The sequence below is a fragment of the Paracoccus luteus genome (assembly GCF_004522155.1).
GTDB lineage: Bacteria > Pseudomonadota > Alphaproteobacteria > Rhodobacterales > Rhodobacteraceae > Paracoccus > Paracoccus luteus.
In genome coordinates this window covers 1-56,974 of sequence record NZ_SDEA01000002.1, presented here as the reverse complement: position 1 = coordinate 56,974, position 56,974 = coordinate 1, and the positions used below count along the sequence as shown (strand labels likewise).

50 protein-coding genes, 1 pseudogene and 2 riboswitches (1 of these 53 cut by a window edge) are annotated in these 56,974 nt (G+C 73.0%); of the genes and pseudogenes, 34 read left to right on the top strand and 17 right to left on the bottom strand.

Annotated features, from left to right (window positions below; all coding sequences use genetic code 11):
• Positions 1-779, top strand: the 3' portion of a protein-coding gene (locus EPA64_RS03140; RefSeq protein ID WP_220443699.1) for a PqiB family protein. 1,636 nt of this gene lie to the left of the window's left edge; the window shows 779 of its 2,415 coding nt (coding positions 1,637-2,415); its start codon lies beyond the left edge, outside the window; it ends in the stop codon at positions 777-779.
• A 2-nt stretch (positions 780-781) separates the two neighbouring features.
• A complete protein-coding gene (locus tag EPA64_RS03135) occupies positions 782-1,513 on the top strand; it encodes a PqiC family protein (RefSeq protein WP_134724805.1) in 732 nt (243 codons plus the stop codon).
• A gap of 4 nt (positions 1,514-1,517) precedes the next feature.
• Here EPA64_RS03135 and ferA read toward each other — a convergent pair whose 3' ends face one another.
• The 7 genes from ferA to EPA64_RS03100 all read right to left on the bottom strand — a co-directional run bounded on the left by ferA (position 1,518) and on the right by EPA64_RS03100 (position 8,531).
• Complete coding sequence (gene ferA, locus EPA64_RS03130; RefSeq protein ID WP_134724804.1) at positions 1,518-2,063, bottom strand: flavin reductase FerA; 546 nt, start codon at positions 2,061-2,063, stop codon at positions 1,518-1,520.
• Positions 2,060-2,986, bottom strand: a complete 927-nt coding sequence (locus EPA64_RS03125) for an inositol monophosphatase family protein (RefSeq protein WP_134724803.1) — start codon at positions 2,984-2,986, stop codon at positions 2,060-2,062. The genes ferA and EPA64_RS03125 overlap by 4 nt, the downstream gene beginning before the upstream one ends.
• Positions 2,973-4,331: a TldD/PmbA family protein gene (locus EPA64_RS03120; protein ID WP_134724802.1), complete on the bottom strand. Its 1,359-nt coding sequence runs from the start codon at positions 4,329-4,331 to the stop codon at positions 2,973-2,975. The genes EPA64_RS03125 and EPA64_RS03120 overlap by 14 nt, the downstream gene beginning before the upstream one ends.
• 89 nt (positions 4,332-4,420) lie before the next feature.
• Positions 4,421-6,061, bottom strand: coding sequence for a DUF2125 domain-containing protein (locus EPA64_RS03115; RefSeq protein WP_134724801.1), 1,641 nt, complete (start codon positions 6,059-6,061; stop codon positions 4,421-4,423).
• A gap of 187 nt (positions 6,062-6,248) precedes the next feature.
• Positions 6,249-6,608 carry a YbaN family protein gene (locus EPA64_RS03110; protein WP_134724800.1) on the bottom strand — a complete coding sequence of 120 codons (360 nt, stop codon included), beginning with the start codon at positions 6,606-6,608 and terminating at the stop codon, positions 6,249-6,251.
• Position 6,609: 1 nt separating this feature from the next.
• Positions 6,610-8,016: an adenosylhomocysteinase gene (gene ahcY, locus EPA64_RS03105; RefSeq protein WP_425467009.1), complete on the bottom strand. Its 1,407-nt coding sequence runs from the start codon at positions 8,014-8,016 to the stop codon at positions 6,610-6,612.
• A gap of 86 nt (positions 8,017-8,102) precedes the next feature.
• Positions 8,103-8,531, bottom strand: coding sequence for a hypothetical protein (locus tag EPA64_RS03100; RefSeq protein WP_134724799.1), 429 nt, complete (start codon positions 8,529-8,531; stop codon positions 8,103-8,105).
• A 427-nt stretch (positions 8,532-8,958) separates the two neighbouring features.
• Between EPA64_RS03100 and EPA64_RS03095 the strand changes: the two genes are divergently transcribed.
• From EPA64_RS03095 to opgC, 8 genes are all read left to right on the top strand, one after another.
• Positions 8,959-10,881 carry an autotransporter assembly complex protein TamA gene (locus tag EPA64_RS03095; protein ID WP_134724798.1) on the top strand — a complete coding sequence of 641 codons (1,923 nt, stop codon included), beginning with the start codon at positions 8,959-8,961 and terminating at the stop codon, positions 10,879-10,881.
• Positions 10,881-15,731, top strand: a complete 4,851-nt coding sequence (locus EPA64_RS03090) for a translocation/assembly module TamB domain-containing protein (protein ID WP_134724797.1) — start codon at positions 10,881-10,883, stop codon at positions 15,729-15,731. The genes EPA64_RS03095 and EPA64_RS03090 overlap by 1 nt, the downstream gene beginning before the upstream one ends.
• Positions 15,732-15,921: 190 nt before the next feature.
• Complete coding sequence (locus EPA64_RS03085; RefSeq protein ID WP_134724796.1) at positions 15,922-17,136, top strand: NAD-dependent epimerase/dehydratase family protein; 1,215 nt, start codon at positions 15,922-15,924, stop codon at positions 17,134-17,136.
• Positions 17,136-17,963 carry a glycosyltransferase gene (locus tag EPA64_RS03080; RefSeq protein WP_246026602.1) on the top strand — a complete coding sequence of 276 codons (828 nt, stop codon included), beginning with the start codon at positions 17,136-17,138 and terminating at the stop codon, positions 17,961-17,963. The genes EPA64_RS03085 and EPA64_RS03080 overlap by 1 nt, the downstream gene beginning before the upstream one ends.
• The gene (locus tag EPA64_RS03075; RefSeq protein WP_134724794.1) at positions 17,960-18,745 is read left to right on the top strand and encodes an NAD-dependent epimerase/dehydratase family protein; all 786 of its coding nucleotides are present in this window, start codon (positions 17,960-17,962) and stop codon (positions 18,743-18,745) included. The genes EPA64_RS03080 and EPA64_RS03075 overlap by 4 nt, the downstream gene beginning before the upstream one ends.
• Before the next feature lie 217 nt (positions 18,746-18,962).
• Entirely contained in the window at positions 18,963-20,495 is a 1,533-nt protein-coding gene (locus EPA64_RS03070; RefSeq protein ID WP_134724793.1) for an OpgD/OpgG family glucan biosynthesis protein, read from the top strand.
• Between the two features lie 4 nt (positions 20,496-20,499).
• Entirely contained in the window at positions 20,500-22,638 is a 2,139-nt protein-coding gene (gene mdoH, locus EPA64_RS03065) for a glucans biosynthesis glucosyltransferase MdoH (protein WP_134724792.1), read from the top strand.
• Positions 22,635-23,768, top strand: coding sequence for an OpgC domain-containing protein (gene opgC / locus EPA64_RS03060; protein ID WP_246026585.1), 1,134 nt, complete (start codon positions 22,635-22,637; stop codon positions 23,766-23,768). The genes mdoH and opgC overlap by 4 nt, the downstream gene beginning before the upstream one ends.
• Before the next feature lie 108 nt (positions 23,769-23,876).
• Here the strand turns inward: opgC and EPA64_RS03055 are convergent, their stop codons facing one another.
• The 3 genes from EPA64_RS03055 to cobU all read right to left on the bottom strand — a co-directional run bounded on the left by EPA64_RS03055 (position 23,877) and on the right by cobU (position 26,134).
• Positions 23,877-24,599 (bottom strand): adenosylcobinamide-GDP ribazoletransferase, encoded by a 723-nt coding sequence (locus EPA64_RS03055; protein WP_134724791.1) that lies wholly within the window; start codon positions 24,597-24,599, stop codon positions 23,877-23,879.
• A 23-nt stretch (positions 24,600-24,622) separates the two neighbouring features.
• The gene (gene cobT / locus EPA64_RS03050) at positions 24,623-25,522 is read right to left on the bottom strand and encodes a nicotinate-nucleotide--dimethylbenzimidazole phosphoribosyltransferase (RefSeq protein WP_134724790.1); all 900 of its coding nucleotides are present in this window, start codon (positions 25,520-25,522) and stop codon (positions 24,623-24,625) included.
• An 87-nt stretch (positions 25,523-25,609) separates the two neighbouring features.
• Positions 25,610-26,134: a bifunctional adenosylcobinamide kinase/adenosylcobinamide-phosphate guanylyltransferase gene (cobU, locus tag EPA64_RS03045; protein ID WP_134724789.1), complete on the bottom strand. Its 525-nt coding sequence runs from the start codon at positions 26,132-26,134 to the stop codon at positions 25,610-25,612.
• A 107-nt stretch (positions 26,135-26,241) separates the two neighbouring features.
• On the opposite strand from cobU, the gene EPA64_RS03040 reads away from it, so the two are divergent.
• From EPA64_RS03040 to cbiB, 3 genes are read left to right on the top strand one after another with little or no spacing between them, the layout of a single operon-like run.
• On the top strand, positions 26,242-26,844 hold the full coding sequence (locus EPA64_RS03040) for a histidine phosphatase family protein (RefSeq protein WP_246026584.1): 603 nt from the start codon (positions 26,242-26,244) through the stop codon (positions 26,842-26,844).
• On the top strand, positions 26,841-27,626 hold the full coding sequence (locus EPA64_RS03035) for a propanediol utilization protein (RefSeq protein WP_167626570.1): 786 nt from the start codon (positions 26,841-26,843) through the stop codon (positions 27,624-27,626). Before EPA64_RS03040 ends, EPA64_RS03035 begins: the two co-directional genes overlap by 4 nt.
• A complete protein-coding gene (gene cbiB, locus EPA64_RS03030) occupies positions 27,623-28,579 on the top strand; it encodes an adenosylcobinamide-phosphate synthase CbiB (protein ID WP_134724788.1) in 957 nt (318 codons plus the stop codon). Before EPA64_RS03035 ends, cbiB begins: the two co-directional genes overlap by 4 nt.
• Here cbiB and EPA64_RS03025 read toward each other — a convergent pair.
• Entirely contained in the window at positions 28,576-29,526 is a 951-nt protein-coding gene (locus tag EPA64_RS03025; protein WP_134724787.1) for a LysR substrate-binding domain-containing protein, read from the bottom strand. The genes cbiB and EPA64_RS03025 overlap by 4 nt on opposite strands.
• A gap of 87 nt (positions 29,527-29,613) precedes the next feature.
• On the opposite strand from EPA64_RS03025, the gene EPA64_RS03020 reads away from it, so the two are divergent.
• The 6 genes from EPA64_RS03020 (at position 29,614) to cobD (ending at position 35,583) form a co-directional block, all read left to right on the top strand.
• Positions 29,614-30,792, top strand: coding sequence for a CaiB/BaiF CoA transferase family protein (locus EPA64_RS03020; RefSeq protein WP_134724786.1), 1,179 nt, complete (start codon positions 29,614-29,616; stop codon positions 30,790-30,792).
• Entirely contained in the window at positions 30,789-31,733 is a 945-nt protein-coding gene (locus EPA64_RS03015) for a hydroxymethylglutaryl-CoA lyase (protein ID WP_134724785.1), read from the top strand. The genes EPA64_RS03020 and EPA64_RS03015 overlap by 4 nt, the downstream gene beginning before the upstream one ends.
• Positions 31,734-31,770: 37 nt before the next feature.
• On the top strand, positions 31,771-32,754 hold the full coding sequence (locus EPA64_RS03010) for a TRAP transporter substrate-binding protein (protein WP_134724784.1): 984 nt from the start codon (positions 31,771-31,773) through the stop codon (positions 32,752-32,754).
• Positions 32,755-32,758: 4 nt separating this feature from the next.
• Entirely contained in the window at positions 32,759-33,289 is a 531-nt protein-coding gene (locus tag EPA64_RS03005; RefSeq protein ID WP_167626569.1) for a TRAP transporter small permease, read from the top strand.
• Complete coding sequence (locus tag EPA64_RS03000; protein ID WP_134724782.1) at positions 33,286-34,572, top strand: TRAP transporter large permease; 1,287 nt, start codon at positions 33,286-33,288, stop codon at positions 34,570-34,572. The genes EPA64_RS03005 and EPA64_RS03000 overlap by 4 nt, the downstream gene beginning before the upstream one ends.
• A gap of 63 nt (positions 34,573-34,635) precedes the next feature.
• Complete coding sequence (cobD, locus tag EPA64_RS02995) at positions 34,636-35,583, top strand: threonine-phosphate decarboxylase CobD (RefSeq protein ID WP_134725113.1); 948 nt, start codon at positions 34,636-34,638, stop codon at positions 35,581-35,583.
• 38 nt (positions 35,584-35,621) lie between these two features.
• On the opposite strand, the gene EPA64_RS02990 is transcribed toward cobD, so the two are convergent.
• Positions 35,622-37,058, bottom strand: a complete 1,437-nt coding sequence (locus EPA64_RS02990; protein ID WP_134724781.1) for a cobyric acid synthase — start codon at positions 37,056-37,058, stop codon at positions 35,622-35,624.
• A gap of 328 nt (positions 37,059-37,386) precedes the next feature.
• Positions 37,387-38,028 (bottom strand): cob(I)yrinic acid a,c-diamide adenosyltransferase, encoded by a 642-nt coding sequence (cobO, locus tag EPA64_RS02985; RefSeq protein ID WP_134724780.1) that lies wholly within the window; start codon positions 38,026-38,028, stop codon positions 37,387-37,389.
• A 29-nt stretch (positions 38,029-38,057) separates the two neighbouring features.
• Positions 38,058-38,282, top strand: a riboswitch (cobalamin riboswitch).
• 86 nt (positions 38,283-38,368) lie between these two features.
• Here cobO and EPA64_RS02980 point away from each other — a divergent pair.
• The 8 genes from EPA64_RS02980 to cobJ all read left to right on the top strand — a co-directional run bounded on the left by EPA64_RS02980 (position 38,369) and on the right by cobJ (position 46,334).
• Positions 38,369-38,725: a DUF1636 family protein gene (locus EPA64_RS02980; RefSeq protein ID WP_134724779.1), complete on the top strand. Its 357-nt coding sequence runs from the start codon at positions 38,369-38,371 to the stop codon at positions 38,723-38,725.
• Positions 38,726-39,781 carry a cobalamin biosynthesis protein CobW gene (gene cobW / locus EPA64_RS02975; protein ID WP_134724778.1) on the top strand — a complete coding sequence of 352 codons (1,056 nt, stop codon included), beginning with the start codon at positions 38,726-38,728 and terminating at the stop codon, positions 39,779-39,781.
• A complete protein-coding gene (gene cobN / locus EPA64_RS02970; protein WP_134724777.1) occupies positions 39,781-42,990 on the top strand; it encodes a cobaltochelatase subunit CobN in 3,210 nt (1,069 codons plus the stop codon). The genes cobW and cobN overlap by 1 nt, the downstream gene beginning before the upstream one ends.
• A gap of 77 nt (positions 42,991-43,067) precedes the next feature.
• Positions 43,068-43,820, top strand: coding sequence for a hypothetical protein (locus tag EPA64_RS16985; RefSeq protein WP_342773341.1), 753 nt, complete (start codon positions 43,068-43,070; stop codon positions 43,818-43,820).
• A complete protein-coding gene (locus tag EPA64_RS16980; RefSeq protein ID WP_342773340.1) occupies positions 43,748-44,197 on the top strand; it encodes a hypothetical protein in 450 nt (149 codons plus the stop codon). The genes EPA64_RS16985 and EPA64_RS16980 overlap by 73 nt, the downstream gene beginning before the upstream one ends.
• The gene (locus EPA64_RS02960; RefSeq protein WP_134724776.1) at positions 44,181-44,810 is read left to right on the top strand and encodes a precorrin-8X methylmutase; all 630 of its coding nucleotides are present in this window, start codon (positions 44,181-44,183) and stop codon (positions 44,808-44,810) included. The genes EPA64_RS16980 and EPA64_RS02960 overlap by 17 nt, the downstream gene beginning before the upstream one ends.
• A 13-nt stretch (positions 44,811-44,823) precedes the next feature.
• Complete coding sequence (locus EPA64_RS02955; protein WP_134724775.1) at positions 44,824-45,573, top strand: precorrin-2 C(20)-methyltransferase; 750 nt, start codon at positions 44,824-44,826, stop codon at positions 45,571-45,573.
• Positions 45,570-46,334, top strand: coding sequence for a precorrin-3B C(17)-methyltransferase (cobJ, locus tag EPA64_RS02950; RefSeq protein WP_134724774.1), 765 nt, complete (start codon positions 45,570-45,572; stop codon positions 46,332-46,334). The genes EPA64_RS02955 and cobJ overlap by 4 nt, the downstream gene beginning before the upstream one ends.
• On the opposite strand, the pseudogene EPA64_RS02945 reads toward cobJ, so the two are convergent.
• A pseudogene (locus tag EPA64_RS02945) lies at positions 46,298-47,036 on the bottom strand (cobalt-precorrin-6A reductase). The gene cobJ and the pseudogene EPA64_RS02945 sit on opposite strands and share 37 nt — an antisense overlap.
• A gap of 158 nt (positions 47,037-47,194) precedes the next feature.
• On the opposite strand from EPA64_RS02945, the gene cbiE reads away from it, so the two are divergent.
• From cbiE to cobF, 6 genes are all read left to right on the top strand, one after another.
• Positions 47,195-48,370 carry a precorrin-6y C5,15-methyltransferase (decarboxylating) subunit CbiE gene (gene cbiE / locus EPA64_RS02940; RefSeq protein WP_134724773.1) on the top strand — a complete coding sequence of 392 codons (1,176 nt, stop codon included), beginning with the start codon at positions 47,195-47,197 and terminating at the stop codon, positions 48,368-48,370.
• Positions 48,352-48,744 carry a cobalamin biosynthesis protein gene (locus tag EPA64_RS02935; RefSeq protein ID WP_246026583.1) on the top strand — a complete coding sequence of 131 codons (393 nt, stop codon included), beginning with the start codon at positions 48,352-48,354 and terminating at the stop codon, positions 48,742-48,744. The genes cbiE and EPA64_RS02935 overlap by 19 nt, the downstream gene beginning before the upstream one ends.
• Positions 48,741-49,514, top strand: a complete 774-nt coding sequence (gene cobM, locus EPA64_RS02930) for a precorrin-4 C(11)-methyltransferase (protein ID WP_134724772.1) — start codon at positions 48,741-48,743, stop codon at positions 49,512-49,514. Before EPA64_RS02935 ends, cobM begins: the two co-directional genes overlap by 4 nt.
• Positions 49,511-50,812 carry a cobyrinic acid a,c-diamide synthase CobB gene (locus tag EPA64_RS02925; RefSeq protein WP_134724771.1) on the top strand — a complete coding sequence of 434 codons (1,302 nt, stop codon included), beginning with the start codon at positions 49,511-49,513 and terminating at the stop codon, positions 50,810-50,812. The genes cobM and EPA64_RS02925 overlap by 4 nt, the downstream gene beginning before the upstream one ends.
• Positions 50,813-50,940: 128 nt before the next feature.
• Positions 50,941-51,133, top strand: a riboswitch (cobalamin riboswitch).
• A gap of 63 nt (positions 51,134-51,196) precedes the next feature.
• Positions 51,197-51,874: an energy-coupling factor ABC transporter permease gene (locus tag EPA64_RS02920; protein ID WP_134724770.1), complete on the top strand. Its 678-nt coding sequence runs from the start codon at positions 51,197-51,199 to the stop codon at positions 51,872-51,874.
• Positions 51,875-51,916: 42 nt separating this feature from the next.
• On the top strand, positions 51,917-52,663 hold the full coding sequence (gene cobF, locus EPA64_RS02915) for a precorrin-6A synthase (deacetylating) (protein ID WP_246026582.1): 747 nt from the start codon (positions 51,917-51,919) through the stop codon (positions 52,661-52,663).
• A gap of 382 nt (positions 52,664-53,045) precedes the next feature.
• On the opposite strand, the gene EPA64_RS02910 is transcribed toward cobF, so the two are convergent.
• From EPA64_RS02910 to EPA64_RS02900, 3 genes are all read right to left on the bottom strand, one after another.
• Positions 53,046-54,131 carry a TRAP transporter substrate-binding protein gene (locus EPA64_RS02910; RefSeq protein WP_134724769.1) on the bottom strand — a complete coding sequence of 362 codons (1,086 nt, stop codon included), beginning with the start codon at positions 54,129-54,131 and terminating at the stop codon, positions 53,046-53,048.
• A gap of 105 nt (positions 54,132-54,236) precedes the next feature.
• Entirely contained in the window at positions 54,237-55,175 is a 939-nt protein-coding gene (locus tag EPA64_RS02905; RefSeq protein WP_134724768.1) for a DUF533 domain-containing protein, read from the bottom strand.
• A gap of 113 nt (positions 55,176-55,288) precedes the next feature.
• Positions 55,289-56,554: a glycerate kinase type-2 family protein gene (locus tag EPA64_RS02900; RefSeq protein WP_134724767.1), complete on the bottom strand. Its 1,266-nt coding sequence runs from the start codon at positions 56,552-56,554 to the stop codon at positions 55,289-55,291.
• Positions 56,555-56,672: 118 nt separating this feature from the next.
• Here EPA64_RS02900 and EPA64_RS02895 point away from each other — a divergent pair.
• Positions 56,673-56,974: GTP-binding protein (locus EPA64_RS02895; RefSeq protein WP_181953492.1), on the top strand; the 302-nt coding region annotated here is incomplete at its 3' end.

Genomic DNA, 56,974 nt, shown 5'->3' with positions numbered 1-56,974 from the left:
ACAAGCTGCCGGGCATCATCGACAATCTGGATGCCGCCGCCGCATCCGTCGGCGGGGTCGATTTCGCCGCCATCGGCACGCAGGCGCAGCAGGCGCTGGCGGACGTGCGCGCCGTGATCGGCACGCAGGCGGCGCAGGCGCTGCCCGGCAAGCTGGCCGCCGCCGTGGACAGCGTGGGCACCGCCGCGACCGACATCGGCGCCATCGCCGCCGACCTGAACGGCAACCAGCTGGGCGCACGCATCGGCCAGTTCGTCGATGACGCGGGCGCGGCGGCGACCTCGATCCGCGAGGCGGCGGTGGACGTGCCGGCGATGGTCGAGAAGATCGACGCCGCCGCCGCCTCGGTGGACGAGTTCGACTGGGACGGCATCAGCGCCTCGGCCAAGGGCGTGGTGGACGACCTGCGCGCCATGCTGGGGTCCGAGGATGCCGCGCAGTTGCCGCGCAACCTGTCGGACACGCTGCAGGCGGCGTCGGGCCTGCTGAACGACCTGCGTCAGGGGGGCGCGGCCGGCAACCTGAACGCCGCGCTGGCGTCCGCGCGCCGGGCGATGGACGAGGTGGCGCAGGCCGCCCGCACCCTGCCGCAGCTGTCGCTGCGGTTCCAGCAGCTGGCCGCCCGGGCCGAGGTGGTGATCGCGTCCTATGGCGAACGCGGCGCCTTCAACACCGAGGCGGTCGCCACCATGCGCAGCCTGCGCCGCGCCGCCGAAAGATTTGGCAGCCTTGCCGCCACCATCGAGCGCAATCCGCGCGCCTTCCTGCTGGGACGATAGACATGCGCCATGCCCTGCCCCTGATGATGGCCGCCGCCCTGCTGGCCGGTTGTTCCAACCCCGAAAAGACCGGGCGTTACCTGATCGACCCGCCCGCGTCGGGTCCGCAGGTCGCCAATGCCCTTGGCACGGCCGAGCTGAAGGACGTCTCGCTGCCCGAATACGCCGCGGCGGGCGAGGTGTCGTGGCAGACCGCCGATGGCGCGGTGCGGTCGAACCCGCGCAACCTGTGGGCGGACACCCCGGAACGGGCCTTTACCCTGACGCTGGCGCGGGCGATTTCCGACCTGTCGGGCGCGACCGTCATCGCCGAACCCTGGCCGCTGGCCGAGCCGCCCCGGCGGCGGGTCGAGGTGCGGGTGGAAAAGGCGCTGGCGCAGCGCGACGGCGTCTATCGGCTGGCGGGCGCGTATTACGTCGCCAACGACACGGCGGGCGGAGCGAACCACGCGCGGCGCTTTGACATCGGGGTCGCCCTGCCGGTGGCGCAGCGCGGGGCGGGCAGCGGCGGGATCGGCGGCCGCGGCACGACCGCCATCGCGCCGCCCGCCGCCATCGCGGCCGCGCAGAACCAGGCCATCGCGCAGCTTGCGCGACAGATCGCGGTGCTGGGCGGGCCGGGGGCGACGGTCGCGACCACCGCGCCGCGGATCGACCCGATCTTTTCGGCGCCGCTGGAGCCGCTGCCGCCGCTTGAGCCGCTGCCCCCGATCCAGCTTGAGCCGGTCGGCTGACCGTTCAGCCGATGTCGGGCTGGAACGCGCCGAAGCGACCGGCGGCAAAGACCAGCGGGTGATCGTCCGGCCCGGCGACCGTCACCCGCGCGACCTGCCCGATCAGCACCGTATGGTCGCCGCCCGGATGGCTGGCGTGGGCGCGGCAATCGAACCGCGCCGCCACCCCCGGCAGGATCGGCGCGCCGTCGTCGGTCGCCCTCGCGTCCAGCCCCGAAAACTGCGCGCCGCCGCGGGTGAAGCGCAGGCACATTTCCAGCTGTTCGGCCCCCAGCACATGGACCGACCAGGCCCGCGCCGCGACAAAGGCGTCGTGCCGGGATGACGACCGCGCCGGGCACCACAGCACCAGCGGCGGGTCCAGCGAGACGCTGGTGAAGCTGTTGACCGTCATCCCCATCGGCCCCTCCGGTCCCTGCGCCGTCACCACGGTCACGCCGGTCGCGAACCGCCCCAGCGCCTCGCGGAACAGCCGCGCCTCGGCGTTGGCGGGGTGAAAGGTGATCGCGTCGGCCAGCCGGTCGCGCGTCTCGGGGGGCAGGCGGGTCATCGCGCATCCTTTGCGGGGGTGGGCCGGGCCGGCGCATCGGCGGGGGTGCCCGACGGCGGCTGCCCGGCTGTTCCGGCGCCCGCGATTTCGGCCCCCGCATCGCGGGCGGCGGCGCGGGCGTCGGCCGCGGTCGCGCCGTCGCCGTCGTCCGGCGCCATCGCCGCGCGCAGCGCCGCATGCAGGCCGGGGGCGGCGACGACCAGCCCGTCGACCAGCGGCCGGGGCTGGTTGAACCGCATGGCGCGGCCGTGCCGGTCGGTGACGGCGCAGCCCGCGCGTTCGGCGATCAGGCTGGCCGCAGCAATGTCCCATTCCCACGCGGCGCGCATGGACAGGGCGGCGCCGAACCGCCCCTCGGCCGCCAGGCACAGCCGCCAGGCCAGCGACGGGCGGAACTCGCGCCGCACCGGCGGCACCCGGCCGCCCAGCCAGTGGACCGGGTCCAGCGCGGCCTTGCTGGTCAGGACCGTCGCGCCGTGCAGGGCCGATTCGCGCGGCGCGATGGGGTGGCCGTTGCGGGTGGCGGGGCCGCCCGCCCGCGCGGCATAGGTGATGCCGCGCGCGGGCATGTGGACCACGCCCGCCGTGACGCACTCGCCCTGCGCGACGGCGATGGCGACCGCGAACCCTTCCTGCCCGGCGATAAAGGCGCGGGTGCCGTCGATCGGATCGACGATAAAGCAACGCTCGGCGTCCAGCCGCGACGGGTCGTCGGCGCTTTCCTCGCTGAGCCAGCCATAATCGGGGCGCGCGCCGCGCAGGCGCTGTTCCAGCGCCGCGTTTACGGCCAGGTCGGCCTCGCTGACCGGGCCCGCGCCGCCGCCCTTGTCCCAGCTTTTCAGCTCGCCCCGCCAAAAGCGCAGCGCCACCTCTCCGGCGGCCTCGGCCGCCTGCACCAGCAGGGTCAGGTCAGTCCCCGGCAACGGTCATCCCCTCGACCAGCAGCGACGGCACGCGGTGCGACCGCCACGCGGGCAGGTCGCAGGCGGCGACCATCCGCATCAGCATCTCGCGCAGATTGCCCGCGATGGTGCATTCGTTCACCGGCCAGGCGATCCGGCCGTTTTCCACCCAGAACCCCGCCGCGCCGCGCGAATAGTCCCCGGTCGTCGGATTGACCGACGCCCCCAGCATCGAGGTCACCACCAGCCCGCGCCCCATGTCGCGGATCAGCGCCTGCGGCGAGGCCGCGCCGGGCGTCAGCGTGACGTTGCTGATCCCCGGCGAGGGCGGGGACGAGATGCCGCGCACGGCGCTGGCGGTGGACGCCATGCCCAGCTTGCGCGCCGTTGCCAGGTCCAGCGTCCAGCCCTGCAGCACGCCGTCCGCCACGATGGCGCGGGCGCGCGTCGCCAGCCCCTCGGCGTCAAAGGGGCGCGAGGCGGGGTGGCGCGGCAGGCGCGGGTCTTCGGTCAGGTCGAAGCCGGCGGGCAGCACCGGCTGGTCCAGCGCGTCGCGCAGCCAGCTTGCGCCGCGCGCGATCGCGCCGCCGTTCACCGCCGACAGCAGATGCCCGATCAGCGAGGCCGCGACCCGTTCGTCGTAAAGGATCGGGAACGCCCCGGTCGGCGGCTTGCGCGCGCCGCGCCGGGCGACGGTGCGTTCGCCGGCCTGCCGCCCGATGTCCTCGGGCGGGGGCAGGTCGGCGGCCCAGACGCGGCTTTCGCCCGCCCAGTCGCGTTCCATCCCCAGCCCCTCGCCGGTGATGGCCACGGCCGAGACGGAATGGCCGCTGCGGCCATAGCCGCCGGAAAAGCCGTTGGTCGCGGCCAGCCACAGGCGGCGGTGGGTCACTGCGGCGCTGGCCGATTCGACCATGCTGATGCCGGACACCGCCAGCGCCGCAGCCTCGGCCCGCAGGGCGCGGTCCAGGAGTTCGGGCGGGGCGGGGGGCGGCTGGTTGTCGTCAAGTTCCAGCCCGTCGGCGGCCGCCCGCGCGTCGGCAAGCTGGTCGGGGTCGGCCAGACCCAGGCTGTCGTCCACCGGCGCCTCGCGCGCCATCGCGACGGCGCGGGCGGCCATTTCCGCGATGGTGCGGTCGGACACCTCGCTGGCCGAGACGCTGGCCTGCCGCCCGCCGATCAGCACGCGCAGCCCGATCTCGACCCCCTGGGCGCGTTCGGCGTGTTCCAGCGCGCCGCCCATGACGTTGACCGACAGCGATTCCCCCTCGACCGCCATTGCGTCGGCCTCGGACGCGCCGGCGGCCCGTGCGGCGTCCAGCAGCGCGCGGGTCAGCCCTTGCAGGTCAGAGGATGCGCCGGTCATGGGCCCGCCTTGCCGCGATCCGCGGCCGTGAAATGAAAAAAAAGCGGGCCGGACAGCGTCCGGCCCCGCGAAACGTCCCTGGCCCGTTGTTACTGGACCTGCTGGCCGTTGGCAAAGATTTGGCCGCCTTCCCTGAACTCGAACTCGCTGACCAGCGCGTCGCCGCCCTCGGGGGCGGGCTTGGCAAAGGCCGCCAGCATCATGCGATAGCCGGTGACCTCGTCCTGGCCGATCAGGCCGAAGGCGACGGCCTTGTCGATCAGCGCATTCAGCCCCTCCATCCGGGCGGTGATCGTGCCGACCGGCGCGTCCATGCTGCCGCCCTCGGGGACGGTCAGCGCGCCGGACGCATCGATGCGCGCGCCAAGCGCCTGCACGCCCAGCTTGTTGATGGTGATCTCGACAGGCTCGAACGGAGCGGGCGTCTCGGCTTCGGCTTCGGGGGTGGCGCCGGACTCGGCCGGTGCGTCGGAAAGCTGGCCGGGTGCCGCGTCGTCGGTGCCTTCGGTGGCGGCATCATCGGCGGGCGCATCGTCTGCATCGTCCGATGCGTTCAGCGTCGCGGGATCGAACAGATCCGCGGCGATCCTGACCAGCCCGGTGATGTCGATGTCCAGCGATGCCGGGTCGCGCGGCAGGGTGCCGTTCGGATCGAACATCCCCCAGATCGCGTCGTCCAGCGTCAGCCCGCCCAGCGAATAGGCGAACTTGAACGGCGCGGGCGTATCGGACCGCATCACCGGGAACTGGATGTCGGCGCTGGTGCTGTCCAGCGCATAGCTGATCGGGAACGGCAGGTCGCTGCTGGTCATGTTGGAGGTCAGCTGGTCGCCGCTGGCCTGATACTTGATGCCCGCCGGCGACAGGCCGAAGGTGACCTCGATCCCCTTGCCGCCGGTCTTGCTGGCGATGGTCTGGTCGGCGCCGTCCTCGGACTTGCCGGCATGGTCGAAGGTCAGGTCCAGCGCGCCCATCGTCAGCGTGCCCGCGACGTCCAGCCCGGCTTTCAGCGCCGCGTTCAGGTCGGCCGCCGCGCCCAGCGGCGCGGCCTTGGGCAGCTGCGCCTGCCCCGAACCCTGCACGGCGTCGAGGTTCAGCGCGAATGTCGTGGTGCCCGCCATCTCGGGGCCGTCCTCGGTGACGGTGCCGGCCAGCTCGACGCGGTCCACGCCCCCCGATGAGGTGATCGCCACGATCTCGCCGTCCACGACGCGCTGCTGATAGGCGGTGCCGGTCAGTTTAAGCGACAGCGGAAAGGTCTTTTCGCCCTCGGCCGTGACGATCTTGTCCAGCGCGACCACCGCCTCGGCCACCTTGCCGTCGTGGGTCATGTCGGCGGCGGTGCCGCCGGTCACGATCTCGGCCCCTTTCAGCGTCGCCGACGCCTCGGCGGTGACGGGGCGGTCCTCCTCGTCCGTGTAGCGGAAGGTGATGGCGGATCGTTCGGCGATGGTGGTGCGGACCTTGCCGTCGCCGGTTTCCTGCAGCACGAGCTCGGGCACGGTGACGGTCATGTCGCCGTCGCCTTCGCCGCTGGCATGGGTAAAGGTCGCGTCCTTGATGGTCAGCGTGCCGCCCGCCTCGTCCCGGCTGCCCTCGGTCACGGCATAGCCGTTGGCCTGATAGTAATCGACCCAGTTCTGCCAGACCTCGGCCGGGGTAACGTCGGCAAGGGCGGGCGCGGTCAGGGCCAGCAACGCGGCGGCAGAGCTTGTCATCCGCATGAACATCTCGGATCCTTTCCGGGAACAGGGGTCGCGACCAGACTTGCCACAGCGGACCACGGCGTCCAAGCAGTGAACGGCGATGCGCGTGGGCCTGCCCAGTGGCGGGCGGATCACGATTTCGTCAGACCGGCGGGGCAAGGCCAGCGCGTGGCCGCGCCGGTGCCGCAGGCGCGCGGCCCCCGCCGATCTTTCAGGCGGGGGGCGGCGCGGGGCGGCTGACCACGAACAGCGCCACGGCCGAGATCACGGTCAGCTGCACCAGCCACAGCGGCCACGGCAGGATGAAGAACGTCACCACCAGCCCGGCGGCCATGCTGCCCGTCGCCAGGATCTTGACGTTGGTGGCGATGGCGCCGTGGCGGCGCCAGTTGCCGATCTGCGGGCCAAAGACGGGATGCGCCATCAGCCGCGCGTGAAACCGCGGCGAGGAGCGGTCGAACGCATAGGCCGCGACGATCAGGAACGGCACCGTGGGCATGACCGGCAGGACCGTGCCGACCAGCGCCAGCCCGACCGACAGGATCCCCGCGCAGCGCCACAGCATCAGCATGTCAGTACCGGTAATGATCCGACTTGAACGGGCCGCTGACCGGCACCCCGATATAGTCGGCCTGCTCGGGGCGCAGTTCGGTCAGCTTGACGCCGATCTTGTCCAGATGCAGCCGGGCCACCTTTTCGTCCAGCGCCTTGGGCAGGATATAGACGCCGGGGCGGTATTCGTCGCCCTTGGTCCACAGCTCGATCTGCGCCAGCACCTGGTTGGTAAAGCTGGCCGACATGACAAAGGACGGATGCCCGGTGGCGTTGCCCAGGTTCAGCAGGCGGCCCTGGCTCAGCAGGATGATGCGGTTGCCCGAGGGCATCTCGATCATGTCCACCTGGTCCTTGACGTTGGTCCATTTGTGGTTGCGCAGCGCGGCGACCTGAATCTCGTTGTCGAAATGGCCGATGTTGCCGACGATGGCCATGTCCTTCATCGCGCGCATGTGCTCGATCCGGATCACGTCCTTGTTGCCGGTGGTGGTGACAAAGATGTCGGCGCTGTCTGCCACGTCTTCCAGCCGCACGACCTCGAACCCGTCCATCGCGGCCTGCAGGGCGCAGATCGGATCGACCTCGGTAACCTTGACCCGCGCGCCCGCGCCGCGCAAGCTGGCGGCCGAGCCTTTGCCCACGTCGCCATAGCCGCAGACGACGGCGACCTTGCCCGCCATCATCACGTCGGTCGCGCGGCGGATGCCGTCCACCAGCGATTCCTTGCAGCCGTATTTGTTGTCGAACTTGGACTTGGTGACGCTGTCGTTGACGTTGATCGCCGGGAAGGGCAGCAGCCCCTGTTTATGCAGGTCATACAGGCGATGGACGCCGGTCGTCGTTTCCTCGCTGACGCCGCGCAGCGCGTCGCGCTGGCGGGCGAACCAGCCGGGAGTCTCGGCGATCCGCTTGCGGATCTGGGCGAACAGCGCCTCCTCCTCCTCGCTCTGGGGGGCGGCGATCAGGGCGGTCTCGCCCGCCTCGACCCGCGCGCCCAGCAGGATATACAGCGTGGCGTCCCCGCCGTCGTCCAGGATCAGGTTTGCGCCGTCGGGGAACTGGAAGATGCGGTCGGTATAGGCCCAGTATTCGGGCAGCGTCTCGCCCTTGACGGCAAAGACCGGGATGCCCGCGGCGGCGATGGCCGCGGCGGCGTGGTCCTGCGTCGAATAGATGTTGCACGAGGCCCAGCGCACCTCGGCGCCCAGCGCCACCAGCGTCTCGATCAGGACGGCCGTCTGCACGGTCATGTGCAGGCTGCCCGCAATGCGCGCGCCGGCCAGCGGCCGGGCCTTGCCGTATTCGGCGCGCAGCGCCATCAGGCCCGGCATCTCGGTCTCGGCGATGTCCAGTTCCTTGCGGCCAAAGTCGGCCAGCGCCGGATCGCGCACCAGAAAATCGCCGTCGGTCATGGTCGGGGTCATCGGTCAGCCTGCGGGAATGGGGGAACGTGTCGGGGGCGGCCTTGTCACAGGCCGCCCCGAAAAGCAACGCGGCAATGTCGGCGCCGTCACCCCGTCAGGCCGACCTGGGCATAGAAGGTGCCGGGGTTCGCCCCGTCCTGATAGCCGATGCCCGACGCGATGATGCAGTTGGTCTGGTCGGCGCGGGCCAGCACGACCGTCCAGGTTCCCATCACGTCCGATCCCCACAGTTGGGTGCCGTCGCCCCGGCGAGTGACCATGCGTTCGTCGAACTCGGCGTCCAGGGACTGCTGGACGGCGGCGGCGCTGTCGCACCACGGCTGGTCGCCCGCGGCGTCGGCGGTGCGCGGCAGGGTGCGCGCCATGTCAAGCACTTCGGCCCCGCTGAGGCCCGCGACGGCGGACCAGCCCTTGACCGGCTGCGCCTGTGCGGCGGGGCGTTCGATGCTGGATTGGGCGGCGCTGACCGGCAGCGCGACGATCAGGGCGGCAAGGGCGACGCGCAGTCTGGTCATGGCACTGTCCCTTTCTTTTTCACATTTACGCGGCCGTTTCGCCGCTGGTTCACGGGACGAACGCGCCATTTTCGCGGCAGGTTCCAAAAAACGGCGGCCGGTGCGCAATCCAGGCTTGACAACCGCGTGAGCCTGCGGGGTGACGCCGCGTCATCGGGGATCGGGTCCGTGACCCGTGGTCGATCAAAGTTCGGCGTCCCGCGCGGGGCCGGCCCCGGCCGTCCAGCCCGCGCCGGATAAGCCGGACCCATGACATCTTCGCCGCGGCGATGCGGCGCAGGCCCCGCAACTCGCTTGCGTCCGATGCGCGGCCCCGCCCGTCGGCATTTTTCCCACCGACCCGCGCGATTGCGGCTGCGCGCACTGGATTCCGGTTCGGGTCTGCGCAAGACTGCCCTCAAAACACAAGACGGCGGGCAGGGCAGGCATGGCACGACGTATCGCCACGGGTATCGCGGTCATCGCGGCGGGCTGCCTGACGGCCGGGTCGCCGCTGGCGCAGTCGGGATCGGGCGGATCGGGATCGGGCGGGTCTGGTTCGGCCGGCAGCGCGGGGGCGGTGTCCTCGCCCTTCACGCGGCTGTTCGGGGGCGGCGATCCGGTCGCGAACTCGCCCGTGGACCTGCAATTCCGGCTGTCGAACGGCGACGAGGCGGTGGAGCGCCAGATCCGCAACAGCTCGCTGCTGACCGAGTCGCTGGCCGAGGGGCGCATCACCGGGCAGGACATCCTGGCCGCCGCCCGCGCCGATTATGCCCGCATCCTGGGCGCGCTGTATGATGCGGGCCTGTATGACGCGGTCATCGACATCCGCCTGGACGGGGTCGAGGCCGCGGGCATCGCGCCGCTGGACGCCCCGGCCGTCGTGCGGCAGGTGATCGTGGACGTCGATACGGGCGAACGCTTCCGCTATTCGCGGGCCGACATCGCGCCGGTCGCGCCCGCGACGGAACTGCCCGACGACTATCGCCGGGGCGAGGTCGCGCGCACATCCGACATGAAGAACGCGGCCCGCGCCGGCGTGGACGGCTGGCGCGACGCGGGCCACGCCAAGGCGGACGTGGCGCAGACCGCCATCGTGGCCGACCACGAATCGCGCACCGTGGACAGCCGCATCGCGCTGGCCCCCGGTCCCGCCGTGACCTTTGGCCAGCTGCGCGCCACCGGCAACAGCCGCCTGCGGACCGCGCGGCTTTACAAGATGGCCGGCTTTCCCATCGGCGCCCGCTATGACCCCGAAGAGATCGAGACGGTCCGCCGCCGCCTGCGCCGCTCGGGCGTGTTTTCGGCCATCACCCTGGACGAGGCGGAAACGCTGGGCCCCGGCAACACGCTGGACGTCAACCTGACGGTGGTCGAACAGAAACCCCGCCGCGTCGGCGCCGGGTTCGAGATTTCCAGCACCGACGGCGCGATGGTGTCGGGATACTGGATGCACCGCAACCTGCTGGGCGGGGCGGAACGCCTGCGCGTGGACGGCCGGACCAAGGACATCGGCTCGGGCACGTCGGGGCGGGACTATCAGTTCTCGGTCAGGCTCGAGCGGCCGGCGTCCTTCCGGCCCGACCTGACCGCCTATGCGACGGCGCAGGCCGAACGCCTGCGCGAGGAGGATTACGACCAGGATCTGGGCGTGATCGGGCTGGGCGTCACCTGGCTGCCAAGCGAGCGGCTGACCGGCGACGTCAAGCTGGAATACCGCCAGTCGCGCGTGACCGACGACACCGGCACCACGGATTTCACCGTGGTCGCGCTGCCCGCGACGGTGACATGGGACCGCCGGGACGAACCGACGGACGCCAAGCGCGGCTATTGGCTGACCGGCACCGTGACGCCCTTTTCGGGGCTGGACGAGACGGGGTCGGGCCTGCGCGCCGACGCCGAGGCGCGGGCCTATCGCAGTTTCGGCGCCGACGACCGGTTCACGCTGGCCGGCCGGGCGCGGGCCGGGTCGGTCTGGGGGCCGGACATCGCCGAAACGCCCCGCGACTATCTGTTCTATTCCGGCGGCGGCGGGTCGGTCCGGGGCCAGCCCTATGAATCGCTGGGGGTCGAGGTGATCCCCGGCCCCGACGGCCCGATCAAGACCGGCGGGATGAGCATCGTGAACCTGACCGGAGAGCTGCGCGTCCAGGTGCGCGAGCGCATCGGCATCGCCGCCTTTGCCGATGCGGGCCGGGTGTGGGCCGGCAGCGGCTTTGGCGAGGACAGCGACTGGCACGCGGGGGCGGGCGTCGGCGTGCGTTACACCACGCCCATCGGTCCCCTGCGGTTCGACGTCGCCGCACCCGTGCAGGGCGACACCGGCAGCGGCGTGCAGGTCTATCTGGGGTTGGGGCAGGCGTTCTGATGGCAAGACTTTTCCGCCTGCTGGCCCCGGTCCTCGTGCTGCTGACGGCGCTGATGCTGGCGCTGCCCCCCGCCACGGCGCGGGCGCAGGACACGCCCGCCGTGCCTGCCCAAGGCCTTGCCGCCGACGCCGCCGACCTGTCGGCCGAGGTGGACGACGACCGCGGCTTCATCACGCGCTTTCTGGAAAACAACCTGTCGTCGGCCGGGCGGAAGGTGGTCATCACCGGGTTCCAGGGGGCGCTGTCCTCGCGCGCGACCTTTGAGCAGCTGACCATCGCGGACGCGGACGGCGTCTGGATCACCCTGCGCAACGGCGCGATCCAGTGGAACCGTTCCGCCCTGTTCGCCCGCCGCATCGAGATCCAGGAGCTTTCCGCCGCCGAGATCCTGCTGCCGCGCCTGCCCCGCAGCGAAAAGACCGGCCCGCGGGCCGAGGTGCGCGACTTTGCCCTGCCCACCCTGCCGGTCGGCATCGACATCGCCCGCATCAGCGCCGGCCGCGTCGACCTGGGCCAGCCGGTGCTGGGCGAGGCTGCGGTGGTGTCGATCGACGGGCGCATGAACCTGGCGGGCGGCGAGGGCGCCGCGCAGCTGGCGATCAACCGCGTGGACGGCAAGCGCGGCGTCTTCGCGCTGGACGCCGCCTATTCCAACGCCACCACCAACCTGAAACTGGACCTGACGCTGGACGAGGCCGAGGGCGGGCTGTTCGCCAACGCCATCGACCTTTATGGCCGCCCCTCGGTCCACGCCGAGATCAGGGGCGAGGGGCCGGTGGCCGACTTTGCCGCCGACATAAGGCTGGCGACCGACGGGCAGGACCGCGTGACCGGCCGCGCGTCGGCGCGCTCGCAGGCGGGCGACGACGGCACCCCCGGCACCGGCTTTCGGCTGGAACTGTCGGGCGACGTGGCCAGCCTGCTGCCGCCCGACAACCGCGATTTCTTCGGCGCAAGCTCGCAGTTGCTGGCCGAGGGCTGGCGCGGGCAGGACGGGCGGCTGTCGCTGCCCGTGCTGCTGGTCGATACCGAGGCGCTGAACCTGACCGGGTCGGTCACCACATCCGGCGCCGGCGCGCCGCAGTCGGTCGTCGTGCTGCTGACGCTGGGGCAGGACGCGGGCGCGACCCGCCTGCCGGTGCGCCTGCCGTTCGGCGGCACGGCGACGGACGTGCGTTCGGGCAGCCTGCAGATCAGCTATGACGCGGCCCAGGGCGACGGCTGGACGCTGAAGGGGCGGCTGGGCGATCTGGCGCAGAACGGCACCAGCCTTGGGGCGCTGACGCTGGACGGGTCCGGCACCGTGCGGCTGCAGGACGGCGACCTGCGCGAGGTGCTGGGCCGCATCGGCTTTGCGGTGGAACGGCTGGCCCTGGCCGATGCCGGGCTGACGCAGGCGCTGGGCGACCGGATCGAGGGGTCCACGGGGTTCGACCTGACCCCCGGCAACGCCGTCGAGTTCGACGATTTCGTCCTGCGCGGGGCCGATTACGGGTTGGAAGGCGTGATCCGCGCCGACGGGCTGGGCAGCGGCATCACCCTGTCGGGCGATCTGGCGGCCCGCTATGACGACCTGTCGCGGCTGTCCACGCTGGCCGGCCGCCCGCTGAGCGGCCGGGCCGAGGGGACCGTGGCCGGGCTTTACACCGTGCTGACCCGCGGCTTTGACGCCGAGGTGGCGCTGACCGGCACCGACATCACCGTGGACCAGCCGCAGGCCGACCGCCTGCTGGCCGGGCGATCCACCATCACCGCCAGCGCCCGGCGCGACGACGAGGGCATCGAGATCCGCGACCTGACGGTCAACGCCCAGCGGCTGACCGCCGAGGCGCGCGGCGTCATCAACAGCGACACCACCGACCTGCGCGCCAACCTGCGCCTGTCCAGCCTGACCGACGCCGATCCCGCGATGGCCGGCAGCCTGGTGGCCGAGGCGGCGGTGACCGGCACCCCCGGCAGCCGCCGCGTCACCCTGTCGGGCGAGGCGACCGATCTGGTCGTCGGCGTGGCGCAGCTGGACGGCCTGCTGCGCGGCCGCACCAACCTGACGGCCATCGCGCAGGAACAGGACGGCGCCTTCGTGATCGACACGCTGCGGGTGGCCAACCCCCAGATCACCGCTGACGGCACCGGGCGCTTTGGCGCCGATGCGCTGGACGCGCGGCTGAACCTGGCCATCCCCGACCTGGGCGTCCTGCGGCAGGGCCTGTCCGGCGCGATCACCGCGCAGGCGACCGCGCGCGAGGCGGACGGCGTGCGGTTCATCGAGATGACCGGCACCGGCGAGGAGCTGCGCCTGGGCCAGCAGGACGTGGACGGCGCGCTGACCGGCACCACCCGCTTTGCCCTGTCGGCCGAGGAAAAGGGCGGCATCGTCACCATCCGCGACCTGGACCTGTCCAACCAGCAGATGACCGCCACGGTCGAGGGCGTGCTGGGCCAGGGCGTGACCGACCTGACGGCGACGGCCGACGTCCGCTCGCTGGCGGCATTCGGGCGCGGCTGGCGCGGCGCCCTGACGCTGGACGGCAGCGTCACCGACCAGAACGGGCAGCGGGTGTTCGATCTGTCCGGGCGCGGCACGGATCTGTCGCTGGGGCAGGCGCAGGTGGACGGGGCGCTGACCGGCGTCACCGACATCCGCCTGCGCGGCACGCAGGCAGGCCAGCGCATCACGCTGGACACGCTGCGGCTGGTCAACGAACAGGCCGAGATTCTGGCGACCGGGGTGATCGGCCCCGACGACACCGACCTGCGCGCGCAGGCGGAGTTGCGCAACCTCGCCGCGCTGGGCCTTGGCTGGGGCGGGTCGCTGCGGGCCAGCGGCAGTCTTGTCGACGACGGCAGCGGCGCGCGCAGGCTGGTCGTGGACGGCGTGGCGCGCGACCTGTCGCTGGGGCAGGCGCAGGCCGACGCGGCGCTGGCGGGCGAGACGCGGCTGACCGTCCGCGGCAGCCAGCGGGGCGGCGTCTTCACCATCGAGGACGCTACCGTCGACAACGCGCGGCTGAACGCCGTGGCGCGCGGCACCATCGGCAACGGCCGCACCGACGTCGCGGCGGAACTGCGGGCCGCCAGCATCGGGTTTCTGGGCGCGGGCTTCGGCGGCGCCATCGAGGCTGCCGCGACGGTCGTGGACGACGGCGCGGGCACGCGGCTGACGGCGCAGGGCACCGCGTCGGGCCTGCGCGTGGGCAACCCCGCGGCGGATGCGCTGCTGGCGGGGCAAACGCGGTTCGACCTGGCCGCGCGGCGCACCCATGCGGGCGCGATCACGGTGGAACGGCTGGACGCCGCCAACGGCCAGCTGCGCGTGAACGCCGAGGGCGATCCGGCACGCGGCCTGCGGGTCGATGCCGCGCTGTCCGATCTTGCCCTGCTGGCGCCCGGCTTTCCGGGGCCTGCGACCGTGACGGGGACCGTCCGGCAGGGCGCCACGGAGTATGGCGTCGATCTGTCGGCGACCGCGCCCGGCGGCACGCGGGCGCAGATCGCGGGCACGGCGGCGCGCGATTTCTCGACCGCCGACCTGCGGGTGTCGGGGGTCAGCGACGCGGCGCTGGTCAACCCGCTGCTGCGCGTCCGCTCGGTCGAGGGGCCGGTCGATTTCGACCTGCGTCTGAACGGCCGGCCCGCGCTGGAAAACGTAACCGGCCGGGTCCGCCTGCCGAACGCGCGCCTGTCGGACCCCAAGCTGGGCCTGCGCATCGAAACCCTGTCGGCCACCGCCGACCTGAACGGCGGGCTGATCCAGATCGATGCCCGCGGCGCCATCGCGGCGGGGGGGCGGCTGGCCGTGACCGGTCCCGTGGACCTGCGCGGCGGATCGCCCCGGCTGGACCTGCGGGTCAGCCTGGACGGCGTGGTGCTGCGCGACCCCACGCTTTACGAAACCGTGGCCTATGGCGACCTGACCGTCAGCGGCGCGCTCGCCGAAGGGCCGCTGATCGCGGGCACGATCCGGCTGGGCGAGACGGAAATCCGCATCCCCTCGACCGGCTTGGGCGGGGCGCGCGCGATTCCCGACATCACCCATCTGAACGACGCCCCCGCGGTGCGGGCGACGCGGGCCAAGGCGGGGCTGCTGCCCTTCCCCTCGGCCGACAGCCGCATCGCGGGCATGCAGGCCCCCCCGGCGACCCCGCCCGCCGTTCAGGCGCAGCTGGACCTGACCATTCTGGCCCCGAACCAGATCTTCGTGCGCGGCCGCGGCGTGGACGCCGAACTGGGCGGCGACCTTCGCCTGACCGGGCGCGCCAACAACGTGGTGCCCGTCGGCCAGTTCGAACTGATCCGCGGCCGGGTGGACCTGCTGGGCAAGCGCTTCGACATGACCGAGGGCCTGATCGAGCTGCAGGGCAGCCTGGTGCCCGTGCTGCGGCTGGTCGCCCAGACGGAACAGGACGGCATCGTCACCCGCATCATCATCGACGGCGAAATCCGCGACCCCGAGATCACCTTCGAATCCGTCCCCGACATGCCCGAGGAGGAGGTGCTGTCCCAGCTGCTGTTCGGCCGCGGGTTGGACACGATCAGCCCGCTGCAGGCCGCGCAGCTGGCGAACGCGCTGGCGGTGCTGGCCGGGCGCGGCGGCGAGGGGATCGTGGCGGGCATCCGCAACTCGGTCGGGCTGGACGACCTGGACCTTGCCACCGACGACCAGGGCAACGTCTCGGTGCGTGCGGGCAAGTATCTGTCGCGCAACCTTTACACCGATTTGTCGGTCGATGCCGATGGCAAGTCCACGATCAACCTGAACCTGGACATCAACGACGCCGTGACCGCCCGCGGCGCCATCGGCAGCGAGGGCGACAGCACCATCGGCGTGTTCTATGAACGCGACTATTGACCGGCGGGCCCGGGCGCGCGGGCCGGCCCTGGCCCCGCGCGGGCGGGTGCGGGAACGCGTCGCGGCCTGACGCGTTCCGCTGGCAAGTGGGCAGACTGTCGCCAAGCCGCCGGTCTGTCATGATTTCTTCATTCGACAGCCCCGTGCCGGCAGGGTAACCCGCCCGCGGATCTTGATTAAGGAGTTCGGGATGCGGATCGCGGTTCTTGGCGGCGACGGTTTCGTGGGCTGGCCCACCTCGCTGCACCTGTCCAGCCTGGGGCACGAGGTCCACATCGTGGACAACCTGTCGCGCCGCTGGATCGACACCGAACTGGGCGTGCAGTCGCTGACGCCGATGGATTCTATCCAGGAACGCTGCCGCATCTGGCGGCAGGAAAGCGGCAGCACCATCCACTTTCACCTGCTGAACCTGGCGACGGAATACGAACGGCTGAAAGCATGGCTGGCCGAGGTGCGTCCCGACGCGGTCATCCATTTCGCCGAACAGCGCGCCGCGCCCTATTCGATGAAGACCGACCGCCACAAGGTCTATACGGTGGACAACAACGTCAACGCCACGCACAACCTGCTGGCGGCGCTGGTGGAAACCGGCATCGACGCGCATCTGGTCCATCTGGGGACGATGGGCGTCTATGGCTATTCCAGCGTGGGCGCGCCGATCCCCGAAGGCTATCTGGACGTCCAGATCGACACGCCCAGCGGCAAGCGCGACCAGCAGATCCTGTATCCGACGCGGCCCGGATCGGTCTATCACATGACCAAAAGCCTCGATCAGATCCTGTTCCAGTTCTATGCCCAGAACGACGGGCTGCGGATCACCGACCTGCATCAGGGCATCGTCTGGGGCACCCACACCGACCAGACGCGGCGGCACGAACAGCTGATCAACCGCTTCGACTATGACGGCGATTACGGCACGGTGCTGAACCGCTTTCTGATCCAGGCGGCCATCGGCTATCCGCTGACGGTCCACGGCACCGGCGGGCAGACCCGCGCCTTCATCCACATCCAGGACTCGGTGCGCTGCGTGGAACTGGCGCTGTCGGATGCGCCGAAATCGGGCGAGCGGGTCAAGATCTTCAACCAGATGACCGAGACGCACCGCGTCCGCGACCTGGCGCAGCTGGTCGCCGGGCTGGCGGGGGCCGAGGTCAAGTTCCTGCCCAACCCGCGCAAAGAGGCCGACGAGAACGACCTGATCGTCAAGAACGACCAGTTCCTGTCGCTGGGCCTGAACCCCACCACGCTGCAGGACGGGCTGTTGTCCGAGGTGGTGGACGTGGCCCGCAGATACGCCCACCGCATCGACCGCACCCGCGTCCCCGCCGTCAGCGCCTGGACCAAGGACATCGCCCGCCGCGTCGATCACGACCCGGAAGGCAAGCGCCTGAAGGCGGTCTGATCTTGGACGGCCTGACGCCGGACCGCGCCGCGCGGTCCGACCGGGCGTTCGTCACGCTGGTGACGAACGTCGATTATGCGCTGGGCGCGCGGGCGCTGGTGCGGTCCATCGTGCTGTCCGGGACGGACGCCGACATCTGCGTCCTGCATACGGACGTGGCGGCGGCCGACCTTGCGCCGCTGGCGGGCTTGGGCGCGCGGCTGGTGCGCTGCGATCTGCTGCCGACCTCGGACGCCTTCAACGCCGCCCACGCGCGGGACGCGCTGCATGGCCGCGCGGCATTCACCAAGGGCGAAAAGCCCCCCTTTCACACGCCGCTGGACAATTTCGCCAAGCTGCGGCTGTGGCAGCTGGATTACGCGCGCGTCGTCTTCATCGACGCCGACGCGCTGGTGCTGCAGAACGTGGACCGGCTGTTCGATTATCCGCAGTTCTGCGCCGCGCCGAACGTCTATGAAAGCCTGGCCGATTTCCACCGCATGAACTCGGGCGTGTTCACGGCGCGGCCGGACCCCGCGACCTTCGCCGACATGCTGGCGAAACTGGACGTGCCGGGCGCGTTCTGGCGGCGCACCGACCAGACGTTCCTTGAGCATTACTTTCCCGACTGGCACGGGCTGCCGGTGTTCTTCAACATGCTGCAATATGCGTGGTTCAACCTGCCCGGCCTGTGGCGCTGGCGTGACGTGAAGATCCTGCATTTCCAGTATGAAAAGCCGTGGCAGGACCACGCCAAGGCCGACCGCCTGCGCCCGCTGATCGAGCTGTGGCGCGCCTATGCGGGCGACGGCCCTGTTCCCGACCCTCGCGGCCTGCCCGATCCATGAGGATCGCCATCACCGGCGCGACCGGCATCGTCGGGGGATTCATGGTCGATGCCGCCCGTGCGGCGGGGCACCGGGTCGAGGCGCTGCCCGGCTGGCGGCTGGGGCAGCCCGCGCCCCTGTCGGGCTGCGACGCGGTGATCCACGCGGCCCTGGCCCACGCGCCCGGCCGGTATCGCGGGGGTGAAGGCGACGACCCGGCGGGCTTCGTCGCGGCCAACCGCGACGGCACGCTGCGGCTGTTCGACGACGCCGACCGGGCGGGCGCGCGGGTGGTGTTCCTGTCCTCGCGCGCGGTCCATGACGGCTGGCCCGCGGGCACCGCGCTGCCCGATGGCACGGCCGCGCGCCCCGCCAGCCTTTACGGGCAGGTCAAGGCGCAGGCGGAATCCGCCCTGCCGGCGCAGGGCGCGGCGCTGCGGGCGACCGGCGTCTATGGGCCGGGCCGCGCCAACAAGTGGGCGGGGCTGTTCGCCGATTACCGTGCCGGCCGCCCTATCGCCCCCCGCGTCGCGACCGAGGTGCATGGCGCCGACCTTGCCCGCGCCGCGCTGCTGGTCCTCGACCGCGGGGCCTCGGGGGTCTTCAACGTGTCGGACCTGGTGCTGGACCGCCACGACCTGCTGGGCGGGGTCCAGCAGCTGACCGGCTGCCCGCACCCGCCGCCGCCCCGCGCCGACGCGGGCGCGCTGTCGGTCATGGGCTGCGCGCGGCTGGCGGCGCTGGGCTGGAAACCCGGCGGCATGGCGCTGTTGCGGGCGACGCTGCCCCAGCTGCTGGCATAGGCGGGCGCGGCGGGACGCCCTCGGGTGGTGGCGGCGCTGGGCTGGGAACCCGGCGGCATGGCGCTGTTGCGGGCGACGCTACCCCTGCTGCTGGAATAGGCGCGGCGCTGCGGGATAACCGGCCAAGAATGTTGCCGCGCTTGCGGACCTGCGCTAAGGCTGGCAACGTTCCCCCGTCGGATGCCTGCAAGTGAAGCGTCGCCTGTTCCTTGGTTCCATGACCGCTGCCGCGACGCTGGGCCTGACGCCCCGCGGCGCCCGTCCCGTTCACGCGCAGGCGGCGGCGATCCCCGCCACCGACCCCGCCGATGTGGCCCCCGCGTGGAGCTTTGACCAGGTCGTGGCGCGCGCCGCCGAACTGGCCGGGCAGGCGCATCAGCGGCGTGACGCCACGCTGGCCGCGCCCTTTGCCGACCTTGGCTATGACGCCTATCGCGGCATCCGCTTCCGGCGCGAGGCCGATCCGTGGCGGCTGCCCGATTTCGGGCTGGACCTGCTGCCGCCGGGGATGCTGTATACCGACCCCGTGACCATCAACCTCGTGGAAAACGGGGCGGTCCGCGCGCTGCCGTTCGACCCCTCGGTCTTTGATTTCGACGACATCTCGTTCCCGCCCGACGCCGCGGCGATGCCTGCCGGGGACATGGGCTGGTCGGGGTTCCGCCTGCGCGCCAACCTGAACCGGCCCGATCATCTGGACGAGCTGGCGGTCTTTCAGGGCGCCAGTTATTTCCGCGCCCTGTCGCGCGGCGCCCGCTATGGCCTGTCGGCCCGCGGCCTTGCGCTGGGCACCGGCAGCGCCGAGGGCGAAGAGTTCCCCGTCTTCCGCGAGTTCTGGCTGCACCGGCCCGGTGCGCGCGACCGCGCGGTCACGGTTCAGGCGCTGCTGGACAGCCCGTCCGTCGCGGGCGCGTATGAGTTCGTCATCACCCCCGGCGACGACACCGTCATCGCCACGCGCGCCGCGCTGTTTCCCCGCCGAGACCTGGCGCAGGCGGGCATCGCGCCGCTGACCTCGATGTTCTGGTTCGGACCGGGCGACGGCGCGGGCGAGGATGACTATCGCAGCGCCGTCCACGACAGCGACGGGCTGCAGATCGTGACCGGCACCGGACAGCGGCTGTGGCGGCACCTGATCAACCCGCCGACGCTGCAGATGTCGGCCTTTGTGGACGACAATCCGCGCGGCTTCGGGCTGGCGCAGCGCAAGCGCGACTTTGCCGCGTATCAGGACGCCGAGGCCCGGTATGAGCTGCGGCCCTCGGCGTGGATCGCGCCGCGCGGCCTGTGGGGGCAGGGCGCGGTGTCGCTGGTCGAGATCCCGGTCGAGAACGAGTTCAACGACAACATCGTCAGCTATTGGCAGCCGGCCGTGGCCCTGGCCGCGGGGCAGCGCCATGATTTCGCCTATGACCTGACCTTCGGCGCGGTGCCCCCCGACGATGCGCCGCTGGCCCGCGTGCGCCAGACCCGCACCGGGCAGTCGATCAACGCGCGCGGCGCGCGCAGCTATGTCATCGACTTCGACCTGGCGCTGTTCATGGGGGCGGACGATCCGGTCGCCGCCGTCACCGCCTCGGCCGGGCAGGTGGACCACCTGCATCTGGTGCGCCTGCCCGACCAGGGGGTGATGCGCCTTGCGTTCGAGTTCCGGGACGACGGCGCCGAACTGGCCGATCTGTCGGCGGTGCTGAACGGCCCCGCCGGCGCGCTCAGCGAGACGTGGCTGGCGCGCTGGACGCGGGGCTGACCGGATGGACAGCGCGCCCCTGCAGCCGCCGCCGGTGACAGCGGCCGACCCCGGCCCGCCGCCCGCCGCCGCCGCCGATCCACCCGCCCAGCCGCCCGCCGTGCCGCCGGAATCGCCGCTGGCGATGCCGGTGCAGGATTTCCGCGCCGCCCCACCCCCGGGCCCCGCCCGCCAGCCCGCCACGCCGGACGTGCGCGCCGCCCGGCTGATCGCCTTCGGCGGCACCGCCGTGGTGACGGCGCTGGGCTGCTGGCAGATGCTGCTGGTCTTCGGCGACCGCATCCAGCCGCTGCAATACGCGCTGCTGGGGCTGTTCACGCTGACCTTCGCGTGGGTCGGCTTTAGCTTCTGTTCGATGCTGGCGGGGCTGGTCGCGCGCCAGCCGCAGACCCCGGCCGATCCGGGGGACGCGCGTGTGGCCGTGGTCATGCCCGTCTATCACGAGGATGCGGGCGACAGCATGGGCCTGCTGGCCGCGCTGGCGGACGAGATGGCGGCCGCGGGGCTGGCCGGGCGGGCCGAGATCTTCGTCTTGTCCGACAGCCGCGACCCGGCGTTCTTCGCTGGCGAGACGCTGGCCGTCGCGGCCCTGCGCGCGGCCGCGCCCATCCCGGTCTGGTATCGCCGCCGCACCGACAACGCCGGGCGCAAGGCCGGCAACATCGCCGAGTTCGTGCGCCGCTGGGGCGGGCGCTATGACCAGATGGTCGTGCTGGACGCCGACAGCGTCGTGTCGGGCCAGGTCGTCGCCGCGATGAGTGCGCGCATGGCCGCCGACCCCGCGCTGGCGCTGATCCAGACCATCCCGATGCTGACCGGCGGGCAGACGATCTTTTCGCGCGTGATCCAGTTCGCCGGCCGCTTCTACGGTCCGCCGACCGCGCGCGGCGTCGCCGCATGGTCGGGCGACAACGGCAATTTCTGGGGCCACAACGCGATGATCCGCGTCCCCGCATTCGCCGCATGCTGCGGCCTGCCGGAACTGCCCGGCAAGGCGCCCTGGGGCGGCACGGTCCTGTCGCACGACTTCGTCGAGGCGGCGCTGCTGGCGCGCGCGGGCTGGAAGGTGCGGCTGGACTGGGATCTGCGCGCCAGCTTCGAGGGCAGCCCGCCGACCCTGCTGGACATGGCCGTGCGCGAACGCCGCTGGGCGCAGGGCAACCTGCAGCACCTGCGCCTGATCGGCGCGCGCGGGTTCACCTGGGTCAGCCGGGCGCATTTCGCCATCGGCGTGCTGGGCTTTGTCATGTCGCCGGTGTGGCTGGCGATGATCCTGGTCGGCATGGCGCTGACCGCCAACGTGATCCTGTCGCAGCCGCAGTATTTCCCCTCGACCTTCCAGCTGTTTCCCGACTGGCCCACCTTTGACGCGGCACGGATGAAATGGCTGTTCGCGGCGGCGATGACGCTGCTTTTGCTGCCCAAGGCCATCGCCATCTTCCGGTCGTGGCGCCGCCCGCTGGCCGCCGCGTCGGGCGGCCGGTCGCGGGTGCTGCTGTCGGCGGTGTTCGAGACGGTGATGTCGGCGCTGATCGCGCCCGTGCAGATGCTGATCCAGACCCGCCAGATCCTGGAAATCCTGCAGGGCCGCAACTCGGGCTGGGAAAGCCAGGTGCGCAAGGGGTCGATGCCGCCGTGGCCGCTGGTCCTGCGACGGCACTGGATGCATGTCGCGGCGGGGCTGGTGACGCTGGCGATCCTTGCGGTGCTGTCGCCGGGCCAGCTGATCTGGCTATCGCCGATCCTGGCGGGGCTGATCCTGGCGCCGCTGACCTCGCGCTGGTCGGCGTCGGCGGTGCTGGGGCGCTGGGCGCGGCTGGCCGGCCTGCTGGTCACCCCCGAGGAACGGTCCGTGCCCCCCGTCCTGTCGGCCGCCGTGGCCCACGCCCGGCGCGTGCGCCCGCCCGCCGACGCCACGCTGGCGCTGGCCCGCGACCCGGCCGCGCGCGCGGCCCACACGGCCCTGCTGCCGCCGCTGCCCGACCGGCCCGCGGCCGAACGCCTGCCCGCCATCGCCGCCGCCGCCAAGATCGGGGCCGCGACCTCGCAGCGGCAGGCGCTGGAGTTCCTTGACCGCGCCGAGCGCGCCGCCCTGCTGACCGACCCCGCGCTGCTGGACCGCTGGGCCGCCCTGCCGGAATGACGCAGCCCGCCGCCCGCATCGGCGCGCTGGACATGCTGCGCGGTTATGCACTGGCCTGCATCATGCTGGACCACATGCCGCTGGGCGTTCTGCGGATGGTCACGCTGACCAACTTCGCGATCTTCGACGCGGCCGAGCTGTTCGTCCTTTTGTCGGGGTTCCTGGTCGGCATGGTCTGGACCAAGGTGCAGGCGCGCCAGGGGCTGGCGGCCGCGCAATGGCGGTTTTTCCGCCGCGCGGGGCAGGTCTGGCTGGCGCTGGTCATCGGCGGCGTCCTGCTGGCGCTGCTGTCGCGGGGCCTGAGCGAGGCGGGGCTGGTCCACACCGCGGTCTGGTTCGAATACGGCAACTGGGTGATCGACAACCCGCTGGGCTATCTGGGCACGCTGGCCCTGCTGTGGATGCAGCCGAACCTGCTGGACGTTCTGGCGCTGTATGTGATCCTGCTGGCGCTGGCCCCGGCGACGGTGCCGGTCCTTCTGCGCTGGCCGTGGCGGTTCGCCGCCGGGTCGCTGGCGCTGTGGGCCGTGGCGGTGCCGCTGAACGCCGCCCTGCCCAACCAGCGGGTCGAGGGCGGGCTGCTGTTCAACCCCTTCGGCTGGCAGATGCTGTTTCACGCGGGCGTGGCGATGGGGCTGTTCCGCCACCGCTTCATGCCGGCGCTGCGCCGCCATGCCGCGGCGCTGACGCTGCTGGCGGCGGTGGTGACGATCTACTCGCTGGGGATGGTGACGCTGTGGCGCATGGGGCCGGACGGCAAGCGGCTGGCCGACGCCATGTGGCACGCCGTCGGCTCGGTGGACAAATGGTCGCTGGACTGGGTGCGCTTTGCGGCGATCATGGCGGCCAGCTGGCTGGTCGCCGTGCCGCTGTCGGGGCTGTTCTCATGGGCGGCGGCGACCGGGCCGGGGCGCGCGCTGGCGGTCATCGGGCGCGGCGGGCTGGTCAGCTTTGTCGCCTGCGTGCTGCTGTCGGTGCTGGGCGACGCGATGGCGATGACGCCGCCGGGCGCGGGCTGGGGCCGCCTGCTGGCGGTCGATCTGTGGGTGATCGCCGCGCTGTGGCTGGTGGCCCTCGTCTGGCTGCGGATCAAGGCGCGGCGCGCGGCGGTCTGGGTTGCGGACTCATAAGCCCGCATCCACAGCCTTGAGCAGGCGGGGTGCACTGCCGCGAGGTCGTTGCGCGCCGATTTTCCGCAGATTGGCCACTTTGCGGAAATGCACTTATGGGTTCACAACCTAAGCGGTCAGCACGACCAGCGCCGCCAGTTCGGCCACGACCTGCGCCGCGCCCAGCACGTCGCCGGTGATCCCGCCCAGACGCCGCAGCGCCAGCGCCGCGATCCCTGCCGCCGCCAGCGCCGCAAGCGGCAGCGCCCACGGCCCCGCCGCCAGCAGCATCGCCGCGCCGGTCAGCGCCGCCACGGCGGCACCGGCGGGCGTCAGCCCGGCCCGCGCCGCCGCCGCAAAGCCGCCCGCGCGGGCCAGCGGCAAGCGCAGCAGCATCGCGGGCAAAAGGCCACGGCTGGCCGCCCCCGCCGCCGCCAGCGCCAGCGCGGCATCCGCCGTGTCCCAGCCCGCCAGCAGCGTCAGCGCCGTCCAGCGCAGACCCAGCGCCACGACCAGCGCCGCCGCGCCATGCGCGCCGATGCGGCTGTCCTTCATGATCGCCAGCCGCCCCTCGGGATCGCGCCCGCCCGACAGCCCGTCGGCCAGGTCGGCCAGCCCATCCTCGTGCAGGGCGCCGGTCAGGGCCAGCCCGGCGGCGACCGCCAGCCCGGCGGCGACCGGCGCGGCCAGCGGCAGCGCCAGCACCAGCGCCTGCGCCAGCCCGACGACCGCCCCCGCCAGCGGCCAGGCCCAGGCCGACGCCCCCATCGGCGGCGCGGTCCCGATCCGCCCGACGGGCAGCCGGGTCAGCAGCGCCAGCGCCAGACGCGCCTGATCCAGCCGGGGCCGCACCCGATGCGCCTGCCCCGGTCGAGTCACCCGATGCCCGCCTCGGCGAATGTCGCCATGCCGTCGTGCATCGCCAGCGCGTGGCGCAGGATCGACAGCGCCACAGCGGCGCCGGACCCCTCGCCCAGCCGCATTCCCAGATCCAGGATCGGCTGCTTGCCCAAGGCCGCGCACAGCGCCGCGTGGCCCGGTTCGGCGCTGGCGTGCCCGATCAGGCAGTGGTCCAGCAGCCGCGGGTCGGCCGCGTGCAACACCAGCGCCGCCGCGCAGCAGATGAAGCCGTCCAGCATCACCGGCACCCGCGCCGCGCGCGCGGCAAGGATCGCGCCGCAGATCGCCGCCTGCTCGCGCCCGCCGATGGCCGCCAGCACCTGCAGCGGCGGCAGGCCGCGGGCGCGCGCCGCACCCGCCGTCACCGCCGCGCGCTTGCGCGCCATCGTCGCGTCATCGGCGCCGGTGCCCGCGCCGGTCCAGTCCCCGGCTGGACCGCCCAGCAGCGCCGCGCACAGCGCGGCCGCGACGGTGGAATTGCCGATCCCCATCTCGCCCAGCGCCACCACCTGCGCGGCGGGATCGACCGCCGCGCGGCCGCGGTCCAGCGCATCGGCAAGGGCTGCGTCATCCATTGCCGGGCCTTGGGTGAAATCGGCGGTGGGTCGGTCCAGATCCAGCGCCACGACCGACAGGTCGGCACCGGCCACCCGCGCAAGCTGGTTCACCGCCGCGCCGCCAGCGCGGAAATTGTCCACCATCAGCGCCGTCACCGCCTGCGGGAACGGGTTCACGCCCTGATCGCAGACCCCGTGGTTGCCCGCAAAGACGATCACCTGCGCGCGGTCGATGCGGGGGCGGGCGGTGCCCTGCCAGCCGGCCATGAACACCGCCAGATCCTCAAGCCGGCCCAGCGATCCGGGGGGTTTGGTCAGGCTGTCCTGCCGCGCGCGCGGCGTCCACCGCGGCGGCGTCGGGGGCGGTCAGGTCGGCGGTCAGCGCCGCGAAATCAAGGCTCATCGTCAATCCTTATCCAGGGCCGGTCCCTTCAGGACCAGCGGTAGTCCGCAGGCGACCAGCACCACCCGGTCGGCGGCCGCCGCGACCTGCTGGTTCAACAGCCCCGCCGCGTCGCGGAACCGCCGCGCCAGCGCGTTGTCGGGCACGATGCCCGCGCCGACCTCGTTGGTGACAAGGACCACGGGATCGCGGGCGGTCCCAAGCGCGGCCAGCAGGGCGGCGGCGGCCGCGTCGATGTCGTGGCCGCCCAGCATCAGGTTGGTCAGCCACAGGGTCAGGCAGTCGACCAGCCGCGGCCCCATGCCGTCGGTTTCGGCCAGCGCCGCGGGCAGGTCCAGGGGCGCGGCCCGGTCGGTCCACTGCGGCCCCCGCCGCTCGCGGTGGGCCTTGATGCGGTCGGCCATCTCGGCGTCGCGGGCCTCGGCCGTGGCCAGATAGACGGCGCGGCCCGCCCGCAGGGCCAGCGTCTCGGCGATCCGGCTTTTGCCGGACCGGGCGCCGCCGGTGATCAGGGTGATGCGGGTCATGGTCGCTTCGCGGGGAATGGGGCGTGAGGGTGGGGTTGGGGCAGGGCGGGTCTTGTTCCCCGCGCCCCGACAAAGCAGAAACGCGGGGCCGCCGAAAGCAGGAAACCGTGATCCCGCCCCCCGACCTGCCCGCCCCCTTGCCCGCGCCGCGCGTCGCGACGCTGATCCTGATCCGCCACGCGCCGTCGGACGATCAGGGCCGGCTGGCGGGGCGGCGCGACGTGTCGGCAGCGGTGGATGCGGCGGCCGCCGCCGCGCTGGCGGCGCTTGCGGGGCCGGTGGACCGCATCGCCGCCAGCCCCGCGCTGCGCTGCCGCCTGACGGCGGCGGCGCTGTGGCCCGGCGCCGACGTCGATCAGGACGCCCGCCTGTGGGAACAGGATTTCGGCGCGTGGGAGGGCGCGGCCTATGCCCATCTGCCCGACCTCGGCCCCATCACCGCCGACGAACTGGCCCGCACCGCGCCCCCCGGCGGCGAGAGCTTTGCCGCGCTGTGCGACCGCACCATCCCCGCGCTGGAGGATCTGGCCCGCCGTGGCGGCCGCATCGCCGTCGTGGCCCACGCGGGCACCGTGCGCGCCGCCATCGCGCGGGCGACGGGCAGCACGGCCGGGGCGCTGGCGTTCCGCGTGGCCCCCCTGTCCCTGACCGTGATCGAGGCGCACCCCGCAGGCTGGGCCGTCACCTGCGTGAACCGGACCGTCGCATGAAAGGGCCGCCAGGGGTCCGCGTTGCCGGTCATTTCGGCGAGCTGTTGCAGGGCCGGCTTGGCCCCGACGGGCCGGTCGCGCTGCTGACGCTGCCCTGTCCGGCGCTGGGCGTGACCGCGTGGGCCGCAGGCGGGCGCGGCCTTGCGCTGCATGGCGGGCTGGTCGCGCCCGCCCGCGCGCGGCGGTTCCTGACGGCGCTGGGCCTGCCGCTGCCGGGCCGCGTCGTTCTGCGGGCCGAGGCGCCGCCGGGCGGGGGCGCGGGCATGTCCACCGCCGCGCTGGTGGCGCTGGCGCGCGCGGCGGGCTGGCGCGGCGATCCCCTGCGGCTGGCGCGGGCCTGCGTCGCGGCCGAGGGCGCGTCCGACCCGCTGATGCTGGACGACGCGGCGACCGTCCTGTGGGCCTCGCGCCAAGGGCGGGTTCTGGGCCGCATGGCGCCGCTGGCAAGGTGCGAGATCGTGGGCGGGTTCGTCGGCCCGCCCCGGCGCACCGATCCGGCCGACGACGATTTCCCCCACATCGCCGATCTGGTCGCGCGCTGGCGGCCCGATCTGGCCACGCAGGCGGCGCTGGCATCCGAATCGGCCGCGCGCCGGCTGGGGACGCGGGGCGTGGCCGCGGGCCTCGTCCGCGCCACGGGGGCGCTGGGCTGGGTCGCGGCGCATACCGGGTCGGCGCAGGGGCTGGTCTTTGCCCCCGGCACCGTCCCCGCCCGGCTGGCCGCCGCGCTGCGCGACATGGAGTTTTCGGGCGTCCTGCGGTTTCGCGCGGGGCTGCCATGACGATGGCGCTGGCGATGCTGGCGGCGCTGGCGCTGGATGCCGCGCTGGGCTGGCCGGCGCGGCTTTATGCCCGCGTGGGCCATCCGGTGACGTGGATCGGCGCGCTGGTCGCGGCGCTGGACCGGCGCTGGAACCGGGGCCGGGGCCGCCGGGCCAAGGGGACGGCGGCGGCGCTGTTGGTGGTCGCGGCGGCGGCGGCCGGGGCATTGGCGCAGGGGGTGCTGCCGGGAGGATGGGCGGGCGCGCTGTTGGTCGGGGTGCTGGCCTGGCCGCTGGTCGCCGCACGGTCGCTGCACGATCACGTCGCGGCCGTGGCCCGCCCGCTGGCGGCGGGCGACATCGGGGGCGCGCGGCAGGCCGTGGCGATGATCGTCGGGCGCGACCCGCAGCGGTTGGACCGGGGCGGCATCGCCCGCGCGGCGCTGGAAAGCCTGGCCGAGAACGCGTCGGACGGGGTCATCGCGCCGCTATTCTGGGGGGCGGTGGCGGGGCTGCCGGGCATCGCCGCCTACAAGGCCGTCAACACGCTGGATTCGATGATCGGCCACCGCACGCCGCGCCATGCCGATTTCGGCTGGGCGGCGGCGCGCATCGACGATGCCGCGAACCTGATCCCCGCCCGGCTGACGGCGGGGCTGATCGCGCTGGCGGGCGGGCGGCCGGCGGCCTCGTGGCGGGTGGCGCGCGCGGATGCGCCCCGGCACCGGTCGCCGAACGGCGGCTGGCCCGAATCGGCGATGGCGGGTGCGCTGGGGGTGCGGCTGTCCGGCCCGCGCGCCTATGCCGACCGTATCGCGCCCGAACCCTGGATCAACGGCGCGGCGGCGGACCCCGGACCGCGGGCGCTGGCGCAGGGACTGGCGGTGTTCCGCCGGGCCGTGGCGCTGGCCGGTCTGGTGCTGGCCGGTGTGGCGCTGGGCGGCCTTGCGCCGGCGGGTTTCCCGCCGCTTTAGCCGGGCCGCCTGACGCGCGCGGGGGCGATCGGCGTGGCCTTCCATGTGCCGTCGGCCACCGCCTTGAACACCAGCTCGGTGATCAGCGCGTGCATCACCTCGCGCGCGACGGTTGGCGGGCGGTCGGTCAGCTGGCACAGATACAGCGTGCGATGCAGCGTCGGCTCGATGATCGGGCGGCTGACGATATCCCCCGCCTGCAGGCGTTCGCGCATGAACAGGTCGGTCCCGATGGCGCAGCCCAGCCCCTCGGTCAGGGCGGCGCCGATGGCCTGGACCGAGTTCATCTGCAGCCGCGCCCGCGATTCCAGCTTTCGCAGCAGGGCCGAATCCTCCATCAGCGCGCGGGCCGACACGCCCTGGCGCAGCAGGATGATGGGCAGGTCCAGCACCTCGGCCACGGTGATGGGATCGGGGCGGTCGCCCACGATGTCGGGGCGGCCCAGCAGGACCATCCGTTCCTCGAGCAGCGGGGTGCAGTCCAGCAGCGGCGTGGGCGGCGGGTTATAGACCAGCGCCAGATCGACATCGACCGACTGCAGGTGCAGCAGCGTCGTCCCCGACAGGCTTTCGGTCAGCACCAGCCGCAGGCTTGGGTGATCGGTCAGCACCCGGCGGGCCAGTTCCAGCCCGATGGCCTTGACCGCGGAATAGGCCAGCCCGATCGACACCTCGCCCGACACCCCCTCGCGCGCGGCGGACAGGTCGGTCCTGGCGTCGTCGATGGCGCGCAGGACGGCGCGGGCGTGGGTGTAAAGCCGCCGCCCCGCCGCCGTCGGCGCAAGCCCCCGCGGCTTGCGCGAAAACAGCGTCACGCCCAGTTCCGATTCCAGGTTCGCCAGATGATAGCTCAGCGCCGACACGGCGACATGTTCCGCCGCCGCCGCCGCCGACAGGCTGCCCGCGTCGTGGATGGCGGCGAAATAGCGCAGCTGGCGGCTGTCCATGCTTTCCAATTCCTCGAACGATTTTTTACATACTCTGTAATTTCACGCAACGTCGCCCGCCGCTAGGGTCCGGGGCAGGAGGGCCGCATGACACAAGAATTCGCGCCGCTGGCCGGCATCCGGGTCGTCGAGATGAGCCACATGATCATGGGGCCGTCCTGCGGCATGTTCCTGGGGTTCCTGGGCGCCGAGGTCATCAAGGTCGAACCGCCGCAGGGCGACAAGACCCGCGCGCTGTCGGGCATGGGGCGGCCGTTCTTTCCGCTGTTCAACCGGGGCAAGAAATCGGTCCAGATCGACAGCGCCTCGCCCGCCGGGCGCGCCGCGCTGGACCGGCTGCTGGAAACCGCCGACGTCTTCGTGGACAATTTCCGCGACCAGTCGCTGGCCCGCATGGGCGCCGATCCCGACGACCTGCGCCGGCGCTTTCCGCGGCTGATCCTCGCGTCGCACAAGGGGTTCCTGTCCGGCCCTTATGAAAACCGCACCGCGCTGGACGAGGTGGTGCAGATGATGACAGGGCTGGCCTATATGACCGGGCCCAGCGGCCGGCCGCTGCGGGTCGGATCGTCGGCCAACGACATCATGGGCGGGCTGTTCGGCGCGCTGTCCGTCGTCGCCGCCCTGATGGAGCGTGAGCGGACCGGCAAGGGCCGGTCGATCCGCATCGGGTTGTTCGAGAACTGCCTGCTGCTGGTCGCCCAGCACATGGTCCAGTTCGAGCTTGAGGGCGTGAACCCGCCGCCCATGCCGGAACGCGATTTCTCGTGGCCGGTCTATGACATCTTCGACACCTTGGACGGCCATCAGGTCTTTGTCGGCGCCGTGACCGAGGGACAGTGGCGGGCGCTGTGTTCCTATCTGGACCTGCAGGAGCTGCTGGACGACCCTGGCCTGCAGACCCGGATGGACCAGATCAACGCGCGGGCGCGCACGCTGCCGGTGGTGGCGCGCGCCATCGCCGGGCGCAACTCGGCCGCGCTGGGCCGCGATTTCGAAGGCATGGGCATCCCGTTTTCCCCCATCGCGCGGCCGTCGGACATGTATGACGACCCGCATGTGATGCGGGCGGGCGGGCTGGCGCTGTCGCATCTGCCGGACGGCACGCCCTTCCGCGCGCCGTCGCTGCCGTTCGAGGTGGACGGCGCCATGATCACCGGCGGCGGCGAGGTGCCGGCCGTCGGGCAGGACACCGCCGAGGTGCTGGGCCGCCTTGGGCTGTCGCCCGACCAGATCGACGCCGCCCGCGGCAGGGTGGCGGCATGACCCGGCTGGCGCGGGTCTATCCCGCCGACCGGATCACCCTGCGCGAGGTCGGGCTGCGCGACGGGTTGCAGATCGCCGGGCAGTTTCCGACCACCGCCGGCAAGCTGGACTGGCTGGCCCGCGAACACGCCGCCGGCGTGCGCCATTTCGAGCTGGGCTCGTTCCTGCCGCCGTCGCGGTTCCCGCAGTTCGCCGACCTTGCGGCCCTGCTGGACGCCGCCGCCGCGATCCCCGGCCTGTTCACCGCCGCGCTGACGCTGAACGAACGCGGCATCGACGCGGCGCTGGCGTCCCCGGTGGACGAGCTGGTCTGCGTCGTGTCCGCGTCCGAGGCGCACAGCCAGGCCAACATCCGCCGTTCGCGCGCGGATTCCCTCGCGCTGGTCGCCCGCGCCGCCGCCGCCCGCGACGCGGGCGCGCCGGGCAAGCTGGTCAACGCGGGCATCGCAATGGCGTTCGGCTGCTCGATCGCGGGCGAGGTCGCGGGCGACGAGGTGCTGGCGCTTGCCGAACGCTGCCTAGCCGCCGGGGCCGACATCGTGGGGATCGCCGACACCGTCGGCTATGGCGGGCCGCGCCAGGTCGGCGCGCTGTGCGCGCGCATGGCCGCGCTGTGCGGCGACCGGCCGTTCATCATCCACCTGCACGACACCCGCGGCACCGGCATCGCCAACGCCGCCGCCGCGCTGGACAACGGCGCCCGCGTCATCGACGCGGCGCTGGCGGGACTGGGGGGCTGTCCCTTCGCGCCGGGCGCCACCGGCAACATCGTGACCGAGGATCTGGTCTATCTGTGCGAACGCATGGGCTTCGCCACCGGCATCGACCTGGACGCATTGACGGCGGTCCGGTCCATCGTCGAAACGCAGATGCCGGACGAACCGCTTTACGGCGCCATCGCGCGGTCCGGGGCGCCACGAAATCTGGACTGGCGGGCCTGACCCGCCAGCCTGACTGCGACAACGGGAGGAGATCGCAATGACCAAACTTTTCGCCGCGCTGCTGGCCACCGCCGCAAGCGTCACGGCGGCGCAGGCCGCCACCCAGATGCGGTGCAGCCACCAGCTGCCCCCCGCCCACCACATCGCCAAGGTGGTCGAGCAGTGGGCGGCCGAGGTCGAGACGCTGTCCGAGGGCGAGCTGGACGTCCAGATCTTTGGCGCCGACAGCCTGGTCAAGGCCAACGACAACATCCTGGCGGTCGCCAAGGGCGACATCGAATGTGCGTTCTCGCTGAACTTTCAGTGGGGCAAGACGCTGCCTCTGATGAACGTGACGGTCGGCCCCTATACCATGTCCTCGATCGAGGCGTGGAAGAAATGGCCCACGTCCGAGGCCGCGGCCCTGCTGGAACAGCGGCTGTCCGACAAGGGCGTCAGGAACATCGCCTGGCTGTTCCAGACCAACACGTCGGTCTTTACGTCCAAGGGCCGGTTCCTGCAGACGCCGGCCGACTTCAAGGGCGTCAAGATGCGGGGCCTGGGGCCGGCGTTCGACACCGGGCTGGCCGCGATGGGCGCCACAACCGTGACGATGCCGGGGTCCGAGGTCTATCAGGGGCTGGCCACCGGCGTCATCGACGCGGCCATCACCGACGTCGCCGCCGCCGTGTCGCGCAAGTATTACGAGGTGCAGGACCATTTCGTCGTCGTCCCGGCGCTTGGCGCCTATCTGCACGGCTATGTGAACCCGGGCTGGCATGACGGGCTGTCCGACAAGTCGAAACAGGCGCTGACGCAGGCCGGGCAATCGGCCGCGCAATGGGCGCTGGACGCCTCGCAGGCGGCCGCCGCATCGGCGCCGGACGAGCTGCGCTCGCACGGGGTGCAGGTCCACGTCGCCACCGATGCCGAGAACGAGGCGTTCCGCGCCGCCATGCAACCCGCCTTCAACGAGGCGTTTGCAGCGGAATCGGGCGACGACGGCACGGCCCTGCTGGGGCTGGTGCAGAAGCTGCAGTAAGCCCATGCGCAGCGATCCCGAAATCGACAGCCCGCCCGAGGCCCCGCCCCGCGGGCCCGCCGGGCGGCTGGCCGCGACCCTGTCGCGCAGCTTTGGCGTGCTGTCGGTGCTGTGCATCGTCGCGATGCTGGTGCTGACGGCGGTGAACGTGTTCGGGCGCTATTTCTTCGGCGCGCCGGTGCGCGGCGCCGAAGAGGTGGTGGGCTTTCTGATCGTGGCGACGGTGATGTTCGGCGCGGCCGAGGCGCACCGCCGCGACGAGCATATCGCCATCGACATCGTGCAGGGCGCGTTCTCGGCGCGGATGCGGCGGCTGTCGTCGGTGCTGGGGCATGTGGCGGTCATCGTCTTTGCCCTGGCCATCGCCTGGACGGGGTATGAGACGGTCGTCTTCTCGCGGTCGTTCGGCGTCTATTCGCCCGGCTATCTGGGCGCGCCGATGTGGGTCGTGCAGATCCCGCTGGTCGTGGGCGGCGTCCTGCTGGCCGTCGTCGCGGCGCTGAAGATCGTGGCGGGGCTGAGGGGACGGACATGACGATCACCCTGACATTCCTGGCGCTGATCGCGCTGCTGCTGACGGGCATGCCGATCTTTGCGGCGATCGGCCTGACCTCGATGGGCGTGCTGTGGATCGTCGAGGGCAAGATCGGCGCGATGGGCGACGCGGTGTTCGCCAGCCTGAACAGCCCGCTGCTGGCCGCGATCCCGATGTTCGCCTTCATGGCGCATGTGATGATCAAGGCCCGCGTGGTGGACGATTTGTTCCTGACCGCCAACCGGATGGTCGGGCACCTGCCGGGCGGGCTGGGGTTCGCCACGATCCTGTCCTGCACGATCTTCGCGGCGATCTCGGGCTCGTCGGTGGCGACGGCGCTGACCATCGGCTCGACCGCCATCCCGCAGATGCAGCGGTTCGGATACCGGGCGCGCGACACCTATGGCATCATCGCCGCCGGCGGGACGCTGGGCATCCTGATCCCGCCCTCGGGGCCGATGATCCTGTATTCGGTGGTCTCGGACGCCTCGATCGGGGCGCTGTTTCTGGCCGGGGTGATCCCCGGCCTGCTGATCGCGCTGGCGTTCGCGGTGTTCAGCTGGCTGCAGGCGCGCGCCCACGGCCAGACCCGGCGCGAGCCGTGGCAGGGCTTTGGCCGCGTCGTGCAGGCGCTGCGCGACAGCATCTGGGCGGTGATGATGCCCGTCGTCGTGCTGGGCGGGATCTATCTGGGCGTCTTCACCGCGACCGAGGCGGCCGGCATCGGCGCGCTTTACGCGCTGTTCGTGGCCGTCGTGATCTATCGCACGGTCACCCTGCGCGACCTGATGGGGTGCCTGTGGGACACCATGCACACGACAGCGATGCTGTTCATGATCATCGCGGCCGCGGGCGTCTTTGGCCACGCCATCACCCTGATCCGCCTGCCCAACGCCGTGATCGAGGCGGTGACCCAGCTTGGGCTGGGCCAGACCGGGTTCCTGTTCGTGGTCATGGTGGCGATCTTCGTGCTGGGGATGTTCCTGGAAACCATCGCCATCATCCTGATCACCACGCCGATCATCCTGCCGACGCTGATCGCGCTGGACGTGAATCTGGTCTGGTATGGCATCCTGCTGATCATCAACCTTGAACTGGCGCTGATCACGCCGCCCGTGGGGATGAACCTGTTCGTCATCAAGGGCATCTCGAACGCGCCGCTGGCGGAAATCATCCGCGGCGCGGCGCCCTATGTCGGTCTGCTGATTGCGGCGCTGTTCGTGTTCTGGCTATTCCCGTCGCTGTCGCTGTGGCTGCCGGTCAAGGCGGGCTTCGGCGTCTGAGGCGGGGGCGTCCCGCGCGCGGGGTGCGCATAGGGCGTGCGGCGACGGCGGGGCGGGACGATGGTGCGCGATCACGGCGGCAATCTGGACGCGGCGCGGGCGCGGTTCGGGGACGGGGACTGGATCGACCTGTCCACCGGCATCAACCGCGTGCCCTATCCGGTGCCGCCCATCGATGCGGCGGCGTGGACGGCGCTGCCGACCCGCACCGACATCGCGGCCCTGCATGACGCCGCCCGCGGCGCATGGGGGGCGCGGGGCGCGATCCTGGCCGTGGCGGGCGCGCAGGCCGCGATCCAGATGATCCCCCGGCTGGACCCTCCGGGGCGCGCGCGGGTGCTGGCCCCGACCTATAACGAACACGCCGCCGCCCTGCGCGCGGCAGGCTGGACTGTGGACGAGGTGGCGGACCCCGCCGCGCTGGCCGGGGCCGACCTTGCCGTGGTGGTCAACCCCAACAACCCCGACGGCCGTCGCCACGATCCCGCCGCGCTGCGGGCGCTGGCCGGGCGGGTCGGGCGGCTGGTGGTGGACGAAAGCTTTGCCGACCCGGTGGCCGAGTTGTCCTTGGTGCGCGATCCGGGCGGGGCGCTGGTGCTGCGGTCGTTCGGCAAGTTCTATGGACTGGCCGGGGTGCGGCTGGGCTTCGTGCTGGGGGACGCCGCCTCGATTGCCGCACTGTCGGCGATGGCCGGGCCCTGGCCGGTCAGCGGACCGGCGATCGCGATCGGCCGCGCGGCGCTGGCCGACCACGACTGGGCCGCGGCAACGACCGCCCGGCTGACCGGGGACGCCGCGCGGCTGGACGCGCTGGCCGCCGCCGCAGGCTGGGCGGTGGTCGGCGGCGGCCACCTGTTCCGGCTGTATGAGACGCCGGACGCCGTCGCCGCGCAGGACCGGCTGGCGCGCCGCCACATCTGGTCGCGCATCTTTCCGTGGCACGACCGCTGGCTGCGGCTGGGCCTGCCCGCGCCCGCCGAGTGGGACCGCGTCGCCGCCGCCCTGGCCTGAGGCGTAAAGGCCGGTCAACGACCCCGGCGCGGGGGGCCTTAGCGTGCCACCGCCAGCAGCCCCGCCACATCCAGATGCGCCTCGACATGGTCAGCCAGCGCGTCCAGCGCGGCGTCCACCCCCGATTCGAAGTCGAGGCCCGAGGGCGCGGCCCCCAGCCGTCCCAGGAACGCCTGCCGGAACCCGTCCGCCGCGAACGCGCCGTGCAGATAGGTGCCCATGATCCGGCCGCAGGGGCTGACCGCCCCTTCGGGGACGCCGCCCAGGGTGGCAAAGGGGCGCGCGCGGTCGGGGCCGTTGCTGCGCCCGACGTGGATTTCGTATCCCGCGACGGGGTGGCCCATCGCCGTGCCGGTGGCGCGGGTCACGCGCTTCTCGGCGCTCATCCGGGTGCGGATGTCCAGCAGGCCAAGGCCCGGCGCGCTGCCCGCCGCGCCCTCGACCCCGGCGGGATCGTCGATCGCCGTCCCCAGCATCTGATAGCCGCCGCACAGCCCCAGCACATGGCCGCCGCGCCGCACATGCGCGGCCAGGTCGATGTCCCAGCCCTGCGCGCGCAGGAACGCCAGGTCGCCGCGGGTCGACTTGCTGCCGGGCAGGATCACCAGCGCCGCGTCGCCGGGGATCGGCTGGCCTTCGCGCAGCAGCGTCAGCCGCACGCCCGGCTCGGCCGCCAGCGGGTCCAGATCGTCGAAATTGGCGATCCGCGACAGGCCCAGTGCGACCACATGGACGCCCTGGCCGCCCCCGCGCGGCAGGTCCAGCGCATCCTCGGCCGGCAGGCGGTGGGCCAGCGGAAACCACGGCAGCACGCCATAACCGCGCCAGCCGGTGCGGTCCGCGATCAGCCGATAGCCGTCGTCGAACAGGCGCGGGTCGCCGCGGAACTTGTTGACGACAAAGCCCTCGACCAGCGCCGCGTCGCCCGCGTCGATGACCGCCTGCGTGCCCACGATCTGCGCGATGACCCCGCCGCGGTCGATGTCGCCCGCCAGGATCACCGGCACGCAAGCGGCCCGCGCAAACCCCATGTTGGCGATGTCGCCCGCACGCAGGTTGACCTCGGCCGGGCTGCCCGCGCCCTCGACGATCACCAGGTCATGGGCGGCGGCAAGGCGGCGGAAACTGTCCAGCACCGGCGCCAGCAGCGACGGCTTCAGCGCCGCATAGTCCCGCGCCCTGACGGTGGCCACGCGGCGGCCCTGCACGACGACCTGGCTGCCGGTGTCGGTCTCGGGCTTGAGCAGCACCGGGTTCATGTCGGTCACCGGGTCCAGCCCCGCGGCGCGGGCCTGCAGCGCCTGGGCGCGGCCGATCTCTCCGCCGTCGGCGGTCACGGCGGCGTTGTTGGACATGTTCTGCGGCTTGAACGGCGCGACCGACAGCCCGCGCCGGCGCGCCGCCCGGCACAGCCCCGCGACAAGCATCGACTTGCCCACGTTCGAGCCGGTCCCCTGGATCATCAGCGCCGGCATCAGGGGGCGGCCCTGCGCCCGGCTGTGCGGCCGGAGCCTCCGGGGGGGAGTGAGGAGCGCCTGGGAAACAGTCCGGTGGACTGTTTCCAGCGACGAACGGGCGAAGCCCATGCACCACGCTGAAAGGGGCGGTCGCACCCTGCCCTGGGCCGGCGGACCTGGGAAGGCAGGGTGCTTTCACCGTGGACGGTCATCGGCGTCCCCGCCTGTACCGTGATACCCTTGGACCACAAGGCCCTGAAGATTCGGTTAACGGCTGTTTCATCGTGGCGGAAATATCCCCCGGATCGTCGTATACGGCGATGGGGCGGCGCCCCGGTGCGGCGCCTCAGAACTCGACCCCCGCCTGCCCCTTGATGCCCGACCGGAACGGATGCTTCAGCAGCGTCATGTCCGTTGCCAGGTCCGCCATTTCGACCAGTTCGGGGGCGGCGTTGCGGCCGGTCAGGCAGACATGGGTCAGCGGCGGCTTTTCGTCGCGCAAAAAGGCCAGCACCTCGTCCAGCGGCAGATAGTCATAGCGCAGCGCGATGTTGATCTCGTCCAGCAGGACAAAGCGGATGGCGGGGTCGCGGATCAGTTCCTTTGCCTTCTCCCAGCCGGCGCGGGCGGCGGCGATGTCGCGGGTCTTGTCCTGGGTTTCCCAGGTAAACCCCTCGCCCATCGCGTGGAACCGGCACAGGTCGGAAAAATGCGTGGTCAGCAGGCGGCGCTCGCCCGTGTCCCAGGCGCCCTTGATGAACTGGACGACGGCGCAGGGCATGCCATGCGCCACGCAGCGCAGGATCATGCCGAAGCCGGACGAGGATTTGCCCTTGCCCGACCCGGTGTGGACGATGATCAGGCCCTTCTCGCCCTCTTTCCCGGCCATGATCCTGTCGCGGGCGGCCTTTTTCTTCGCCATCTTCTCGGCGTGGCGGAGGGCGTCGGGGTCGGCTTGCGGGGCGGCGGGGGCAGGGCGGTCGTCCATCGGCGTCTCTTGACAAGGGGGCCGCGGGGGCACAGGGGAAAGGGGTCGGTTCCTGTCTATGACAGGCGAAGAGGGAATGATCTAGGGCCGGTCCCCCGGCGCAAAGGTCAGCCGCCCCCGCGACCGTGACCAGAGAGGTCGCCCATCGCCACTGGCGCGCGCTTGCGCCGGGAAGGCGGGCGGCCGGGACCGCGCCAAGACAGGCGGGGTCCGGCTCTGCAAGCCGGGAGACCTGCCGACGCGAGATCAAGGTGCGGACGGGGTGTTCCGCGACCCGAAGGCCGCGGCACGCCCGGCCATCGGCGAACGCCCCCGATGCCCCAAGGGAAGCAAGGGCGCCATGACGATCACGCTGCATGTCTGCACCACCTGCCGGTCCGGCCAGCCGGTCGCGCCGGGCGAACCGACCCCCGGCCAGGCGCTGTTCCGCGCCCTGGCCGGGCAGGGCGGGCGGCGCGGGGTGCGGATCGTGCCGGTCGAATGCCTGTCGGCCTGCGACAACGGCTGCACCGTGGCGCTGTCCGGGCGCGGCCGCTGGTCCTATGTCTATGGCCGCATGACCCCCGCCGACGCGCCCGACATCATGGACGGCGCCGCGTCCTATGCCGCGACCGCCGACGGGCTGGTGCCCTGGCGCGAACGCCCCGTCATCTTCCGCAAGCAGTCGCTTGCCCGCCTTCCACCGCAGGAGACCTGAATGACCGACCTGTCCAAAGTTCCCGTCACCGTCGTCACCGGATTCCTCGGGTCCGGCAAGACCACGCTGATCCGGCACCTGATGCGGAACCCGCAGGGGCGGCGGCTGGCGGTGCTGGTCAACGAGTTCGGCAGCGTCGGCGTGGACGGCGACATCCTGCGCGACTGCGCCGACGAGAACTGCCCGGCGGAAAACATCGTCGAGCTGGCGAACGGCTGCATCTGCTGCACCGTCGCCGACGACTTCATCCCCACGATCGAGGCGCTGCTGGCGCGCTCCGAAAAGCCCGACCACATCCTGATCGAGACGTCGGGGCTGGCGCTGCCGAAGCCCTTGCTCAAGGCGTTCGACTGGCCCGCGATCCGGTCGCGCATCACCGTGGACGGCGTCGTGGCGCTGGCCGATGCCGAGGCTGTGGCGGCGGGCCGCTTTGCCCCCGACCCCGCGGCGGTGGACGCGCAGCGCGCGGCGGACGCGAGCCTCGACCACGAGACGCCGCTGTCCGAGGTGTTCGAGGACCAGATCGCCTGCGCCGACCTGATCCTGCTGACCAAGGCCGACCTGGCGGGCGAGGCCGGCCTTGCCGCCGCCCGGCAGGTGATCGCCGCGGAAGCCCCGCGCGACATCCCGACGCTGGCCGTCACCGACGGCGCCGTCGATCCGCGCGTCGTGCTGGGCCTGAACGCCGCGGCCGAGGATGACCTGGCCGCCCGTCCCAGCCACCACGACGGCGCCGACGACCATGAACACGACGATTTCGCGTCCGCCGTGATCGCGCTGCCCGATGCCGCCGATCCGCAGGCCGTGGCCGATGCGGTGACGGCGCTGGGGCGCGACCACAGGGTGCTGCGCGCCAAGGGCCATGTCGCCGTCGCGGGCAAGCCGATGCGGCTGCTGGTGCAGGCGGTGGGCGAACGCGTGCGCCACCAGTTCGACCGCCCGTGGGCCGACGCGCCGCGCCGGTCGCGGCTGGTCGTCATCGCCGAGCGCGGCGACCTGGACCCGGCCGCCATCGCCGCCCGCCTGGGCGGCACGGTGGAGTCGAGCGACATCTGATGCACGTCGTCTTCCGCGAAAGCCACGGGCTGGAGGAAACCGACGCCCCCTTTGATCCCGGCCAGACGCCGGGGGACATGGTGGTGCTGTCGTTTTCCGACAGCGACCTTGGCGCCTTCGCGGAAGGCTGGCGCAGGATGGACCGGCGCCCGTCGCTGCGCCTGCAGAACCTTGTGGCCCTGCGCCATCCCGTGTCGGTGGACACCTATGTCGGGACGACGCTGGCGGGCGCCAAGGCGATCCTGATCCGCCTGCTGGGGGGCGAGGGGTATTGGTCCTATGGCCTGGCCAGCGTGCAGGATCTGGCGCGCAGGCGCGGCATCGCGCTGGCGGTGCTGGCAGTGGACGGGCGGCACGATCCGGCGCTGGCGGCGGCCTCGACGGTGGACGGCGCGACGCTCGCCCGGCTGACCGCGCTGTGCGATGCGGGCGGCGCGGTGGCGGCGCAGGCGGCGCTGGCGGAACTGGGGCGCGCGGCGGGGCTGGAGTTGGCTGCGCCAGAAGGGCGGACCGATCTGCCCGACTGCGGCTGGTGGACGCCCGAGGATGGCGTGACCGCGCCGCCGCAGGGGGACGGCCCGTGGGCGGTCGTGACGTTCTATCGCAGCTATCTGGCCGCCGCCGATACCGACCCGGTGGCGGCGCTGATCCACGCGTTGCGCGCGCGCGGCTTTCGGGCGGCAGGGCTGTTCGCGCCGTCGCTGAAAGGCGCGTCGGCGGCGTGGGTGGCCGCGGAACTGCGCGCACTGCGCCCCGCCGCCATCGTCAACGCCACCGCCTTTTCGGCGCGCGAGGGCGGGGTGTCGCCGCTGGATGCGCCCGGCTGTCCGGTGCATCAGGTGGCGCTGTCCACCGCGCGCAGGCGCGACTGGGCGGGGTCGGCGCGGGGCCTGTCGCCCGCCGATCTGGCGATGCATGTGGTCCTGCCCGAGGTGGACGGGCGCATCTTGGCGGGCGTCGCCAGCTTCAAGCAGCCGACCCGGCGCGACCCGGCGCTGGAATATGCGCGCTTTGTCCATCGCGCCGATCCGGGGCGGGTCGCGGCCATCGCGGACCGGGTGGCGGCGTGGCACCGGCTGGGGGCGGCGCCGGTTGCGGACAGGCGGCTGGCGCTGGTGCTGTCCACCTATCCGGGGCGGCCGGACCAGATGGCGCATGCGGTCGGGCTGGATGCGCTGGCCTCGGCCGACGCCATCCTGCAGACGCTTTCCGGCGCGGGCTGGGCCTGCGCGGCGGGCGCGCCGCTGGCGGCGTCGCTGCGCGAGACGATCCGCTGGCCGCTGACGGACTATCGCGGCGCGCTGGCCGCGCTGCCGCAGGGCCTGCGCGACGATCTGGCGGCGGCATGGGGTGCGCCCGAGGCGGACCCCGCCGTGGCGGACGGCGCCTTCCATTTTGCCGCCGTGCGCCGGGGCTGCGCGCTGGTTGCGCTGCAACCGGAACGGGGCGAGGTCGCGGGGCGCGAGGATGCCTATCACGACCTGACCCGCACGCCGCGCCATCACTATGTCGCGTTCTATCTGTGGCTGCGGTCGCAGGGGCTGCACGCGATGGTCCACATCGGCGCGCATGGCACGCTGGAATGGCTGCCGGGGAAATCGGTCGCGCTGGGGCCGGACTGCTGGCCCGACGCGCTGACCGGCGACCTGCCGGTGATCTATCCCTTCATCGTCAACGACCCCGGCGAGGCGGCGCAGGCCAAGCGCCGCATCGGCGCGGTGACGCTGGGCCATGTGCCGCCGCCGCTGGCGCAGGCCGCGCTGCCCGCGGGGCTGGCGGGGCTGGAACGGCTGCTGGACGAATACGCCACAGCCGACGGGCTGGACCCCGCCCGCCGCACCCGCCTGATCGCGGCCATCCGCGAGGCGGCACGCATGGCGGGGGTCGAGGATGATCTGGGCATCCCCGCCGCCGCCTCGGCCGCCGAGGCGATCCCGCGCATCGACCGCTTTGTCTGCGACCTGAAGGAAAGCCGCTTCGGCGACGGGCTGCACGTCTATGGGCAGGCGCCCGGCGAAGCCGAGGGATTGCTGGCCGCGCTGTCGGGCAAGCGGGTCGAACCCGGCCCCTCAGGCTCGCCCGCCCGCGGGCGGACGGACGTGCTGCCCACCGGGCGCAACCTCTTTGCCGTCGATCCCCGCGCCGTGCCGACGCGCGCCGCCCATGCGCAGGGGGTCAGGCTGGCCGAGGAGCTGCTGCGCGCCCATCTGCAGGACCACGGCGACTGGCCGCGCGGGCTGATCGTCGATCTGTGGGGCTCGGCGTCGATGCGCACGGCGGGCGAGGAGTTCGCGATGGCCCTGCATCTGGCGGGGCTTGCGCCGGTGTGGGACGGCGCCACCGGCCGCGTGACCGGCGTCGAAATCGTGCCGTTGCCCCTGCTGGGGCGGCCGCGCATCGACATCACGCTGCGCGTGTCGGGGTTGTTCCGCGACGTGTTCCCCGGCCTTGCCGCGCTGTTCGATTTGGGGGCCGAGGCGCTGGCGGACCGTGACGAGGATGCGGCCGACAACCCTTACCTGACGCGCGCGGCCCGCGTGTTCGGGCCGAAACCGGGGCTTTACGGCATGGGGATGGGCGATCTGACGGCGGATTTGACCGACGCGGGGCGGCACGCCGCCGGGCGGGCGTGGCTGGCGGCGTCCGAATGGGTCGTGGACGGCGCGGGTGGAAGGCAGGACCGTGCGGCGCTGGAATCGCGGCTGGCGGCGGCGGATGCGGCGCTGCATGTGCAGGATCTGGCGGAAACCGACCTGCTGATGGCGCCCGATTTCGCCGCGCATCAGGGCGGCGTCATGGCCGCGCGGGCCGCGCTGGGCCTGCCCCCGCCCGCGGCCTGGCATCTGGACACCACGCGCCCCGACGCGCCGTCGGCCCGTCCGCTGACGGCGGAAATCGCCCGCGTCGTGCGCGCCCGCGCCGCCAACCCGGACTGGGCCGCCGGCATGATGCGCCACGGCTTCCGCGGCGGGGCCGAGATCGCGGCGACGCTGGACAACCTGGCCGCCTTTGCCCAGCTGACCCGCGCGGTGCCGGGGCATCTGTTCGACCTGTATCACGCGGCGACGCTGGGCCGCCCCGAGGTGGTGTCGTTCCTCGACGCCGAGAACCCCGCCGCGCTGGCCGCGATGCGCGACCGCTTTGCCGCGCTGCGCGACGCGGGGCTGTGGGACGGGCGGCGCAATGCGCTGGGAAAGGATCGGCTGTGAGTGCAAGAAGGGGGGGCTTTGCCCCCGTCTCCTGCGGAGACTCCCCCAGGATACTTGGTCAAGGAAGAACGCCCAGGGTGCAGGGCTGGTGCCCCGGCGCCCTGCGTCCGATGCAGTCGGGCGACGGGCTGGTGGTGCGGGTGCGCCCGCCCGGCGGGCGGCTGACGCAGGCGCAGGCCGCCGGGATCGCGGCGCTGGCGCGGGCGCATGGCAACGGGCTGATCGACCTGTCGGCGCGGGCCAACGTGCAGTTGCGCGGCGTGGGCGATGACAGCCACGCCGCGCTGGTCGCGGGGCTGCGCGCGCTGGCGCTGATCGACGCCTCGGTCGCCGCCGAGACCCGGCGCAATATCGTCGTCACCCCCTTTGCCGACGCCGCGACCGATGCGCTGGCGGCGGCCCTGGCGCGCGCGCTGGCGGCGGCGGACGACCTGACGCTGCCCGCCAAGTTCGGCTTTGCCGTCGATACCGGCCCGCTGCCCGTCCTGCGCGACGTGTCCGCCGACGTGCGGATCGAACGCGCGGGCCGCGCGCTGATCCTGCGCGCCGACGGGATCGCGGGGGGGCGCCCGACGGCCGACCCGGTGGCGGATGCGCTGGACCTCGCGCGGTGGTTCCTGGCCAACGGCGGCGCGCCGGGGGCCGGGGGCGCATGGCCGCGCTGGTCACGCGGCTGCGGCCGGCGGGCTTTGACGCGCCCGTGGCTGTGCGGGCCGCGCCCGTGCCCGCGCCGGGGCTGGTCGCGCAGGGCGCGCTGGTGGGGCTTGCCTTCGGCCAGATGCAGGCCGAGACGCTGGCGGCGCTGGCCGCGCTTGGCGACCTGCGGGTGACGCCGTGGCGGATGCTGCTGGTCCGGGGGGCGGCGGTCATGCCCGACCTGCCCGGCCTGATCCGCGACGCCGCGGACCCGCTGCGCAGGGTCGTCGCCTGCACCGGCGCGCCCGGCTGCCCGCAGGGGCTGGGGCCGACGCGCGCGCTTGCCCGCGCGCTTGCGGGGCGGGTGCCGCGAGAGGGCTTGCTCCACGTCTCGGGGTGCGCCAAGGGATGCGCACATCCCGGCCGCGCGGCGCTGACACTGGTGGCGCGGCCCGGGGGATACGACGTCATCCGCGACGGCACCGCCGCCGACACGCCCGAATCCACGATCACCGAAGCGACCATCATCGACTCCACCATCACCGGATCGCCCGATGCCCTATTCCTATGAAACCGACGGCGCCGCGATCTATCGCGCGTCGTTCGCCACCATCCGGGCCGAGGCCGAGCTGGCCCGGTTCGACGCCGACGAGGAACCCGTGGTCGTCCGCATGATCCACGCCGCCGGGCTGGTCGGGCTGGAACGCGACGCGGCCTTTTCGCCCGGCATGGCGGCGGCGGCGCGGGCGGCGCTGGCGGCGGGCGCGCCGATCCTGTGCGACGCGCGCATGGTCAGCGAGGGCATCACCCGCCCCCGCCTGCCCGCCGGGAACGAGGTCATCTGCACGCTGCACGACCCCAACGTGCCCGGCATGGCCGCGGCGATGGGCAACACCCGCAGCGCGGCGGCGGTCGAGCTGTGGCGCCCCCATCTGGCGGGCGCGGTGGTCGCCATCGGCAACGCGCCGACGGCGCTGTTTCACCTGCTGAACCGGCTGGAGGATCCCGGCTGGCCGCGCCCGGCGGCGATCATCGGCTGCCCGGTCGGCTTTGTCGGGGCGGCGGAATCCAAGGACGCGCTGATGGCGGCGCTGCCCGCGCCGGCGCTGGTGGTGCGCGGGCGGCTGGGCGGCAGCGCGATCACGGTGGCGGCGGTCAACGCGCTCGCCTCGCGGGCGGAATAGGGAAGCGACGGTCATGGCGCGCATCATCTGTGCGGGGCTTGGTCCCGGCGATCCCGACCTGATGAGCCTGCGGGCCCATCGCGCCATTTCGGGCGCGGCGCAGGTCGCCTATTTCCGCAAGCCGGGCCGCGCCGGCATGGCGCGCCGTATCGTGGACGGCATGCTGCGCGCGGACGTGACCGAGCATGCGATGGAATACCCCGTCACCACGGAGATCGCGCTCAGCGATCCCGCCTATAACGCGGCGCTGGCGGGGTTCTATGACGACTGGGCGGCGCGGCTGGCCGCCCTGCCCGGCGATGTCGTCGTGCTGTGCGAGGGCGATCCCTTCTTCTATGGCAGCTTCATGCATCTGCACGTCCGCCTGCAGGGGCGCTGCGCGATCGAGGTCATTCCCGGCATCACCGGCATGTCCGGCTGCTGGACGGCGACCGGCGTGCCGATCACCTGGGGCGACGACGTGTTGACCGTGCTGATGGGCACCATGCCCGAGGATGCGCTGGCCGAACGGATGGCCGGGCCGGATGCGCTGGTGGTGATGAAGACCGGGCGCAACCTGCCCAAGGTGCGCCGGGCGCTGGCCCGCGCGGGGCGGCTGGACGCGGCGTGGCTGGTCGAACGCGGCACCATGCCGGGCCAGACGGTCCAGCGCCTGGCCGAGGCCGACGAGACCGCCGCGCCCTATTTCGCCATCGTGCTGGTCCACGGCCACGGCCGCCGCCCGGTGGCGCTGGACGGCACGCTGCCGCAGGCGGCGGAATGACCGGGACCGCAACGTCCCCCGGCTGGATCGCCGTCGCGGGCCTGGGACCGGGCGCCGACGCGCTGGTCACGCCGCAGGTGACCGAGGCCTTAGCGCGGGCCGACGACGTGATCGGCTATATCCCCTATGTCGCGCGCGTGGCCCCGCGCCCCGGACTGACGCTGCACCCCAGCGACAACCGGGTGGAACTGGACCGCGCCCGCCACGCGCTGGCGCTGGCCGCGCGGGGGCGGGGCGTCGTCGTCGTCTCGTCTGGCGATCCGGGGGTGTTCGCGATGGCCTCGGCCCTGTTCGAGGCGGTCGAGGCCGCGCCCGCATTCGCCGGGCTGGACATCCGCATCCTGCCCGGCATCACCGCGATGCTGGCCGCCGCCGCCCGGCTGGGCGCGCCGCTGGGGCATGATTTCGCGGCGATCAACCTGTCGGACAACCTCAAGCCGCTGGTGACGGTGGAAACCCGCGTGCGGGCGGCCGCGCAGGCGGGGTTCGCGCTGGCGCTCTACAACCCGCGCTCGGCCAGCCGCCCGCACCAGTTCGCCCGCATCCTGTCGATCCTGCACGAGGTCTGCGGCCCCGGCCGGCTGATCGCCTTCGCCCGCGCGGTCACCACGCCCGACGAAAGCCTGCGGGTGACGACGCTGGCCGACGCCCGCCCCGACATGGCCGACATGCGGACGGTCGTGATCCTGGGCAACGCCGACACCCGCCGCGTCGGGCGCTGGATCTATGCGCCCCGGTCCGCCAACACGCCCGCGCCATGAAGCCAGCCCATCGCATCGGCGACCGTCGTGACGACCCGGCGCGGGGGCAGGCGCGGGCGGTCGATCAGGATGACCGGCAGCCCCAGCGCGCGCGGCGTCCAGCTTGGCCCGCGCGCCGGTGCCGCCGGCGTCCTTGGCCACCACGATGCGGATGGCGTGCGCGCGCATCAGCGCCGTGTCGCCCGCGACGCCGTAGGGGCCGCGGTCCACGACGCGGGTGCCGAAGGGCGCGGGTTCGGGATCGACAAAGCGCAGCAGGAAACGGTGGGGAAGGGCGGCGAACGGGTCCAGCGTCTGGCGCCCGATGGCCAGGAACACGTCCGTCGCCTGCGCGGGCAGCGCGGCGGCGGCGGCGGCGACGTCGGGCACACGGGTCCAGCGGTCGCCCGGCCCCCGGGTCCAGCCGGGGCGCTGCAGCGCCAGCAGGGGCAGGCCCATTGTGGCACAGGCCGCGACGGCGTTCGCGCTGATCCGCGCGGCGAACGGGTGGGTCGCGTCGATGACATGGGTGACGGCGTTCTCGCGCAGCCAGTCCGCCAGCCCCTGCGCCCCGCCAAAGCCCCCGGTCCGGGTCGGCAGAGGCAGGACGACCGGCGCGCGGGTGCGCCCGGCATAGGAATAGATCGCCTCGACCCCCGCCGCGGCCAGCGCGCGGGCCGTCTCCCCCGCCTCGGTCGTGCCGCCCAGCAGCAGAACGCGCATCGTTTTCCCCATCATCACGGACCGCATCCTGCCCCGGCCGGGCGGGCTGGCGCAACGGACCCCGCAGATGGCTGAGTGGCTGAGCATCATCGGCATGGGCGAGGATGGCCCGGAAGGTCTGGCCCCAGCCGGGCGGGCGCGGGCAACGGAGCCCGCAGATGGCTGAGTGGCTGAGCATCATCGGCATGGGCGAGGATGGGCCGGAAGGCCTGACCCCGGCCGCCCGCGCCGCGCTGGAGGGGGCCGGGGTGGTCTTCGGCGGCCCCCGGCACCTTGCGCTGGCGGGCGCGGGCGACCGGGGGCGGGCCTGGCCGGTGCCCTTCGACATCGCGCCGGTGCTGGCCTGCCGGGGGCTGGCGGTGGCGGTGCTGGCCTCGGGCGATCCGTTCTGGTTCGGCGCGGGCGGCGCGCTGGCCGCCGCGCTGCGCCCCGACGAATGGCGGGCGTTCCCCGCCCCCGGCGTCGTGTCGCTGGCCGCCGCCCGGATGGGCTGGCGGATCGAGGACACGGCCTGCCTTGGCCTGCACGCCGCCCCCTTCGACGGGCTTGCCGCGCATCTGCGGCCGGGCGCCCGGATCATCGCCACCCTGCGCGACGGGCCGGCGGCCGGGGCGCTGGCGGGCTGGCTGATGGCGCGCGGCTGGGGCGACACGGCGCTGTCGGTGATGGAGCGGCTGGGCGGCCCCCGCGAACGGCTGCGCGCCACCACCGCCGCCGGGTTCGACCTGACCGACGTGCAGGCCCCGGTCGCCGTGGCGCTGACCCCACAGGGCGGCGTGCCGCGCCCGCGCGGGCCGGGGCTGCCCGACGACGCATTCGCCCATGACGGGCAGATCACCCGGCGGCCCGTGCGCGTGCTGACGCTGGCCGCGCTGGCGCCCGCGCCCGGCGCGGTGCTGTGGGATCTGGGGGCGGGGTCGGGGTCGGTGTCGATCGAATGGGCGCTGGCGGGCGGGCGGGCCATCGCGGTCGAACGCCGCGCCGACCGCGCCGCCAACATCGCCGCGAATATCGCGCGGTTCGCGCTGGCGGGGCAGGTGACGGCGATCACCGCCGACAGCGCCGCGCTGCCCGACCTGCCCGCGCCCGACGCGGTGTTCGTGGGCGGCGGCCTGACTGAAGGGTTGGCGCAGGCCCTGTGGGACCGGCTGCCGCCCGGCGCGCGCATCGTCGCCAATGCCGTCACGCTGGAAACGGAATCGCTGCTGGCGGCGCTGCACGCCCGGCACGGCGGCAGCCTGCTGCGGATCGAACTGGCCGAGGCCGCCCCCCTGGGCGGCCTGCGCGGCTGGACACCGTCGCGGCCCGTCGTGCAATGGGCGGTGACGCGATGATCGTCGCCGGGTTCGGGATGAACGGCCGCGCGACCGACGCCAGCCTGCGCGCGGCGTTGGAGGCGGCGCTGGCGGGCGGGCCGCCGCCGGATGCGCTGGCCGCGCTTGGCGATCACGCGCCCCGGCTGGCCCCGCTGGCGGCGGCGTTGGCCCTGCCGCTGATCCGCGTGCCCTGTGTCGCTGGCATCGCCACGCCCACGCAATCCCCCCGCAGCCTTGCCGCGCACGGCGCGGGCAGCGTGGCCGAGGCGGTGGCGCTGGCCGCCGCAGGCCCCGGCGCGGCCCTGACCGGCCACCGCGCCGCCGCGCGCGACGGCACCGCGACCTGCGCCATCGCGCGCGGACCCGGCGACACTGAAAGGAACCCCGCATGACCGTTCACTTCATCGGCGCCGGACCCGGCGCGCCCGACCTGATCACGCTGCGCGGGCGCGACCTGATCGCCGCCTGCCCGGTCTGCCTCTACGCCGGCAGTCTGGTCCCGGACGCCCTGCTGACCCACTGCCCGCCCGGCGCGCGGATCGTGAACACCGCGTCCCTCAGCCTTGACGACATCATGGCCGAGATCGCGGCCGCCCATGCGGCGGGCCATGACGTCGCGCGGCTGCATTCGGGCGACCTGTCGGTGTGGTCGGCGATGGGCGAACAGCTGCGCCGGCTGCGCGATCTGGGCATCCCCTATGACGTGACGCCGGGGGTGCCGTCCTTCGCCGCCGCCGCCGCCGCGCTGGGGGCGGAACTGACGCTGCCCGGCGTCGCGCAGTCGGTGGTGCTGACCCGCACCTCGGGGCGGGCCAGCGCCATGCCCGACGGCGAGACGCTGGCCGCGTTCGGCGCGACGGGCGCGACGCTGGCGATCCATTTGTCGGTGCATGTGCTCGACCGCGTGCAGGCGGAACTGACCCCGCATTACGGCCCCGACTGCCCGGTGGCGCTGGTGTTCCGTGCCAGCTGGCCCGACCAGCGCATCATCCGCACGACGCTGGCCGCGCTGGACCCGGCGGTCGGCGCGGGCGAACGGACCGCGCTGATCCTGATCGGCCCGGCGCTGGCGCAGCAGGGGTTCGACGACAGCCGCCTTTACGCCGCCGACTATGACCGCCGGTTCCGCCCGGTTGGCACCGCGCCCCGGTTCCCCGAATGACGCCCGGGATCATCGTCGCGGCCCCCGCGTCGGGGACCGGCAAGACAACGGTGGCGCTGGGGCTGATGGCCGCGTTCCGGGCGCAGGGGCTGGCGGTCGCGCCGTTCAAGAACGGCCCCGACTATATCGACCCGGCGTTCCATGCCGCCGCCACGGGGCGGGATTCGTTCAACCTGGACACATGGGCCATGTCGCGCGCGCAGGTGGCCGGGCTGGCCGGGACCGCCGGGGGGGCGGATCTGGCGATCGCCGAGGGCTCGATGGGGCTTTACGACGGGGTCGCGGCGGCGGGCGAATCCGGGATCGGCAGCGGGGCAGACCTGGCCGCGCTGACCGGCTGGCCGGTGGTGCTGGTGCTGGACGTGTCGGGGCAGGCGCAATCCGCCGCCGCGACCGCGCTGGGATTTTCGCGGCTGCGCGCGCTGCCGTTTGCGGGGGTGATCCTGAACCGCGTCGCCTCGCCCCGGCACGAGGCGCTGGTCCGCGACGGCATGGCGGGCGCGGGCATCGCCGTGCTGGGCGCGCTGCCCCGCCGCGCGGACATGGCGCTGCCGGAACGGCATCTGGGGCTGGTGCAGGCGCAGGAACACGGCGACCTGCCCGCCCGTCTGGCGGCGCTGGCGGATTTCGTGGCCACGCATTGCGACCTGCCCGCCATCCGGGCGGCGGCGGCGGGCGGCATCGCCGGGCCGCAGGTGGCGGTTCGCCCGCCGGGGCAGCGCATCGCGCTGGCGCGGGATGCGGCGTTCTCGTTCGTCTATCCGCATCTGCTGGCGGGCTGGCGGGCGGCCGGGGCCGAGATCCTGCCGTTCTCGCCCCTCGCCGACCAGTCGCCGGACCCGTCCGCCGATGTCTGCTGGCTGCCCGGCGGATACCCGGAACTGCACGCGGGCGCGCTGGCCGCGGCCGACGGGTTCCGCAGCGGGCTGGCCGGTTTCGCCGCCACGCGCCCCGTGCATGGCGAGTGCGGCGGCTATATGGCGCTGGGGGCCGGGCTGGTCGCCGCGGACGGCACACGGCACCGCATGGCCGGGCTGCTGGGGCTGGAAACCAGCTTTGCCGCGCGCCGGATGCATCTGGGATACCGGCTGGCCACGCTGGCCGCCCCCCTGCCGGGTCAGGCGCCCGGCGACCGGCTGCGCGGGCACGAGTTCCACTATGCCACCATCCTGGCCCAGCCCGACGCGGCGCTCGCCCGGGTCATCGACGCGACCGGCGCGGCGGTGGCCGAGACGGGGTCGCGGCGCGGGTCGGTGACCGGCACGTTCTTTCACCTGATCGCGCCCGCCGGCGGTTAACCGCCCGGCAAGGGTCGGCGTGCCACAGTGCCGGGGCCACGTCCGAATCGGGGAAAGTCATGGGATGAACGGATCCGCACCCGCGCCGGAGTGCTTGACCGCAAGGGGGGGCGCTGTCACACCGGACATGACGGTTCCCCACGTCGGACAACCCGCACGGGGATCAAAAGGGAACGCGGTGAGGTGTAGCCATCAGGCGCCGAACCCGCGACTGCCCCCGCAACTGTAAGCGGAGAGCCGCCCCGCGCGCGCCACTGATCCGCCCGGATCGGGAAGGCCAGGGACACGGCCCGGACCCGCGAGTCAGGAGACCTGCCGTCACGCAACCCGCCGGGGCGACCCGGCCCAACCACGACCGTCGGGGATGACGGGCAGGAGGGACTGATGCATATCGAACCGGGCGTCGTGGACGCCGCCAAGATCACGCTGAGCTATGCCACCGCCGCGGCTGCTGCCGGATACGGCGGGCTGCTGGCCCTGCGGACGATCCGCGAACAGGGGGCGGCCTCGCTGGCCGTGCGCGCCGCCGCGGCGACGGCCGCGGTCTTTGTCTTTTTCCAGGTGCTGCCGCATTTCCCGGTCGGCGTCAGCGAGGTGCACTTCATCCTCGGCTCGACCCTGTTCCTGCTGTTCGGGGCGGCGCCCGCCGCGCTGGGGCTGGGGCTGGGACTGCTGGTGCAGGGGCTGTTCCTTGCGCCGTTCGACCTGCCGCAATACGGGATGAACCTGACGACGCTGCTGGTGCCGCTGTTCGCTGTGGACATGCTGGCGCGCCGCATCATCGCGCCGGGCACCGCCTATGTGGACCTGCGCTATGGCCAGGCGCTGGCGCTGTCGACCGCGTTCCAGGCGGGCGTGGTCGCGTGGGTCGCCTTCTGGGTGCTGTACGGGCAGGGCGTGTCGGTCCAGACCTTCGCCGCCATCGGCAGCTTTGGCGCGGCCTATATGCTGGTCATCGTGGTCGAGCCGCTGGCCGACCTGGCGGTGCTGGCCGCCGCCAAGGCGATGCACGGGCTGCGCGGATCGGGGCTGGTCACGAACCGGCTGCACAGCCCCGCCTGACGGGCGCGGGCGATTGACGGCGCGGTCCCCCTGGGGCCGCGCATGCGGACGCGGCGCGGCATGGACCTGATCCTGATCGGCATCGGCACGGGCGATCCCGGCCACCTGACCCGCGCGGCTGAATCCGCGCTGCGGTCGGCCGACCTGGTGCTGATCCCCGACAAGGGGGCGGACAAGGCCGATCTGGCCGCGCTGCGCGACGCGATCTGCGATGCGGTCGCCTCGGACGTGCCGCGCGGCAGGTTCGCGGTGCCCGAACGCCGCGCCGACGACGGTTACCTGACCGGGGTCGAGGCGTGGCACGACGCGCTGGCCGCCGCCTGGTCGGCCGCGATCCCGCCCGGGGCGGGGCGCGTCGCGCTGCTGGTCTGGGGCGATCCGTCGCTTTACGACAGCACGCTGCGCATCGCCGCCCGGCTGCGGCCCGCGCCGCGCATCACCGTCATTCCCGGCATCACCGCGCTGCAGGCGCTGACCGCGGCGCATGCGGTTCCGCTGAACGATCTGGGCGCCCCGGTCACCATCACCACCGGCCGGCGGCTGCGCGACCACGGCTGGCCGCGCGGCGCGGACCGCGTGGCGGTGATGCTGGACGGCGACTGCGCGTTCCGGACGCTGGACCCGGCAGGGGTGACCATCTGGTGGGGCGCCTATGTGGGGATGGACCGGCAGATGCTGGACCACGGCCCGCTGGCCGAGGCTGGCCCGCGCATCGCCGAGGCCCGCGCCGCGGCACGGGCGCGTCACGGCTGGATCATGGACATCTATCTTCTGGCGCGGGCGGCCTGACCGTGGGGGCGGCCGGAGGGTCGCCGGAACCCTTGCGGAAGGCAGGCCCTGCCCGGTGCCGGGCCTGCCTGCGGGAGCCGGACGTCGCCCAGCATCTTTGCGCAGCGGTTTGACAAGGCACTGCCCTGCGCCCGGTCTAAGCGGGGGGACCGCCGTCGGAAATCCCGCGCGGGTGGTGGACGAGGCATTGCCCCGCGTCGGGTCTGACCGCGGGCCCTGCGGGTCGCCCGGAACCTCCCCGGGACGCGGGGGAAACGAGGCGCCGCCCCCCGGCCGGGTCTGACCGGGGGCGACCGAAAGCCGCGCGGCAGTCCTTGCGGTCAGCGGGGGGCGACGCGCGTGTCCCCGGCCGGAACCACGGGGGCGCGTCGGCCCCCGCGCCCTACATCTGCGCCTTGCCCGAGGTGAAATAGTCGAACGGCAGTTCGGCCACCCGGAACCACTGCTGCTGTTTCTGCCAATAGGGCAGCCACTGGTCATAGATGGTCTTGAACGCCGGGTTCGCGGCCGCGAACTCCTCGTACAGCTTGCGCGATTCCGCGAACGCGGCCTGCAGCACGTCGTCGGGGAAGGCGTGCAGGCGCGCGCCCGCGCCGACCAGCCGCATCAGCGCGTCGGGGTTCAGCGCGTCGTATTTCGCCAGGCAATGGGCCATCGTCTCGGCGCAGGCCGATTCCAGCGCCGCCTGATAGTGCCTGGGCAGCGCCGCCCATTTGTCCAGGTTGATGAACAGGCCGACGTTGGCCGTCCCCTCCCACCAGCCGGGGTAATAGTAATGGGGGGCGACCTTGTTCAGCCCCAGCTTTTCGTCGTCATAGGGGCCGCTGAACTCGGCCGCGTCGATGGTGCCGCGTTCCAGCGCCGCGTAAAGATCGCCGCCGCCGATCTGCTGGGGCACCACGCCCAGCCGCGACAGGATCGTGCCGCCCAGGCCCGCGATCCGCAGCTTCAGCCCCTGCAGGTCGGCCAGCGAGTTGATTTCCTTGCGATACCAGCCGCCCATCTGCGCGCCGGTGTTGCCCGACGGGATCGACATGACGTTGGACGGCCGCATGAAGTCGTTCACCATCTCGCGCCCGCCGCCGTAATACAGCCACGAGATATGCTGGCGCGAGTTCATCCCGAACGGCAGCGATGTGTCGAAGGCCCAGGTCGGGTCCGCGCCGATCTTGAAGCTGCCCAGCGAATGGGCGCATTCCACCGTGCCATCGCCCACGGCGTCGATGGCCTGCAGGCCGGGCACGATCTCTCCGGGTGCGAAGGGCTGGATCTGGAAGCCGCCGTCGGTCATCTCGGCGATGCGTTTCGACAGCTGCGCCGAGATGCCGTAAAGCGTTTCAAGGCTTTTCGGATAGCTGGAGGTCAGCCGCCAGTTCACCTGCGGCTTGGCCTGCGCCAAGGCGGGCGCGGCCAGGGCGGCTGCGGCCCCGCCAAGGCTGGCTGTGGTCAGGAAATTGCGGCGCTTCATCGTCCCCTCCGGTGTCGTTCGGGCGGGATGCTAGATCAGCGGACCGGCGGGGGGAACAGCAATCGACCGGCCCTGCCGGACCGGCCGGATCGCGGCGCGCTGCGGTCAGGCGTAAAGGTTCTGCACGCCCACCTGTTCGTGGACGGCGTTCGCCTGCTGCTGGTCCAGCCCCATCGCCTGCGCCAGCCCGTGCAGGTATTCGGCCTCGGCCCGGCTGTCGAAGTCGATGGCCATCAGCGACATCATGTAGACCTGCGCCTCCAGCCCCTTGGGCACCTCGCGCGCCAGCGCCTGCGCGTCCACGGGGGCGGCCATCTGCTCGCGCACAAAGGCGCGGTCGGCCTCGTCCAGGTCGCCAAGCTGGCCCATCAGACGCTCGCGTTCGCCCTCGTCGATCTTGCCGTCGGCCTTCGCGGCCTGGATCATCGCGCGCAGCATCAGCCCGGCGACGGCGTTCTGTTCCGGGGTGGGGGCGATCTGGGGTTCGTCGCCGTGGGCCAGCGCGTCGTTGAAGACCTCGCCGAAGGTGGCGTCGTTCTGCGGCTGCGCGCCACGCTGCGCGGGGCCGTTCAGCAGCCCGCCCAGCAGCCCGCCCGCCGACCCCGCCGCGGCGCCGCCGGCCAGACCGCCCAGCAGGCCGCCAAGCCCGCCCATGCCGCCGCCCATGCCGCCCCCGGCAGAGCCGGCGCGGGCGGTCCCGGACTGCCGGGTCAGCTGGTCCAGGATGCCGCCCAGCCCGCCGCTGGCGCCGGCCGAGTTCGGCCCGCCATAGCGCCGGCCGGTCCCGGCGCCGCCCGACTGGCCGCCCAGCACCTGCCCCAGCATACCGCCCAGGCCCCCGCCCAGGCCGCCACTCATCCCCCCGCCCATCCCGCCGGTGCCGCGGCCCGCGCCGCCCAGCAGGTCGCCCAGGATGCCGCCGCCGGTCTGGCGGTTCGACGCGGGCCGGCCGCCGGGTTGCTGGGCCTGCCGCATCATGCTGCCGACGCCCTTGGCCAGCATGACACCGGCGGCGACGCGCGCGAGGGATTTCATCAGGGACATGGTTTCCTCCGGGAAAATCGGGCCGCGCAGGGGCGCGGCCGGTTGGCAGCAGAACGCGGCCGCCGGGGCGCGGTTCCCGGACCGTAGCCACGCGCCCGTGGGCTGCGCCGGGATCAGCGCGGCAGGATCAGGATGGCGCGAAAATCGTTGACGTTGGTCAGCGTGGGGCCGGTGACGACCTGCGCGCCGATCGCGGCAAAGAACCCGTGCGCGTCGTTGCGGGCCAGCGCCGTCGCGGGGTCCACCCCGGCGGCGCGGGCGCGGGCCAGCGTTTCGGGGCCGGTCAGCGCGCCCGCGACCTCGGCCGCGCCGTCGATGCCGTCGGTGTCGCAGGCGATGGCGTGGATGCCCGGCGCGCCGTCCAGCGCCAGCGCCAGCGCCAGCGCATATTCCGCGTTGGGACCGCCGCTGCCGTCGCCGCGCCGGGTCACCGTCAACTCTCCCCCCGACAGCAGCAGGCGGGGGCGGTCGCGGCGCAGGGCCAGCGCGCGGGCGGCGTGGGCGGCGGCGATGTCGCGGGCCTCGCCCTCGACCCGGTCGCCCAGATCCTCGACCGCGATGCCCTGTGCCACGACCAGCCGGGCAGCGGCGGCCAGCGAGATCGCGGGCGCCGCCACGATCCGGTTGTCCACCCGCGCCAGCCGGGGATCGCCCGGCGCCACCACGCCGGTCGGCCGCGACAGCGCGGCGCGCACGGCGTCGGGGACGGGCACCCGCCAGCGGTCCAGTACCGCCAGCGCGTCCGCCGGGGTCGATGGGTCGCCCACCGTCGGCCCCGACCCGATGAACGACGGATCGTCGCCCGGCACGTCGGAAATCATCAGCGCCAGCACCTGTGCGGGCGCGGCCGCGGCGGCCAGCTGCCCGCCCTTGACGCGGCTGAGGTGCTTGCGGACCGTGTTCATCCGGTCGATGGGCGCGCCCGACGCCAGCAGCGCGGCGTTGACCGCGATCGTGTCGGCCAGCGTCACGCCCGGCGCGGGCGCGACCAGCAGCGCCGACGCCCCGCCCGAGATCAGCGCCAGCACCAGATCGTCCGCCGACAGCCCCGCCAGCAGATCCAGCATCCGCGCCGTCGCCGCCGCGCCGGCCGCGTCGGGGACGGGGTGCGCGGCCTGGGCGATCTCGACCCCTTGCGTGGGGCGGGCGTGGCCATAGCGGGTGATGACCAGCCCCTCGCACCGGCCCCAGACGGATTCGACCGCCTCGGCCATGCGGGCGCTGGCCTTGCCCGCGCCGACCACGACGACGCGGCCGCGCGGGCGGGGCGGCAGGGCGGCGGGCAGGAACCGCATCGGGTCGGCGGCGGCCACCGCGGCGTCGAACAGCGCGCGCAGGAAACCTGCCGGATCGCCTTGGTGGTCGGGCGCGATGTCCATGCGATTCCCCCCTGGCCGGGCGTGGCCCGCCTTGATTTTTCACCGCCGCCCTTATAAGTCGCGGCGATGTTTTGACAGGGCGTCGTCCAGCCGGCCGCCCGACGACCAGGAGGCCATGATGGCAAAGGCAAAATTCGAACGGACGAAACCGCACGTCAACATCGGGACGATCGGTCACGTCGACCACGGCAAGACGACGCTGACGGCTGCGATCACGCGGTATTTCGGCGACTTCAAGGGCTATGACCAGATCGACAACGCGCCCGAGGAAAAGGCGCGGGGGATCACGATCTCGACCACGCATGTGGAATACGAATCGGCGACGCGGCACTATGCGCACGTCGACTGCCCCGGCCACGCCGACTATGTGAAGAACATGATCACGGGCGCCGCGCAGATGGACGGCGCGATCCTGGTGGT

Coding starts and splice junctions, on each gene's coding strand:
- cobJ (WP_134724774.1), top strand. CDS start 45,570: ATGACCGGGACCGCAACGTCCCCCGGCTGGATCGCCGTCGCGGGCCTG.
- EPA64_RS03020 (WP_134724786.1), top strand. CDS start 29,614: ATGACACAAGAATTCGCGCCGCTGGCCGGCATCCGGGTCGTCGAGATG.
- EPA64_RS02910 (WP_134724769.1), bottom strand. CDS start 54,131: ATGAAGCGCCGCAATTTCCTGACCACAGCCAGCCTTGGCGGGGCCGCA.
- EPA64_RS02990 (WP_134724781.1), bottom strand. CDS start 37,058: ATGCCGGCGCTGATGATCCAGGGGACCGGCTCGAACGTGGGCAAGTCG.
- cobO (WP_134724780.1), bottom strand. CDS start 38,028: ATGGACGACCGCCCTGCCCCCGCCGCCCCGCAAGCCGACCCCGACGCC.
- EPA64_RS03100 (WP_134724799.1), bottom strand. CDS start 8,531: ATGACCAGACTGCGCGTCGCCCTTGCCGCCCTGATCGTCGCGCTGCCG.
- mdoH (WP_134724792.1), top strand. CDS start 20,500: ATGGACAGCGCGCCCCTGCAGCCGCCGCCGGTGACAGCGGCCGACCCC.
- EPA64_RS03025 (WP_134724787.1), bottom strand. CDS start 29,526: ATGGACAGCCGCCAGCTGCGCTATTTCGCCGCCATCCACGACGCGGGC.
- EPA64_RS03135 (WP_134724805.1), top strand. CDS start 782: ATGCGCCATGCCCTGCCCCTGATGATGGCCGCCGCCCTGCTGGCCGGT.
- EPA64_RS02900 (WP_134724767.1), bottom strand. CDS start 56,554: ATGGACATCGCGCCCGACCACCAAGGCGATCCGGCAGGTTTCCTGCGC.
- cobM (WP_134724772.1), top strand. CDS start 48,741: ATGACCGTTCACTTCATCGGCGCCGGACCCGGCGCGCCCGACCTGATC.
- EPA64_RS03075 (WP_134724794.1), top strand. CDS start 17,960: ATGAGGATCGCCATCACCGGCGCGACCGGCATCGTCGGGGGATTCATG.
- ferA (WP_134724804.1), bottom strand. CDS start 2,063: ATGACCCGCCTGCCCCCCGAGACGCGCGACCGGCTGGCCGACGCGATC.
- EPA64_RS03110 (WP_134724800.1), bottom strand. CDS start 6,608: ATGCTGATGCTGTGGCGCTGCGCGGGGATCCTGTCGGTCGGGCTGGCG.
- cobU (WP_134724789.1), bottom strand. CDS start 26,134: ATGACCCGCATCACCCTGATCACCGGCGGCGCCCGGTCCGGCAAAAGC.
- EPA64_RS03115 (WP_134724801.1), bottom strand. CDS start 6,061: ATGTTCATGCGGATGACAAGCTCTGCCGCCGCGTTGCTGGCCCTGACC.
- EPA64_RS02935 (WP_246026583.1), top strand. CDS start 48,352: ATGGGCGGTGACGCGATGATCGTCGCCGGGTTCGGGATGAACGGCCGC.
- cbiB (WP_134724788.1), top strand. CDS start 27,623: ATGACGATGGCGCTGGCGATGCTGGCGGCGCTGGCGCTGGATGCCGCG.
- cobW (WP_134724778.1), top strand. CDS start 38,726: ATGACCGACCTGTCCAAAGTTCCCGTCACCGTCGTCACCGGATTCCTC.
- EPA64_RS03085 (WP_134724796.1), top strand. CDS start 15,922: ATGCGGATCGCGGTTCTTGGCGGCGACGGTTTCGTGGGCTGGCCCACC.
- EPA64_RS03035 (WP_167626570.1), top strand. CDS start 26,841: ATGAAAGGGCCGCCAGGGGTCCGCGTTGCCGGTCATTTCGGCGAGCTG.
- EPA64_RS02960 (WP_134724776.1), top strand. CDS start 44,181: ATGCCCTATTCCTATGAAACCGACGGCGCCGCGATCTATCGCGCGTCG.
- EPA64_RS03005 (WP_167626569.1), top strand. CDS start 32,759: ATGCGCAGCGATCCCGAAATCGACAGCCCGCCCGAGGCCCCGCCCCGC.
- EPA64_RS03120 (WP_134724802.1), bottom strand. CDS start 4,331: ATGACCGGCGCATCCTCTGACCTGCAAGGGCTGACCCGCGCGCTGCTG.
- EPA64_RS02925 (WP_134724771.1), top strand. CDS start 49,511: ATGACGCCCGGGATCATCGTCGCGGCCCCCGCGTCGGGGACCGGCAAG.
- cobF (WP_246026582.1), top strand. CDS start 51,917: ATGCGGACGCGGCGCGGCATGGACCTGATCCTGATCGGCATCGGCACG.
- EPA64_RS02905 (WP_134724768.1), bottom strand. CDS start 55,175: ATGTCCCTGATGAAATCCCTCGCGCGCGTCGCCGCCGGTGTCATGCTG.
- EPA64_RS03070 (WP_134724793.1), top strand. CDS start 18,963: ATGACCGCTGCCGCGACGCTGGGCCTGACGCCCCGCGGCGCCCGTCCC.
- opgC (WP_246026585.1), top strand. CDS start 22,635: ATGACGCAGCCCGCCGCCCGCATCGGCGCGCTGGACATGCTGCGCGGT.
- EPA64_RS02980 (WP_134724779.1), top strand. CDS start 38,369: ATGACGATCACGCTGCATGTCTGCACCACCTGCCGGTCCGGCCAGCCG.
- EPA64_RS02920 (WP_134724770.1), top strand. CDS start 51,197: ATGCATATCGAACCGGGCGTCGTGGACGCCGCCAAGATCACGCTGAGC.
- EPA64_RS03095 (WP_134724798.1), top strand. CDS start 8,959: ATGGCACGACGTATCGCCACGGGTATCGCGGTCATCGCGGCGGGCTGC.
- EPA64_RS02955 (WP_134724775.1), top strand. CDS start 44,824: ATGGCGCGCATCATCTGTGCGGGGCTTGGTCCCGGCGATCCCGACCTG.
- cbiE (WP_134724773.1), top strand. CDS start 47,195: ATGGCTGAGTGGCTGAGCATCATCGGCATGGGCGAGGATGGGCCGGAA.
- ahcY (WP_425467009.1), bottom strand. CDS start 8,016: ATGACCCCGACCATGACCGACGGCGATTTTCTGGTGCGCGATCCGGCG.
- EPA64_RS03000 (WP_134724782.1), top strand. CDS start 33,286: ATGACGATCACCCTGACATTCCTGGCGCTGATCGCGCTGCTGCTGACG.
- cobN (WP_134724777.1), top strand. CDS start 39,781: ATGCACGTCGTCTTCCGCGAAAGCCACGGGCTGGAGGAAACCGACGCC.
- EPA64_RS03090 (WP_134724797.1), top strand. CDS start 10,881: ATGGCAAGACTTTTCCGCCTGCTGGCCCCGGTCCTCGTGCTGCTGACG.
- EPA64_RS03010 (WP_134724784.1), top strand. CDS start 31,771: ATGACCAAACTTTTCGCCGCGCTGCTGGCCACCGCCGCAAGCGTCACG.
- EPA64_RS03015 (WP_134724785.1), top strand. CDS start 30,789: ATGACCCGGCTGGCGCGGGTCTATCCCGCCGACCGGATCACCCTGCGC.